Below are 57,671 nucleotides of genomic sequence, written 5' to 3'. Positions count from 1 at the left end.
CAACATCAACCTTCTCTACGATAGGTGAATGTAATGGCCATGTCTTTTCAACGCCAACACCGTTAGAAATCTTTCTTACAGTAAATGTAGCACGTACGCCTGTACCCTGCTTCTTTAATACTGTACCTTCAAATACCTGTGTTCTTTCACGGTTACCTTCTTTAATCTTAGCTGATACTCTTACTGTATCACCTACGTTAAACTGAGGTACTTCAGCTTTCATCTGAGCATCTTCGATGTTCTTAATAATATTATTCATGTGTGACCTCCTTAAATTTGGATGTTCTTAATACAATCTATGTAACAGAGGACCATCTCTTTTTCTCACAACCATAATAGTTTAGCATATCATTAAACAAAATGCAAGCATAGATTGAAATTAAATATTAAAAAATAACTTCAACCATGCCTGCATTTAATTAGAATTTAAACAAAAATAATTTTCAAAAAGTAAGTTATACAAATTTTTAATTACATTGGACCATTGCCATTATTTGTAGGACCATTGTAACCGCCATTCATCGGACCATTGTAACCGCCAAAACCGCCGCCATTCATATTCATGTCATAATCAGCAATCTTGTTAAGTGAATCCTGAGTGAGTATGTATACAACAATATACAAACCAAAAATAGCAAGAATGAGATATAATACATTGCTGTTGCTTGAAGGAATTCCTCTTGCATTCTTTGCATTATCAATTCTCTCACCCTGCTTGTAAGCCCAATAATATCCATAAATGTTACATGTTACAAGTGTAAGCAGAAATGCTACTCCGCCGCTTGCACCATTAATGTCACCTGAAACATTCTTAGTATCATCTGTCATAACGATGAACCAATAAATTCCATAGATACCACATGTGACAATTGTAAGAATTATGCTTACTGCAAGATTTCTTTTGTTAATAGGCATTCTAAAACCCTCCCTGTTTCCATATTTTTCAGACATTTTTCTCAAAATGTCTGACTTCTACTTTTATAGAATACATGGAAAAGAACCTTTTGTCAATCAAAATATAAAAAAAGTATAAATTTTTATAAATTTCATATATTTTTAATTCAAATCCATAAGTCCCGGAAGCATGTGAACTGTAACTGTTTTCTCTTCAAGATTGTGGTCAAGTATACACTGGTCTATCACCGGAATAAGTATTGTCTTACCATTATCAGCAGTAACTTCATATACATTATTTGCTCCCGTTTCAAGGACATCTGTAAGTTTGCCGATATGCTCTCCCTCATCAGTTATCACATCAAGCTCAATCAGATCACATATAAAGTATTCTCCCGGCTCACATTTAACAGCATTTTCCCTTGTGACACACAAATCTTTTTTTACATACTGCTCTATATCATTTATATTATCAAACTCTTTAAATTTGAGTATTACATACTGTTTAAAAAACTTCACTGAGGCAATTTCAACATTCACATTTTCACGTCTGCCACATATCACAGCTTTTTTCAATTTTTTAAAACGCATTGGATCATCTGTTGTAGGGAAAACTTTTACCTCTCCCCTGATGCCATGTGTTGAAGTAATAACGCCGACGCGTAATAAATCTTCCATAATTCTCCATTCCGGCTGATATTCCGTATTAACAGCGGCTTCAGCATCAATTTGATAATTTTATATAGCAAAAATGCCTTTGAAACTCATAAACAGATTATCTGTTTTTTAAGTTCAAAGACATCTCTATTAAATAAATAAGCTCAATTTAGTTATCGATTTCAACAACAACTTTTTTGTCAGTTTTTGTTGCCGCTGCCGAAACAACTGTTCTTATAGACTTGGCAATTCTTCCTGATTTGCCAATAACTTTCCCCATATCAGAAGAAGCTACTTTTAAATCAACAATTATGGCTTTGTCTTTCTCTGTCTCAGTTACAACAACTTCGTCCGGATTGTCAACTAGTGCCTTAGCAATAATTTCAACTAATTCTTTCATAGAAAAACACCTCCACTAGTCTTATTTTTCAATACCAGCCATCTTGAAAAGCTTACCAACAACCTCTGTAGGCTGAGCTCCGTTTGCTAACCACTTCTTAGCGGCTTCAGCATCAATGCTGAGCTTGCAAGGATCATAGTTAGGATCATAAGTACCGATCTGATCGATAAATCTACCGTTTCTTGGAGATCTTGAATCTGCAACGATAATTCTATAGAAAGGAGACTTCTTCTCACCTAATCTCTTTAATCTAATCTTAACTGCCATGTAACTTTCACCTCCTAATTTAATTTTTCGTGTCCTGTAAATAACACATATCTATATTGACTGTATAACAGTCATGTTAAAAAGGTAGTTTAAAACGTCCCTTCTTAGCACCTTTCATCATGCCCGGCATCTGCTTCATCATCTTTTTCATCTGGTCAAACTGTTTAACCAGTTTGTTGACTTCGCTTATATCAACACCGGCACCTCGGGCAATTCTATTCTTTCTTGAAGGATTAAGAATATCCGGATTGCTTCTTTCCTTTGCCGTCATAGAGTAAATAATCGACTCTGTACGTTTAAGATTAGCTTCCGCATCTTCCGTTGCTCCTGCATCAAGCCCTTTCATTTTACCGCCAAGTCCCATGCCAGGCAGCATATTTAATATGGAACCTATACCGCCCATATTACGAATCTGTCCCATATATTCAAGGAAATCATTGAAATCAAATTCAGCTTTCTTGAACTTCTGCTCCATTTCCTTAGCTTTGTCAGCATCAATCTGGGCTTCAGCCTTTTCAATAAGCGTAAGCACATCACCCATTCCAAGAATTCTTGATGCCATTCTGTCCGGGTAAAACTGTTCAAGATCTGAAAGTTTTTCACCCATACCAACATAAAGGATAGGCTTTCCTGTGACAGCCTTAATTGAAAGTGCTGCACCACCTCTGGTATCACCATCAAGCTTTGTGAGGATGACGCCATCAATTCCAACCTTTTCGTTGAATGAAGAAGCAACATTGACCGCATCCTGACCTGTCATTGAATCTACAACAAGTATTGTCTGGTCAACTTTAACTTCTTCTTTTATTTTTATAAGCTCAGCCATCATATCCTCATCTATATGAAGACGACCGGCTGTATCTAAAATAACAATATTAAAATTGTTATTCTTAGCATGTGAAACTGCCGCTTTGGCTATATCAACTGGATTGTTGCCTGTTCCCATTGAAAACACTTCAACGCCCTGCTTTTCTCCGTTGATTTTTAACTGTTCAACAGCAGCCGGTCTGTAAACATCGCAGGCTGCAAGAAGAGGCTTTTTCCCTTTTGCTTTAAACTTACCTGCAAGTTTGGCTGTCGTTGTTGTTTTACCTGCACCCTGAAGACCCGCCATCATTATGACAGTTATCTCATTACCCGGTTTCAACGCTATCTGTGTTGTCTCGGAACCCATGAGTGCAACCATTTCTTCATTAACAATCTTAATTACCATCTGTCCGGGTGTAAGACTCTGCATAACATCCTGACCTATGGCACGCTCTTCGACCGACTTGACAAACTGCTTTACAACTTTAAAGTTTACATCAGCTTCAAGCAAAGCCATCTTTACTTCTTTCAGAGCTGCTTTTACATCAGCTTCAGACAGACGGCCTTTACCGCGAAGATTTTTAAATATATTCTGAAGTTTATCTGATAAGCTGTCAAATGCCATAAATCCTCACTTCTGTCTGATTAAGACTTAAACGAATATCAAAAATTATCGAGTATATCTTTTGCGATAAGCTGTATACTCCTTATGTTATCAAGACTGCCATTATTACTTTTAATAAACTCATCTGATAACTGTTCAATCTCATGCACCTTTTCTTTTGTCTCTATAAACTTAGATACAAGATGCAGCTTTTCTTCATAACCATTCAGTGTATTATTAACACGCTTGATTAAATCATGAACTCCCTGCCTTGAGATACCATACTCATCAGCAACCTCGCTTAATGACAAATCATTAAAAACAATATCCTGATAAATTCCTCTCTGGTGTTCATTAAGAAGCTCACCATAAAAATCATATAAAAGCGTCTGTTCTACAAACTTTTCCATAGCAGCACCACTCTCATAAAATTTGAAACCTTGAGAATAATATCATAGCCAGGCATGCGTGTCAAGTATTTTTACTTGACAAAATCAAAAAAATTTACAGCATAAAATTTAAATATAATCTGAAATATATGGTATTTCATGCATTAAAACATTATCGAGTGTCTCAACAGCAGCCCTCGGTGCATCTATCCTTTCAAGTTTCCATAGCTGCATTGCGGATTTATATCCTATAAGAAGTGTTGTAAGCGATGCAATGTCAAGTTTTATATGATATTCTGCTTTCTGCTCGGTTATAAAGCATCTTCCTTTGCTAAACAATACATTAATACTCTTATTATTCCATGACAAAAAATCATCATGGATATCAAGTTCTATGCAAACATCTTTTTCCGACGGTTTACAGCTGTACTGGAGAAGAAACTTATCAATATCTATAATTCTTCCCATTATGTACGGACGTATTGATTCTTTAATATTACCATCAGCCATCTCAAAAGCAATCGGTTCATTATAATATGTATTGCCTTTTACTTCATTTATCATGGACTGATGTGCACGTATAAAACGCCAGAGACCATTCTGTGCTTCCCTGTTTAAGAAAATCATCTCTTTTATGTACATAACATTTTCTTTTATAAGATAAACCATATATCCCTGTGGCTTTTTATGACTATTATAATAAACAGCTACAACTGTATCATCCTCATCCCATCGCCAGTATTCTTCCCATGCAAGGCTGTTACGGTAAAGGCATCCGTGTGTTTTTGCCGCAAACTGCTGGTGAAGATTAATAAAATCCGTATTTTCCCATGTGACACGACGTACATATCCGGGAATATCATCAATCTTTGGTATCTGATTATTCTTTATTATATAAGAAATCTTATTAGAAATAATCTCCCATCCAAACTTACGATACAATGGTATAGAATAAGGATATAAAAGTGCCATTGACTGACCTCTTTTTCTCATATGGCTCAGGCTCTTGTGCATAAGCGTAGCCATAATACCCTGTCCTGAATACTCTGGATATGTACATACACTCGTTATAAAGCCGACATGATATAACTGATGATAAATATTCATATCAAGCGGATATACAGCAAATTGTGATATTAACGAATCATTATCAAAACACCCCACAACATCAGCTCTCTGCAAAACAGGAAACTTTGACTGCTTAATCTCGTCATTTTCCCAGCCAACTTCGGTAAGTTCCTGTTCTGTAACCTGAAATGCATATCTTAAAAGTGCATTATATGCATCTAAATCTTTTGTTGTAAGCGAACGTATTGTGTAATCTTTAAGATTATTTTTTAAATGTTTCATAAAATATGTATCATAACTCCTTATATTATTGATGAGTCTTTTTCTTTTTTGGAAAATCATTCTCATAATCAACACTCATCTGTGTCTGTTCATTCTTATCAAGCCCCTTAAATACCAGCTTTTTAATCCAGTGATACATAATGGCAAACATCGGAACTCCAAGAAGCATACCTGCAAATCCCCATATATCTCCAAACAGGAATATGGAAAAGAGCACCCATATACTTGAAATTCCTGTTGTATCACCTATAATCTTAGGACCTAAAATATTACCATCTATCTGCTGTAATATAAAGTCAAAAATCACAAAGAAAATGCACTGCATGGGATTAACCATAAGTATGAGAAGTGCTGATAAAAACAACCCGATATACCATCCAAAAAATGGTATTACATTAAAAATTCCAACTATTACAGCAACAAGTGTTTCACTCATCATGACTTTTCCCGGATTAATCCATCTGAAAATCATCATGCCGGCATAACAAATAAGCGAAACCACCACTGCATCAAGAATCTTTCCATTGATAAACCCGCCAAAAACGCGGTCACAATATCTTGCCTCTTCCATTACAGTGTCAGCCTTTTCTTTTTTTAATATACTATACACGATAAGTTCTGCCTGCCGTGCAAATTTCTTTCTTGAAAGCAGCAGATATACAGCAACTATAAAACCTATAAATATATTAAGAATCACGCCAAGCAGATTAATTACACCTGACGAAACCCCAGTTGCCACTTTCTCAACAGAATCAAGAAGTCCGTTTGAAAGCCAGTCCTCAAGCATCGTATATGCCTTATCAATCACCTGTTGCGAATATTGAAGCAATTGTTCATCAGAGCTAAGCGAATGATTAAGCCATCCTATAAGCTTATCTGCACTTGATGGCAGAATCTGAACAAGTCTTACAACACTGTCAATCAGCTGTGGAATAACAATCATAAGTATAAGATAAATTGCAATAACCGCAATAATTATTCCTGCAAATACACTTAATGTCCTCGATATTTTTTCCTTAGTCTGCTCATTCTTCATCTTTGAAAATAATTTATCAAACAAAACTTCAAGCTTATTACACAAAGGGCAGATTATATATGCCAATGCTGCACCAATTATAAATGGCATCATAGTTTTTACAATATGCCCGATAACACTCTTTATCGCATCTATCTTATATAAAACAAAAAACAGCATAATAGACAAAGCAAATGCAAGAAACAAGCTTCCGGCAAGATATAAATACTTTTTAAACGTATCTTTCATATTAAATAATCCCTCACATATTCTATAAATAGTCAATTCATCCCCTGCTATTTCTAAAACTATATTAATATTACAGCATAACATAGTATCACGCAATGGAATTTTCAAAAATTTTTTAAAAAATATCAGGCAATATTAATAATATGCATATTGACACACACACAATATAGTGTTATATTGACTTTGTTAAAATAATAACAATCTTTTTTGGCAGAAAATATTGGTTCTGCTGCAATTATAAGAAAAGGAATAATAACAAGGAGGATAAATCCTCTCCCCGCCATGAGGATATAGTGCATCAAAGATGCACATTAGGATTTTTGCTCCGCAAAAACAAGGAGGATTTTGTATGTCAGAAAAAATTATGTCGGGTACAGAAATTGTTGACACAGTAGACGCACTTGAAAAAAAAATTGATGAAGTGCGTAAAGCACAGCAGATTTTTTCAACTTACACACAGGAACAGGTTGATAAAATATTTACAGCGGCAGCTATCGCTGCAAATCAGGCCAGAATCCCACTTGCCAAAATGGCAGTTGAGGAAACAGGAATGGGAATTGTTGAGGACAAAGTAATCAAAAACCATTATGCTTCTGAGTATATTTACAATGCTTATCGTGACACAAAGACATGTGGCGTCATCGAAGAGGACTCAGCTTATGGAACAAAAAAGATTGCTGAACCAATTGGTGTTGTAGCCGCAGTAATTCCTACGACCAACCCTACTTCTACTGCTATTTTCAAGTCTTTAATATGTTTAAAGACAAGAAATGCAATAATAATAAGCCCTCATCCAAGAGCCAAAAAATCAACAATCGCAGCTGCAAAAGTTGTTCTTGATGCTGCAGTAAAGGCAGGTGCTCCAAAAGGCATTATAGGATGGATTGATATTCCGTCTCTCGAACTTACAGACACACTTATGAAAGAGGCTGATATAATTCTTGCAACAGGCGGTCCTGGAATGGTTAAAGCTGCATATTCATCAGGAAAACCTGCACTCGGTGTAGGTGCCGGCAACACTCCTGCAATTATTGATGAAACAGCTGATGTTGTTCTTGCAGTCAACTCAATCATCCACTCAAAAACATTTGACAACGGTATGATTTGTGCTTCTGAGCAGTCTGTTATTGTTGACAAAAAAGTTTACAAAGCCGTAAAAGATGAATTTATTGCAAGAGGCTGCCATTTTCTTACAAAGACCGAGCTTGACAAAGTCAGAAAAACTATCCTTATCAATGGCTCTCTCAACGCAAAGATTGTAGGTCAGAGTGCATATACCATTGCAAAACTCGCCGGAGTTGATGTATCACGTGAGACCAAAATTCTCATCGGAGAGGTTGCTTCTGTTGACTTATCTGAAGAATTTGCACACGAAAAGCTTTCACCTGTTCTTGCAATGTACAAATCAGACGATTTCAACGATGCAATAGATAAAGCTTCACATCTTATCGCAGACGGCGGATACGGACACACTTCTTCTATTTATATTAATTCAGAAACAGAAAAAGAAAAACTTGATATATTTGAAGAAACTATGAAAACATGCCGTATTCTTATCAACACCCCTTCTTCTCAGGGCGGCATCGGTGACTTATACAATTTCAAGCTGACACCTTCACTTACACTCGGCTGTGGCTCATGGGGCGGCAATTCAGTTTCCGAAAATGTCGGCGTCAAACACCTTCTTAATATTAAAACCGTTGCTGAAAGGAGAGAAAATATGTTGTGGTTCAGAGCACCTGAAAAAGTATATTTTAAAAAGGGCTGCCTTCCTGTTGCACTCAATGAATTAAAGACAGTTCTTGGCAAAAAGAAAGCATTCATAGTAACAGATCAGTTCCTCTACAAAAATGGCTACACAAAATGCATAACCGACAAACTTGATGAACTCGGTATTGTATACACAGTATTTTACGATGTTGCTCCTGACCCTACACTTGCATGTGCAAAAGAAGGTGCAAAAGCCATGAAGCTCTTTGAACCAGACTGCATAATCGCTGTAGGCGGCGGTTCAGCAATGGATGCCGGCAAGATAATGTGGGTTATGTATGAACATCCTGAAGTTGATTTCATGGATATGGCTATGCGTTTTATGGATATAAGAAAACGTATATACACATTTCCTAAAATGGGGGAAAAAGCTTACTTCATTGCCATTCCTACTTCATCAGGAACAGGTTCTGAAGTTACTCCTTTCGCTGTTATCACAGACGAAGAAAGCGGAATAAAATATCCTCTCGCTGATTATGAGCTTCTTCCAAAAATGGCAATTGTTGATGCTGATATGATGATGAACCAGCCAAAAGGTCTTACTTCTGCTTCCGGCATAGACGCACTCACTCATGCTCTCGAAGCATATGCATCTATTATGGCAACAGACTACACAGACGGTCTTGCTTTAAAAGCTATGAAAAATATATTTGAATATCTTCCTGCCGCATATGAAAATGGTCCGCACGACGCAAAAGCCCGTGAACAGATGGCTACAGCTTCAACCATGGCCGGAATGGCATTTGCAAATGCATTTCTTGGAGTATGCCACTCTATGGCTCACAAGCTCGGTGCATACCACCACCTTCCTCATGGTATTGCAAACGCACTCCTCATCACTGATGTAATGAGATTCAATGCTGCAGAAGTTCCTGCTAAAATGGGAACATTTTCACAGTATCAATATCCTCACTGCAAAGAACGTTATGTAGAATGTGCAGATTTTCTTCATATCAAAGGAAAAAATGATGCCGAAAAATTTGAAAATCTTATTGCAGCCATTGAAGAGTTGAAGGAAAAAGTCGGAATCAAAAAGACTATAAAAGATTATGGCGTTGATGAAAAAGAATTTTTACGCACTCTCGACGAAATGACAGAAATGGCATTTGATGACCAGTGTACAGGTGCAAACCCACGCTACCCTCTAATGAAAGAAATTAAGGCAATGTACCTCAAGGCATATTACGGAAAACCAGTCGAAATTGACGAATAAGAAAGGATGTGTTTATATGAAAAAATGCATTTCACAAAATAACTTAAAATCAGTTTATCTTGAAAATAATACCGCAATAAAAGTTTTTTCCAAAGATTATAACAAATCAGATGTTTTATATGAAGCATTAAATACTGCAAGAGTTGAAGATGCCGGAGTAAATATTCCAAAGCTTCTTTCTGTATCTGTAAACAATGGTCAATGGGAAATCACAAGTGAATATGCGGACGGCATAACTCTTACACAGCTTATAAAAGAGCATCCCGAAAAAACTGCTGATTATATCAAAAAAATGGTTGAATATCAGGTTGATTTTCAAAAGAAATCCAACCCGCTTCTCTTAAAGCTTAAAGATAAATTAATAAGACAGATTAATGGCATTGAAACTCTTGATAGTTCTGTAAAATACGAACTGCTCACAAGACTTAATACGATGCCAAAGCACACAAAATTGTGCCATGGTGATTTTTGTCCTGACAACATAATCGTAAATATTGATGATAATGCCGACATAACATCAATCACTGCTGTTGACTGGGTTCACGCAACGCAGGGCAATGCTAGTGCCGACATAGCCAACACTTATCTTCTGTTAAAGCTGCAATACTCTGACAGCAGCATCGATATCGCAGATATGTATATGACACAGTTCTGTGCTGCAACAGACACTAAAAAATCATATGTAACAGGCTGGCTTCCTATTGTTGCCGCCGCAAGAATGGCAAAAAATAAACCTGATGAAAAAGAACTTCTCGAACATTGGGTAAATGTGGTGGATTTCCAATAATACCGGCTATATTCACACCAAACTAATTAAATACAACAAGACATAAAAAGACGGCAGCTTTAACAACTAAACATCATTAAAGCTACCGTCTTTTAATTTTCATCAATAACAAGTGAAAAAATACTCTTTATATCTTCATCACTAATACCGTATCGTCTCGCCTTCTTTACAGCCATCTCAATATCAAGTTCAACTTCTTTTCTTTGCTCCTCTTCCTGTATTTCGGAATTGGACGCAGCAACATACGTTCCTTTACCGTGAACCGTCACAACAAAACCTTCGCTCTCAAGATAATCATAAGCTTTTTTAACTGTCAGTGCACTAATCTTTAATTCTTTTGAAAGAGAACGCACCGACGGAAGCATATCATTTTCTTCCAGTTTGCCAATACGTATAAGTGTTTTTATCTGGTCAACAATCTGTTCGTATATAGGAATCATCAATGTAGAATTTACTTTTATATTCATTTCATCACCTCGCAAACAGTATATAACAGCATATATCTGTATGTCAACTGTTATATTGCGTTGTGGCATTCCAAATTAAATACAAAGATGTATCTTATCAAAAAACAGGGTGGGACACACTGTTATACTATGTTCTGCCCTGTTATATATACTTTATTTTATTTATAGTTTATACCTGATTTACAGTTGAACTGCTGGCACTGTTTGAACGTCCGTTGCCCGAATTTCCGCCCGGCATTCCACCTTGCTGTTTTCCACCCTGCTGATTTCCACCTTGCTGGCCATCTCCAAAGCTTCCGTTTCCGTCAGGTGCACTGCCCCCAGGCTGTCCTCCATGCTGTCCGCCTCCGAAACCGCCATTCTGACCACCGCCGAAGCCTCCGCTGACTCCGTTTGTTGTAACATTGCTGTTCACCGTAATTGACTGTGTTGTGCTTCCCGCAGTTACCGTATATGTGCTTCCGTTCTTAATGTCTGATGAATATACAATCGCAGACGCATAATTCTTTGTTGGTGTATATGACATTATCACATTTCCTGATGAATCCATAAGTGAAAATTCCGAATTTGCACTTACAGTGCCTAATGTTGTAACAATACAGCAGCCGTTCTGTGCCGATGTCGGTGTTTCAAGCATTCCGCTTGAACCAAATGCCATAAGTACACCCCCATTAATTGTAAATGCACCGTCAAAATCGAGTGCTGTATCGCCATCGCTTGTAGGGCCAAGAACCGTTACATTGCCTCCGTTCATCACAATATTACCGTTTGAATCAAGACCGTCACCGCCTGCATTTACAAATATATTTCCGCCGTTGATTGTAAGTAAAACACTGCTGTCTGAAGATGATGCCTGACCGCCGCCAAAGCCTCCGTTCTGACCGCCGCCGAAGCCGCCCATTCCCATACCGGAAGATGACGAACCGTCAGCCGCATTAATACCGTCATCGCTTGCCACTATTGAAATATCACCGTCGTTTAAAGTAATCTGTACGCCTTCAAGACCTTCGCAACATTTCTTAATATCTATAGTGCCGCCGTCAACCTGAAGATTATCATCTGCATGAACACCGTCATCACCGCTGCTAATTGTAAGATTTCCACCCGAAATAAGAATATCTTCGTTGCAGTGAATACCGTCATTTGAAGCCGTTATATCAAATTCACCGCCTGTTATTACGATATTTCCTTTTGAAGTATCCGTATCATACGTTGACTTCATTCCGTCGCTTCCCGATTTAATTGTGAATTTACCGTCTTTAATTCCGAGAAAATCTTTTCCTATTATTCCATCCTCATTGCTTGTTATATTAAAGGTTCCAGATACAACTTTCAAATCGTCTGCGCTCTTAATACCATTTCTGTATCCAGCATTGACATTAAGAGTTCCGCTTCCGTTAAATACAAGGTCTGCTTTTGAATAAACTGCCGAAGAAAAATCTTCGTCATCCACAGACTGGCGTGTTTTATCTGTAATTGTATTAGTTGTGCCGTCAGCGAGAGTTACAAGAATCTTTTTTGCTTCCTCAACAACAACAGGTGCCGTACTTGAACTGCTTATTGAAGCACCGTTTAAAATCAATCTTACAGTTCCTTTCTCGCTGCAATTCACTTTTATGCTTCCGTCTGTTAATGTTCCGGAAATAATATAGCTTCCCGCAGATGTTATTGTAATATTTCCGTTTTCAACAGTAACACCGCTTCCTGAAACAGTTGCACCACTTCCTGAAAGATTTATCTTTGTACATTCTGATTCGTTATATGACGAATCTAAATCTTCGCTGTCAAATTCAAGCGACAATGCATTCTCACCGCTTTGTGAAAGATTCCCGGCAGAAACCGTAGATACATTTGATGATGAATCATCTGCTGCCTTCTGCCACGGCATCGCACAGCCTGTTATTGTAAATATTGCTATTATTCCCGCTGCCATTGCAGCCGTAAGTTTTTTGTAATTAATCATATACACTCCTCATTTCTGTCATTATTCTAAGTCTGACAAACTGACCACTCATCTGTTATTTGTTTTATGAGTGTATAATAATATACAGAAATGTATCAAATGTGTAAAAAGCGTGTTAAATTTGTGAACCGAATTTTTTTGTCCGCAAAATTTAACACGCTTTATATCGTAATTTTATCGCTTAATCACTTCGCCGTCGAATCAGATAAACCCTATATATAACTCACACATTCGATTCAACAGGAATAATTCTACCTGTTTTTGCAGTAACCCTGTGCGAAATAGATATTACCGTTCTGTCTTTACATACATTATTCAATGCATTAAGAACTGCTTTTTCTGTTTCTGTATCAAGATTTGCCGTTATCTCGTCAAGCAGGAGAAGCTGTGGTTTTGCCACTGCCGCACGGGCTATTGATAAAAGCTGCCACTGTCCCTGTGAAAACAAATCCGGCGTACATATTGTATCATAGCCTTTTTCGAGGCTTGTTATCGCATCATCAAGCCCTGTTGTAATACAGATATTTTTTACATCTTCATCGGAAATACTGTCATCAAAAAGTGTAATCTGCTCTTTTACAGTGCCTGCAACCATATGAAATGTCTGTTCAACATAGGCAAACAGCTTTCTTTTATCCTTATCAGTAATTGTGTCGGCATGTATTCCGTTAATCAGTACTTCTCCTGACTGCGGTTTGTAAAGTCCCAAAAGAAGCTTAAATATTGTACTCTTTCCTGCACCTGTACGTCCTGAAAGAGTTACCTGCTCTCCGTGCATAACACTGATATTTATGTTATTAAGGATTTTTCTGTCCTCATTATAGCCAAAGGTCACATTGCAAAGCTCCACAAAAGGCTTATTTCCACCGGCTTCATACCTTCCGCTTTGAACCTGTGGCTTACCTTCATCCTGCCACTGTGTATCCTGTTTTTCAATTTCCTGTATAACATCGTGTTTTTCAACCTCTTCAAGTGCCATGAATTCATTAATTCTGTGTATACCGGCTATCGCTGACTGTATTGTCTGAATCTCCATACCGAGACTTTCAACCGGTGAGAATATCTGGGAAATGTAATTCATAACTGCAACCGCAGTACCTGCTGACATTCCAAAAAATGTGAGAACTGCACTGTTACCAGATGACGAAAGCAACATTACAGCTGCAACAACAACAGCATTTAAAATAAGAATTACAGGCGAATATACTGCTTCATAAAAATTTGTCTTTTCCATCGCATGATAACTGTCATTTATATATTCGTCATACTGCTTTTCCATATACTTTTCTTTGCCAAAGCAATGAATTGTTCTTATATTTTTTAATGTCTGCGGAACATGTCCTGACGCACGGCTTACAGCACGTCTGTTCATAATCTGGGCCGCAAGCATATTTTTCTGCACATGTCTTGTAAAAATAAACAAAAACGGCAGCAGGATTATAAATACAAGCGTAAGTCCTTTATTTTTAAACCATATTACAACAAGAATACTTATAATTTTGCATGCATCGGCAAACATGCTTATAATTCCCGAAGTAAACAGATTTTCAATCATGTCAACATCGCCTATAAAACGTGATACAAGCGAACCCGGCTCCAATCCATTTAATTCGTCGGCGGTAAGAGATGTGAATTTTTCCATAAGACAGCTTCTCATAGCATGTGTTATTTTCTGTCCAAAAACCGTAAGAAGTCCCTCTCTTGCCGATTCAGTAAGCCCCGTTAAAAAAAGCATTGCAAAATATGCAATCACCATACCAAGTCCCGGCATCTGTCCAGCTGTAAACATATCAATGATTTTTCCGAGAATAAGCGGCGGAATAAGTGAAAATATGACCGCCAGACATACGGCTGCAACAATTCCAAATGACAAAAGTTTATATTTTAAAATAGTTTCTGTTATTATTTTCTTTACATATTTTGGTTTTTTTCCTGAATTTGCGGCTTTTACATTTTCATTATTTTTCACCAGTACCGCCTCCATTCTGTCCATTGTAAAGCAACGCATATTCACTGCACTTTTCAATAAGCTCATCATGGCTTCCGAGCTCTGTTTTTCCGTCATTAAGCCATATAACCTTATTCATTTGCGGAAAAAGATAGAGTCTGTGTGAAATTATCATAACAATACTGTCTGATACCATCTCACCAAGATTTTTAAATATCTGCTTCTCTGTATCCTTATCCAGTGCCGAAAATGGGTCATCAAGAATAATAACCGGCTTTTTATGGCAGATGGTTCTTGCAAGTGCAAGACGCTGTGCCTGACCACCCGAAAGACGCACCCCACTGCTTCCAATAAGCGTATCAACGCCATTTTCCATAAGTGCAACTTCCTTATCAAGGCACACCATTTTAAGGTAATAATTGACATCTCCGTCATCGCCCATAAGAATATTATTCCTGACCGTATCGTCAAAAAGTTCACAATCATGACCAAGATATGCAACTATTCCGTTTTTCGTACTGTCAACACCTTTCATCTCTTCCCCGGAAAACTTGATGCTTCCACGGTAAGGATACTCACCCAGAAATACTTTTCCAAGTGTTGACTTACCACAGGCAACGGGACCGGTTATACCAATAATTTCACCCGGTGCCGCCGTAAATGAGACTCCGTCAAATATTACTTTGCCGTCAGGATATGAAAATCCCATATTGCTGACTTCAAGTTCTCCTGCATAATATGTTTTTCTGTCACCATCGTCGTTTTTCATACGCATAAGCGGTTTGATACGTTTCCATGAAACCTGTGCTTTATGTACTGCATTAAAAAGTTTTGCTGCACTTGAAGACTTTACCGAAAGCTTTGTAAAGCACGATACAAATGTTGTAAATGTTGCTATGCTCCATGCACTCCAGCCTGTGCCGAGTACATTTCTGCCACCGAAATACAGTATAAATATTACACCCGCCATTGATATGACTCTGTACACAGATGTGAGCGACGTATTCCAAATATTAGCTTTTACTGCTGATTTTTCATAAGCTGTAAGACTTTCCTCATAAGCATCGCGTCTCTGCTGCTCTCGTCCAAACACCCTGTATGTTATGGCATTAGATGCAATATCAAGCGTCGCAGTGCTTAACGCTCCTGACTGCTCTTTATATTTTGCACCGGAAGTCTGGATTATGAACTTCATCTTTTCTGCCATAATATAAGAGACAGGCGGGAATATCATACACAATAGTGCTAGTTTCCAGTCATAAAACAAAAGCATACATGCATATGCCAAAAGAGCAACTCCTGTATCGAATATTTCAGTTGTGAACTTTCTCATACCCTCAACACAGTCATCAACATCAAGAATCGCTTTTGTGAGAATCGTACCTGCACTCTCCTCATGCAGCTGTGGTCTGCTCTTATGTACAAGGCTTACATATAATATCTCTTTCATTCTCTTATTTACATTATTTGCAAAACGCCTTACATAAAAACGCTTAATATATCTTGAAGACTGTACAGCCGCCGTTATCAGTATATAAAGCAGAACAAGTGTAAGCATATCGGCAAACTGCTTATTTCCGTTTAAAATGTCAATAAGACAACCCGTCATTTTACCTTCAAAAAGAGGTCCTGCCAAAAGTCCGATATTGTAAATCAGCCCAGAAACCGTAACAATAAGAAGAACCAGCCATTCTTTCTTAAAATATGACAATATCCTGTCTGATTTAAAATTCTTTTCCGACATCAAATCACCTTCCCATTTCTAGCAGCCTACTATAGACGGTATTGTATCTTTGCCATATACAATAGCGCAAAAGTAGTTGTATATACATCTGATTCAGATGATAGTACAACTACTTTTAAGTGTCAATTTTTCAACTCAAATTTTCAAAATCTCAGAACTCAAATTCTGTAATACTGCAATTGGCAACACCATAAGCGGCAAACTCATCATTAGTCATATCTTTAAAGTAAGAACAGACGATTCTTGCAATTCCGTTATGTGCAACAAGGATATATGTTTTGTCACTATCTGCCTTCAACTCATCAAGAAGATTGTATATTCTTTGTGCAAGCTGAAACATGGATTCACCGCTACCAAATCTTTGTACAAATCCTTTTTTGGCTTCATAAAACTCATGTGAATTACGTGGTGATGTTCCTTCCCATACACCGAAATTCTGCTCGATAAGACGCATCTCTTCTCTTGCCGGTATTCCCGTTATATCTGAAATATGCTTTGCCGTATCTGCAGCTCTTAAAAGTGGTGAATACAAAATCATATCAGCTTTAATTTTCCTTGCAACGAAACTTTCGCCTGTCATTACAGCCTGTTCATGTCCTCTCTGGGTAAGCGGTATATCGGTCTGCCCGCATATTTTATCTGCCACATTCCACTCACTCTCACCATGACGCACAAAATAAATCTTACTCATATTTATCTCCCAAATTAACATTTGTGATATTATTTTACATAAACCGGTACTATATATCAATAACATATTGTATAACTTATCAGAATTTTTTTGAAAATAATATATAATCTTTCTCTGTAAGTTTTGCTACATTAAAAAATATATCAACCGCCGATTTGTAATCAGCTACTTTCTGTGATTTTTTTATTACTTTTATTTCTTTTTTACAATCGTCAAATACATATGCCATATAACACCACATTTCCTTCATCCTGTGAATGGCATGCGTGTCACCCGGCATTATGTGCAATCTCGCATCAAACACAAGGTCATGCAGCTCTTTCATGCGTTTTTTATCGCTAATAAGGTCACGGCTGAAATCTTCAGGATTTTCAGAAACAATCACATCTATAAGACCGGGGTCCGCAATAAGACCTCTTCCGAGCATAAATGTATCTGTATGTGGAAATTTTTTCTTTATATCAAGGAAATTTTTTCTTGTAAATATATCTCCGTTAAAAACCACTTTACTTCTACTGTTTTTTACTGCATAATCATACGCTTCAAGATTAAGGTCATTTTTATAAAAATCTGTACGCAGTCTCGGATGCACTATAAGTTCCTCAAGCGGATATTTATTATAAATATCAATTATCTCCGGAAATGCTGTATCTGTCTCTACACCAACCCTCGTTTTTACTGAAACCTTGATATTTTCCCTTATAAAATCATCTTCAAACACTGCGTCAAGAAATTTATCAAGAAGCTTCGGCTCGTTTAACATTCCAGAACCTTTGTTTTTTGAAACAACTGTGCCTGAAGGACAGCCTGCATTTAAGTTTATCTCATTATAACCGTACTCATCATAAAGCATCCTGGCAGTCCAGATAAAATCTTTTGCATCATTTGTCATAACCTGAACAACTGTATTAATTCCATTATTATGCTCTCTGTCTATGTCACGTATTTCTCTTGCAAGAAATTTTTCGGACTTATTCGGCGAAATAAAAGGTGTGAAATATTTTGCAATTTTCCCTTTTCCAAATATTTTTTCATATGCATTTCTGAATGTAAAGTCCGTCAGACCTTCCATCGGTGCCATATAGATAGTATTTTTCATCTTCTTCTGTGTCTCCTGCGTCTTTTTCTTTGATTTCTCACCTGAATATATCTTACTATAAGAAGAATCATTACAACAGTCAGCAAAATAACAACAAGTACAGGTATAACATGGTTATCCTTCTTTTTAGTAACACCAAATGAATCATCTGACATGTTCATATCATTGTCAGGTGATGTAACTTCCTCGGAATCATCTTTATATTCTTTATATATTGTGTATTTGTCATTGTATGTATACCCACAGCCCTGACATGTATGTGTTGTAAAGCCAAAATCTGTGACAGTTGGTTCTGTTACTGTATCATTGTATACAGGATTATCACATTTTTCAGGAAGTAACGTAACAGAATAATCAAATGTTTCGTTGGCATCAAAATCATATTTAAATCCCGAATACGCATATGTCCAGTTCATAACTTCGCCCATATTTGCCTTACAATATGCTCGTCTGTCTGTATTATCCTCATAAAATGTAATCTGTCCGTAAACTTCATTGTTAAGGACTTCACCGGCATATGTAAGAGATAAATCATACGGATATACCATATACATTCCAACAAGCCCACCATCATGAACGTAACCATGGTCTGAATCATAACCGTCGATATTTATTTTACAATTTCTAATATTAAGGAAACCTGCCGCATATGCTCCACCCATAAACTGTTCGTCTTTTACCTGTTTATCCGTATCAATGCACACAAGTGTCACATCGGTTGAAACATTGTCAAGATTACCGCTTCCAAAACCTGCGATTCCGCCTGTTCCCCACATTTTTGCCGAATCTGTAAGACTTACATAAGAATCGCTTATGATACAATCTGATATATTGCTGTTATTACAAAGTCCTGCAATTGGAGCTGCAAAGCAATGATTATTTGTAGCAACTTCAATTCTTGCACCTTTGATATTAAGACCGCTCACATCAGCATTAGAAAGTATTCCAAACAATCCCGCACCATATGTATCATATTCTTTTCTGTTTCCGTCGTATGTTTTCATTGTGCGTCTGTTTGTTTTTGTCACAGAAAGGTTAAGTATTGTATAACCATTGCCGTCAAATTTTCCCGAAAAGTCCCACGGTGTCCAGTCTATGCCTGTCATGTCAATATCTGCCATAAGTCTGTAACTTCCAGTTTGATTTTCTGATGCTTTCACAAGCTCGGCCGCTGTATGGATTTCTGTAATATCTCCTGTATTTTCTGCTGTTTCTGCTTTAACAGATGTATCCGGCACTATCTGCACAATACACAAAATAACAAGAATCACAGCTGCAATATAATTCAAAAAATTAAAATTCTTATAATTATTTTTCATATAACTATTCTCCACATAAACATTTATAAATGTGATTATTACACCAAAAGACACATCACAACAATTTTATTATGTCATGATGTGTCTTTCTGCCGTATAAGATTTTTTATTACGGACTTTATGTATTATCTTAAATATTAACCTTAACTATACGTGGACGGAGTCCTGCTTCATCAAGTTTTTTAACAATTTCTTCCTTGTGTTCGTGACCAAATGCTTCTATTGTTATTCTAAGTTCAACAGTTGCCTTTCTGTTAATGCTTACAAACTGGTTGTGCTCAAGTTTGATTACATTTCCGCTTGCCTCCGCGATAATTGAAGCGACACGTACAAGTTCACCCGGCTTATCAGGAAGAAGAACAGATACAGTGAAGATTCTGCTTCTCTGGACAAGACCCTGCTGTACTACGGATGACATTGTGATAACATCCATATTGCCGCCTGAAAGAATAGATACAATCTTCTTATCCTTTACATTCATCTGCTTTAATGCCGCTACTGTAAGAAGACCTGAATTTTCTACTATCATCTTGTGATTTTCTACCATATCAAGAAAAGCAACGATTAAATCTTCATCCGGAACAGTAATTATGCTGTCAAGATTCTTCTGAAGGTATGGGAAAAGCTTGCTTCCCGGTGTCTTTACGGCAGTACCGTCAGCGATTGTATTTACTGTAGGAAGTGTAATAACTTTACCTTCTTTTAATGATTCCTGAAGACAGTTGGCTCCCGCAGGCTCTACACCGATTACCTTGATATTCGGATTAAGAAGCTTTGCAAGTGTTGAAACACCTGTTGCAAGTCCGCCGCCACCGATTGGAACAAGAATATAATCAACTGTAGGAAGCTCTTTTATAATCTCCATTGCGATTGAACCCTGACCTGTCGCAACATCTAAGTCATCAAAAGGATGAACAAATGTAAGCCCCTGCTCTTTTGCAAGTTTCATTGCATATTCACATGCTTCATCATATACATTTCCGTATAAAACAACCTTTGCACCATAACCTTTAGTACGATTTACTTTGATAAGAGGAGTTGTTGTAGGCATTACTACTGTTGCAGGAACACCATACTTTGATGCTGCATATGCAACACCCTGTGCATGATTACCGGCAGAAGCTGTAATAAGTCCTTTTTTTCTTGCGTCTTCTGACATTGTGCTGATTTTGTAATATGCACCTCTTACTTTATATGCACCTGTATACTGCATGTTTTCCGGCTTTAAATATACCTTATTTCCTGACTGGTTGCTGAAATATTCGCTGTATACAAGATTTGTTGCAAGTGTGACCTCTTTAACTTTTTCAGCGGCTTCTTCAAATTTTTTAAGTGATAATTCTTCCATGGTTTCTCCTTTTAAGCTTTACTGCTCATCATTATTTTCTTTTACATCAAAAAGTGCATTTACAAACACATCTGAATCAAATTTCTGTAAGTCCTCAACCTGCTCTCCAACACCGATATATTTGACAGGTATTCCCATCTCTGCCTGAATTGCTACAGCGATACCGCCCTTTGCAGTACCATCCATCTTAGTGAGGATTATACCGGTAATATTAGTTACTTCGCTAAATTCCTTTAACTGTGAAAGTGCATTCTGACCTGTAGTTGCATCAAGCACGATAAGATTTTCACGGTACGCTTCCGGATATGAACGCTCAATAACCCTGTCAATCTTTTTAAGCTCTTCCATAAGGTTTTTCTTATTGTGAAGTCTTCCTGCCGTATCGCATAACAATACATCTGCATTACGGGCTTTTGCAGCAGCTACGGCATCAAAAATCACGGCAGCCGGATCTGAACCTTCACTCTGTGCTATTATATCAGTTCCTGTTCGTTTTGACCACTCCGTAAGCTGTTCAATTGCAGCAGCCCTGAATGTATCTGCGGCAGCCATAATAACTTTTTTATTCTGTGCCTTTAACAGACCGGCAAGTTTGCCTACAGAAGTAGTTTTTCCGACACCATTTACGCCAATAAGCATTACTATAGACTGCTTATTTTCAAAATCATAGGCATTTTCGCCAAGATTCATCTTTTCTTTGATTGTTTCAATGAGAAGATGCTTACATTCCTCAGGCTGTTTTATTTTATTTTCTTTAACTTTTTCCTTTAAATCTTCGATAATCTCTTCTGTTGCACGAACGCCGATATCACCCATTATAAGTGTCTCTTCAAGTTCGTCATAAAAATCATCATCAATCTTTGAAAATCCCGAAAACACCGAATCAATACCTGAGACAATATTGTTTCTTGTCTTTGTTAATCCTTCTTTTAATTTACTGAATAATCCCATACTACTCCTTTTTATTATCTTTGTCCAAATCATTTGCAATTAAATCTACTGATACAAGTGTAGATACACCCTTTTCCTGCATCGTTATACCATAAAGCCTGTCCGCTGCCGACATTGTACCACGTCTGTGTGTAATTACAATAAACTGCGTATGCTTTGTAAGCTTATGAAGATAATTAGCAAATCTTCCTACATTTGAATCATCAAGTGCGGCTTCAATCTCATCAAGAAGGCAGAATGGCGACGGTTTAAGATTCTGAATTGCAAATAAAAGTGCTATAGCCGTGAGTGCTTTTTCTCCACCTGAAAGCTGCATCATATTCTGCAGTTTCTTTCCGGGCGGCTGTGAAATAATAACAATTCCTGCTTCAAGAATATCATCACCTTCAACAAGTTCAATCGTTCCACGTCCGCCTCCGAAAAGTTCTTTAAATACTTTATCGAATTCTTTTTTAATTTCCTCAAACTTCTGTGCGAACTGGACACGCATGCCATTGTCAAGCTCTTCAATCACCTGTGTAAGCGAACTTTCCGCTTCAATGAGGTCATCATGCTGGCCCTTTAAGAAAATATACCGCTCATTTACTTCTTTGTATTCCTCAATCGCATTAACATTTACATCACCCAGATTTTTAATGGCAGTTTTAAGAGAATGTATTTCTTTCTTTAATGATGAAAGATTGTCAAATTCAGGATTTTTAAGTTCCAATGCATAACTATAAGTAAGCTCGTACTCACTCCACATATAATCTGTAATTGAATCACTGCTCTCCTCAAGTTTTTCTTTACCAGAATTAAGACGGTAAACTTCCTTGTCAAGATCAGTTATATGTTCGTTAAGCTTTTCACGTTTTTCAAAGAACACTTTATGGCTTGAATTCATTGCGTCACGCTGTGTTTTAAGCTTGGTAATTTCAAGACTGCATTCTGAAATCTTTTTTGCTGCATTTTTAATTAAAATATTAACATCTTCTATCTCTGCCTGCTTTGACTTGACATCTCCAGCTGTAAGTTCCTGTTTCTGCTTTATTTCTTCTTTTTCCTGATTAAGACGGCTTATTTCACTCTCAAGACGTGACTTATTTTCATCTATAAAGCTTTCTTTTTGCAAAAGCGAAGAATATTCTATCTTAACATGCTCTGAATCAGTAAGATGTTTTGCCTCTTCCTGTTTTTTGCTCTCCAGAAGTGATGTAAGCTCATCAATCTCTTTCTGTGAACTTTCTGTAGAACTGTTTAAGTTCTCAAGATTACCACTCACAAGACTTTGCTGCTGTAATACAGATTCTATCTCTTTTCCTATCTCAGCAACCTGAATCTGCGAATCTTTGTATGAATCAATAATCTCTGATTTCTTTGAAAGTGCCTGTTTTAGATTTAACTGGACTGTATTTTTATTAAGCTGTGCTTCTCGCATCTGCTTATTAAGCACATCAAGTTCTTCTCTTATTGATGCAACAAGCTTTCTTAACTCAGCTATCTCATTTTTTGTATCATTAAACTGCTTATTGACATTTGTAGTATTAACTTTTAACTCTTCAATCTCACGGCGTCGTCCGAGAAGATTTCCCGCATTCTTAAATGCACCACCAGTCATTGAACCACCCGGATTTAACTGTTCGCCTTCAAGCGTAACGATTCTTAAAGAATGTTTATATTTTCTTGCAATAGCAAGTGCATTATCAATATTATCAACAACAAGAATTCTTCCAAGAAGGTACTTTGCCAGATTTTCATACTCAAACGAAATTCTTACAAGGCTGCTCGCAACACCTATAACACCTTTTTCATTCATGCACGGCTCTTTTTCTATTGTATTTCTTCCCGATATCGACGATAAAGGAAGAAATGTTGCCCGTCCAAATTTATTTTCTTTAAGATATGCAATAAGGTTTTTTGCTGTATTTTCATTATCAGTTACAATATTCTGGATTGTTCCGCCAAGAGCCGTCTCAATCGCAGTCTCATATTTCTTTTCGACTTTGATTATATCCGCAATAACACCGATTATTCCCTCATTTTCAGATTTCAGTTCCATAATCTTTCTTATGCTGTTACCGTAACCGTCGTATTTTTCTGTGATTGCGATTAACGACTCAAGTCTTGATTTTTCACGGTGATACTGCTGTGAAAGTTTGTCTGCCGCACTGTTTAAATCAGCGATTTTCTGCTTGTTATCAGCAACAGCAGCATTTTTATGTTCTATTGATAATGTATATTCAGCAATAGTATTTTCTGTTTCTTTAAGCTTATTCTCCAAAGAAGAAATCACTGAATCCTGTGCATTTTCCTGACTTTTGCCCTGGATTATCCTGCTGCTTAACTCTGCTTTTTTAATATTAAGCTGTTCGAGCATTGTCTTGAAACGCTGGTTATCGGCATTTATATTAGATTTTTCATTTAAAATATCATAGATTTTATTCTGGTTTGCATCAATCTTAGATGAAATATCTTCTATCTGTGCAGTTATTTCTTCATGCTTTCTGTCATTTTCAGCCTGTTTTTCTTCAAACTCAGCCAAACTGTCTTTCAAAGCATCTTTCTGATTTATTACATCTTCAAGCGACTTGTTTTTTTGCTCTATATCTTTGTCTATATCAGCAATTCGCTCTGAAAAATGTCTGTTTCCGGCTTCAATCGTTTTTATCTGTTCAGCAAATACATTTATCTGACCTTCCAGACGCTGTTTTTCAACTTCTGTATCTGAAAGTTCTGTATTTACTGATTCTATCCTGCCATTAACTTCTGAAAGCTTTGATTCAATTGAATCATATTCTGCTCTTGTGCTCTCATACTCAGCATTTGCCTGCAAAAGTTCATTTTCAGCAATACTTATCTTTTCATTGACCGCTGTCAAATCTTCGCGGATTTTATCGCTTTCCAGAAGAAATGCATTTACATCTCTTGTCTTTAAATCTTCTTTTAACCTGAGGTATTCCCTCGCTTTTTCTGACTGCTTCTCTAATGGACCTACCTGCTTTTCAAGTTCTGACAAAATGTCGTTCACACGGACAAGATTATCCCGTTCGTGTTCGAGTTTTTTTATCGCTGCAGCTTTTCTTCTCTTAAACTTTACAATTCCTGCAGCCTCATCAAAGAGTTCTCTTCTCTCCTCAGGCTTACCACTTAATATTTTATCAATCTGACCCTGACCGATAATAGAATATCCTTCTTTACCGATACCTGTATCATAGAAAAGCTCTGTAATATCTTTCAGACGGCACGCATGTCCGTTCATCTGGTATTCGCTCTCACCAGAACGGAATACTTTACGTGTAACTGTTACTTCATCATAATCGACAGCAAGTGCATGATCTGAATTATCTAGTGTTATTGAAACATAAGCATATCCTACAGGCTTTCTCGCTTCTGTTCCGGCAAATATGACATCTTCCATCTTTGCACCTCGAAGCTGCTTCGCACTCTGTTCACCGAGAACCCATCTTACAGCATCAGCAACATTACTCTTTCCTGAACCATTCGGTCCAACAATGCCTGTAATACCATTGTGGAAGTCAAAAACTATTTTGTTGGCAAATGACTTAAAGCCCTGGACTTCTATACTTTTTAAATACATCTATCTTTTTCCCTTCGGGTTAATATCAACACCCTGCTCTTTAAGCAGAATAAGTGCATTATATGCCGCTTTCTGCTGTGCGGCCTTTTTTGTGTGTCCCTCTGCTTTTACATTAAATAAATCTCCTGCACTTGCACACACTTCAAATATTTTATCGTGTTCAGGTCCTTTTTCGCCTATCATTTCATACTTTACTTCAATTCCGTTAGCCTGAACTACCTCCTGTAAGATAGTTTTGCTATCATAAAAGAGTTTTTTATTATCAAGATCATTTAATATGAACTTCGTGATAAATTCTTTTGCACTAGCAAAACCACCGTCAAGATAAATCGCACCAATTACAGCCTCACATGCATCTGAAACTATTGAATCACGCTTGCGTCCTCCGGTAAGTTCCTCACCTTTTCCAAGCATTATAAACTCATCTAATCCGAATGCCCTCGCACAGAGTGCAAGTGTAGGCTCACATACTATACTTGCTCTGAGTCTTGTCATAGAGCCTTCATTCATCTCGGAATGGTTTTTATATATGTAATCGCTTGAGGTAAGCTCAAGAACCGCATCTCCAAGAAATTCAAGTCTCTCGTTATCGTTTACTTTTCTCATCTTGACTTCATTAGCAAATGAACTGTGTGTAAGTGCTGTTTTCAAATACTTTTCATCATTAAAATGATAACCAATTCTGTTCTGGAATTCTTTTAAATCAGAGTTGTTTTTCACATTAATCTCCATTCTGCCTTTGTGGCTAAAAAAATCGGGCTGTCATATAAGACAGCCCGTTCACATTATTTAACTGCTGACTTAATCTCGTTTACTGCATCTGCAACAGTAACAATCTTCTCTGTTGCTTCATCAGGAATCTTAATGTCAAACTCATCTTCAATTCCCATTACTATCTGCAATACATCAAGTGAATCTGCATTAAGGTCATCAACAAATGCTGACTCCATTGTAATCTTCTCAGGTTCGATGTTTAATACATCTGCAATAATTTTCTGAATCTTCTCAAATTCCATGATAAACCTCCTATATTACTCTTCAACATTAAGTGAAGCTGTAATCTTTTCATTAATTTTTTGTTTCTTAAATTTAACACACTGTATAAGTGCATTGCCAATCTCTTTTGATGTGGCATTGCCATGAACCTTAACCACAAGGCCGTTAAGACCTATCAGTGGTGCTCCGCCGTACTCTGTCGCATCAAGAGTCTTTAACTCCTCTTTAAGCGATTTCTTTATTAAAAGTGCACCTATCTTAGTCTTAAAGCTTGACATCATTGCACCTTTAATCTTCTTTATCAGTGTAGAAGCTGTTCCCTCGTAAAGCTTTAATATTACATTTCCAACAAATGCATCACATACAATAACATCTGCATCTCCCTTAGGAATATTTCTTGCTTCTATACTTCCTATAAAATTAATATCTTTACATTCCTTTAATAAAGGATAGGTTTCCTTTACAAGTGCATTGCCCTTTTCTTCTTCAAGACCGATATTTACAATAGCAACTCTCGGATTCTTTATTCCCAGGATGTTCTCCATATAAATAGAACCCATCTTAGCCCACTGAACAAGGAAGCTAGGTCTTGCGTCGACATTACCGCCACTGTCAACAAGAAGTGACACTCCTGTTGCTGTAGGAATAAGCGGTGCCATCGGAGGACGTTCAACGCCCTTGATTCTGCCTACAATTGTCTGACCACCTACAAGTATTGCACCAGAACTTCCTGCTGAGACAAATGCATCTGCCTTTCCTTCTTTTACAAGATACATTGCTTTTACAAGTGAAGATTCTTTCTTGCGTCTTACAGCCATAACAGGCGGTTCACCTGTCTCTATGACATCAGCCGCATCAACAACTTCAATCAGTTCTTTGCTATAATCATATTTATCCAGTTCTGCCTGTATTGCTGCTTCTTTACCGACAAGAACCACGTGAATATCATTCTCTTTTTTAGTTGCTTCAACTGCACCCTTTACGACTTCACCGGGTGCATTATCTCCACCCATCGCATCAAGTGCTACTCTGCATATATCTGACATTATTTATCTCCATTCTTAAAATATAAAAATATCAATCGTCTTTTAATATACTATAAATTTGTTTTAAAATCAAGCTGACGCACTTGCACATATGTAATATATTTTACAATATATCTTGATATAACAAATCAAATATTTTATTGTTTTCTTCATTAACTACCTCAATTTTATCAATATCCGTTTCCGGATTCATATCTAATATTTTTACGACATTCGAATTTATTTTCATCAATGTCTCATAGCCAGGCTCTCTATATGGCAGCTGTTTTATATAATTAGCCGAATTATTAGCTGTGGGATTAATAATATGAAGCAGTTTATTGATTACATTAGAATTCATCAACGCCAGCATATAATAAATTTTATCTTTTTCCTTTGGAAATATACCGACAATTGATTGGTCAAACACTCTGTTTCTCATCAAAGTTGCTTTTATCTGTTTAGACTTGACCATTGGAATTGCTATGCCTGTTTTAAAATAAAACTTTGAATTTTGAAATCTTGCCTTTTTATCTTTTATATAAAAATCGACAGTCTCTTTATCCCAGCGTACATACCATTCATCTTCTTTCCTGATATATCTTGTATCGGAAGACCCCTTAACATATGCCACATATCCTTCTGCCACATTTTTTATTCCTTTTAAATCATAGCAATCATATATTTTATCACAGTCAACCATTCTGTAATTTTGGGCACCTTTAATTTCTTTACTTTTGGCACATATAAACTCTTTATTATTTCCCGAATAAAAACCTGTCACAACATCGGCAACATCTCCGATTCTGACTTTTGAATCATTTATAATCGCGATTTTGGAATTATCCGTTATAATAAACTTATAATTTTCATTTTTTAATATATCACTCTGTTTATAACAAAAACACTGCAAATTTTCACTGTTTTCATCAATCCTACCCAACTCACGCACAGTCTTAAATCCCGTAAAAATCTTTACATCATTATCTTTTACACTCTCACAATCGTCTTTTTCAAGAGTAATAATAGATAAATTGGAATATCCAAAATTCACTCCCGGAAAAAAATTTGAAGGAAATATAAGAATTTCTTCTATTTTAGTCGATTTAAGCAAAAACTCCCTGAGACTCTTGTGCATATTCAAAAAAAGAAATGTATCAGGTATTATAAAAGACAATTTTCCTCCCTTTTTAAGTAAAGAAATACATCTGTACAAAAACAGTGTATATGTCTCTTTTACATACTGACCCTTATATTTTTTTTTCAAAATTTTACGTTTATCATAATCCTGCCATGCTCCATACGGAGGATTTCCTATTATTTTATCATAATAGCCACCATTATCCGATATATAATCAAGTTCTTTATCTTCCAACGTATCGGTAATTTTAAGCCACAACTGCCTGTCAGCATACATATCAAGCTGTCTGTCCAACAATGTATCTGTAAGCCTTACTTTTACATTCGGCATATCCGAATATTTCTTTTTTAAAATATTTACAGCTTTCTCATTAATATCAAGAGCATCAATCTGAATATTCTTCTGTTGATTTATTATACCATCAATAAAAATCCCCTCACCAGCCGAAGGTTCAAGTATAATATCATTATCTTTAATATTTAATTTTGAAATCATATATGATGTAATTTCATCTGATTCCGTATAATATGAACAATATAAGTCTTTCATATATAACCTTTCTTTAGCGTCATCTACCATTTAAGATACTCTATAAGTCCGTTCTCTTTTAAATAATCCCTGAAATTATTACTTATATCATTTTCCCAATCAATATTATCATCAATCCATTTTTTTATATCAAACCCTGTAAAATACTCTATCTTTTTATAGCATTCATCCGAACAATAACACTCCCAGAACGGTGATTGTTTTAATGTCTGTAGATAATGATTGTTTTTCTTTTCTTCCTGTCTCACAAAAAGAACTGCCCTCTGTCTGTCATTTATATTTTTATAAAAACTGCCGACCAGTAATATCCTGTTTACATTTCCTTTTTCATTTGAGCCAAATCCACTTTTAAAATCACAATTATAATCCTGTCCATTCTGCCTGAAATGCAAATCAAGTTCAAGCTTTATATTTCCGCTATCAAGCATTCTCCATGGTATTGAATAATAATATTTTAATATTCTTTTCTGCGTTTCATCTATTGCAAGCGAATCTATGTACTCAAATGACTTATTTTCAAAATTTTCCTGCACTTTTTTATACTTTGGTGCTGCGATTATTTCCAATTCTTTTAACGGATAATAAAACGGTATTTTACAAAACACTTCCCATAATTCCCCTATACGTCGTGTGAATGACATATATTCATAATTCCATAACTTATGTCTTGCTTCCAGCATAACAACATATGATGCATATGTAATCAAAAGTATTTGATTCAATAACACTGAATTATCCTGTTCACTGCAATCCAGATATTTCCCAGTTTCCTCTTTAATTAGCAATTCGCAATATTTTTTTATTTCTTTATTAAGAATCTTTGTCTGCTTCTTTTTATCACCATTTTTTAATTTGTTCAAAGCAATAAAATCAGCCTGTTTTCTGAAATTTTCAATCAATTCCTTTTTTATCATAAAACACCTTCCGTTTCTGTCACACCTTTATAATTTGTTTGCATATTTTCTTTTATATAATCCATAATCATTTCAATGAAAATAGTATATCACTTTTTATATATATAAGCAATATTTTTTTAAATAAAAGTATATCATAAACAGACACATCTTCCTGCCTTTTATAACAAAAAAACCGGGTCATATCCATACAGACACAACCCGGCATTTATAAACGTAAGAAAAAAATTAATCAACAGTGATAATTTCTTTCTTGTTGTATGATCCACAAGACTTGCAAACTCTGTGAGGCATCATTAAAGCACCACACTTGCTGCACTTTACAAGATTAGGAGCACTCATTTTCCAGTTAGCTCTTCTCTTATCTCTTCTAGCCTTTGAAGATTTATTCTTAGGACAAATTGACATAGGTTACACCTCCTTAAAATTGTTTAAAATATCTTTGAAAACAGACATTCTGGGATCCAGGGATTCCTTTTCACAATCACATTCAGTGACATTCAAATCTGTTCCGCAAACAGGACATAATCCCTTGCAGTCATCTTTACATAAGACTTTCCCTGGCATGGATAACAATAATTCGCCGAAAACAAGTCTGTCAACGTCGAGGCTGTATCCATCAATATAGTCTTTTTCTTCTGGCTCTTCATCCTCAGATGCATTCTCTTCCATCTCAACAGTATCATCAATATCAAAACTGACGCTTGTCAATACAGGTTTAAGGCATCTGTCGCAGGGAATATTCATATCAACCGAACCACTGCAGATAATATGAAGCTTGGACTTGCCGACCTTCACAATCTTTAATTCAAACGGCTCTTTACTTACAATCTCATAACTGTTCAAACCGTCATCGAACTTGTCCATATCAAGACAAGCACTGACTGTAAGTTCATCCTCTGTACCGGATAGAAGCTTTCTTAAATCAATTAGCATAATTGTCTCCAATTCACACTATATACGGTGCGTAAAAGTCAAAGCATAACGCAATTACGTTTACCACACTTTGTCTATTATACGCACCGCTACAATATTTGTCAACAAAATATTTAATTTATTAAACAAAATTTATAAAAAATTTGTCAGACAAAATTATTTAACTAATGCTAATGTCTCTCTTGCAATAGCAAGTTCCTCATTAGTAGGAATTACACAAAGTTTAACCTTTGAATCAGCTGTTGAAATAATGCCTTCAACGCCACAAGCCTTCTCAGAAGCGGCTTCATCAAGCTTAACTCCGAGGAATCCAAGATACTTGCAAACCATTGGTCTTAACCATGCTGCGTTCTCACCTACACCTGCTGTAAATGTGATTGCATCTACACCATTCATTGCTGCTGTGTAAGAACCGATGTACTTAGCAACTCTGTAAGCATATGCCTCAAGTGTAACCTTAGCAATCTCATTTCCTTCGTTAGCTGCAGCATTAAGGTCTCTGAAGTCAGATGAAATACCGCCTGACATGCCAAGAACACCAGACTTTTTATTAAGAATATTAAGCATCTCGCTTACAGTTAAATTCTCATGGTTGCAAAGATATTCAATAATTGCAGGGTCAAGATCACCTGAACGTGTACCCATGATAAGTCCTTCAAGCGGAGTAAGACCCATAGATGTATCTACACACTTGCCGCCGATTGATGCTGAAATTGAAGCACCGTTACCGAGGTGGCAAACAATAACTTTTGCTGTCTCTGGATTAAGATTAGCAAACTTGATAGTTTCTTTAGATACAAAGCTGTGGCTTGTTCCGTGGAAACCATATCTTCTTACGCCATATTTCTCATAATATTCACGAGGAATAGCATAAAGATATGCTTTTGGCTCCATTGTTCCACCGAATGCTGTATCCCATACAGCCACATTTGGCTTACCTGGCATAGCAGCCTCAACAGCCTCAATACCAATTAAGTTAGCCGGATTGTGAAGAGGTCCCAAATCGAAACACTCTCTTACAACTTTCTTAACATCTTCTGTAACGATACATGACTCGATATATTTCTCGCCTGCATGAAGAACTCTGTGACCTACAGCAGCGATTTCGTCTGTTGACTTAATAACGCCATGTTCTGCATCCATAAGAGCGTCAAGTACAAGTTTTACAGCAATGTTGTGATCCTTCATAGGTGTCTCAACAACATATTTGTCTTTGCCTGTTGGCTTATGTGTAAGAATAGAACCTTCAATACCGATTCTTTCTACAAGACCTTTTGCAATTACGCTCTCATCATCCATGTTAATCAACTGGTATTTAAGTGATGAGCTTCCACAGTTTAATACTAAAATGTTCATATTTAAAAAATTCTCCTTAAATAATACTTTTACTAATTGCTTTTTAAATAATGTCTTTGTAAATTACTTTGACATCTGAGCCTGTACTGCTGTTAAAGCTACTGTACCAACGATATCATCAGCGAAACATCCTCTTGAAAGGTCATTAACAGGCATTGAAAGACCCTGAAGAACAGGACCATAAGCCTCAGCCTTTGCAAGTCTCTGAACAAGCTTGTATCCAATATTTCCTGCTTCAAGTGAAGGGAATACTAATGTATTAGCTTTGCCGGCAACTGGTGAACCTGGAGCCTTTAATGCAGCTACTTCTGGAACTAATGCAGCATCTAACTGAAGTTCTCCGTCAACAGCGAGTTCTGGATATTTCTCTTTAGCAATCTTTGTAGCCTCTGAAACAAGATCTACTCTCTCATGCTTTGCACTGCCATATGATGAGAATGAAAGCATAGCAACCTTAGCAGGCTTTCCAACAAACATCTCGAATGACTGAGCTGATAAAGCTGCAATCTCAGCAAGATGTTCTGAATCAGGGTCAATATTAACAGCACAGTCTGCAAATACGAAAAGACCATTCTCACCAAGTTCACAATCAGGAACTTCCATAAGGAAGAAGCCTGATGTGCTGCTTACGCCCGGCTTACATTTAAGAAGCTGTAAAGCTGGTCTGATTGTGTTACCTGTTGAATGGCATGCACCAGAAACAGCACCATCAGCATCACCGCACTTGCACATAAGACATGCATAGTACATGTAATCCTTCTCCATCATCTCTTTAGCCTGCTCAGGTGTAACACCCTTCTTAGCTCTTAATTCTACAAACTTATCAATATACTTCTGCTTGTTAGGGTCGTTAAAAGGATCAACAACTGTTGCACCTGAAATATCATAACCCTTGCCGTTCTCAGCGATTTCTTCAGGTGTACCGATAATAATAAGATTAGCGATACCTTCCTTTAAAATCTTCTCAGCAGCCTCATATGTTCTCTTATCCATAGATTCTGGCAATACAATAGTCTTCTTGTCTGCCTTAGCTTTTTCTTTAATTGTGTCAATAAATGCCATGATTACTGACTCCTCCTTGTATTATGTAAATATCAATAAGTATCACTTACAATACTTTTTCTAAATTATATACCAAATTTTTGGCAAGTACAAGTTATTATATTGTTTTATTTGCCGCACAAAGTTAAGTATGTTAAAATATTTATATATAAAACACTTTATTGTGCGTAAAACGGAGTTAAAAATGCAGAATATAAAAGCAGCCGGTCTTGTAACCGAATATAACCCATTCCATAATGGGCACTTATATCACCTTCAAAAATCGCTCGAAATTACAAATGCAGATATTGCAATCGCTGTTATGAGCGGTAATTTTGTGCAGCGTGGAATTCCTGCCATAACTGACAAATACAAACGATGCCGTGCTGCCGTTGATTCCGGCGTAAATCTTGTAGTTGAACTGCCTTTATTTTATGCTGTTTCAAGTGCGGAAATTTTCGCAGCAGGTGCCGTAGCGACACTTAACGCATTAAATGCATCTTTCATTTCTTTCGGATGTGAAAATGCTGATATCCAAATGCTGAAAAAAATAGCAATAACACTTGTCAACGAGCCCGATGAATACAAAAAGCATCTAAAAAAAGCCCTCACATGCGGAGATTCATTTCCAACTGCCAGAGCTAAAGCGTTATCAGAATTTTTTAAATCAGATGATATAAGCAGATTAATTTCATCACCAAATAATATTTTAGCAATCGAATATATAAAAGAAATAATAAAATCAGAAAGTGCTGTCACTCCTGTCGCACTCACAAGAAAAATAAGCGGTTACCACGACAACGAAATTCATGAAAATATAGCCAGTGCATCTGCAATAAGAAAAATTTTGCATGACAGCGGCATACACAAAAACAATGACAGCCGCTGCAAAAATATAAAAGAGCTTCAAAATGTCATGCCCGAAGCGATGTACAATATATTAGCATCCGAAAGCCAGAACAATGCACTTATATATGCTGATGATTTTTCTTCTATGCTGAATTACAAAATTTCAAACATTTTTTATATTGCCAAATATAATAAAAATGCATGCATTGAAACATTATGTGCATACCATGACATTAATAAAGACCTTGCATGCCGTATATATTCATCATTTACAGGCTGCGACTCATTTAATGGATTTATTGAAAAAATAAAAACACGCGGCTTTACTTATTCGAGGCTGAGCCGGTGCCTTATGCATATTATTCTTGATATAAAAAAAGAAAATATATCGCAATATGAGTCTCTTCCATATATAAGAATTCTTGGTTTTGACAAAAAAGGCCGTGAATATCTAAGTCAAATCAAAAAGACATGTCCTGTTCCGATAATCACAAAAGCTGCCGATTACAAAAATCTTTTAACCGACGACATTCATGCCGCATCTTTATACAACCAGATTGTATACACAAAATCCGGCACAATAAATAAAGACGAATTCAGACAGCCTTTATATATAAAATAACAAGGAGTTCATAGCATAAACTCCTTGTTATATATTAATCCGTTATATATATTAATCCGCTATATATTTCAGCATCCCACTATATGCCGTTTCAAGTTTTTCAAGATTCCACCTTGCGTTTGCCGGGCTTGTTGACGGCAGTTTCACAGCTTTAATTCCAACCGTTTCAAAGACATATTTTTCATACAGGTCATATGCCTTATTTCCGTTCGCAAATATTGCCCGTATGTCTGATTTGTTTAATATTTTTGTAAAATCATTAACTGTAACATTTTTTATGCTGCTGTCGTCAGAACCTTTTATTGTACAGCTCTTTATTACATCCCAGATTCCTATATGATGCGATAATAAAAATTCTTTCTTTTCCTGTATTGAAACAGGCAGCTGCGAATCTGTAATTCCAGAAAGCACCCGCCAAAAACGGTTTTGCGGGTGCCCATAATAAAATCCATATTCTCTTGATTTAACAGACGGAAATGTACCAAGAATCAATATTCTTGTATTTTTATCATATACCGGTTCAAATGTGTGATTTATATTAACATACTCTTCCATTTTAATTAATTCTTAAAACTGTGGATTGGTGCAGGAATTCTTCCTTTTCTGTTTACAAATGCAGAACAGTCAAACTGGTTGACCGGCATAATAGGTGCATATCCGAGAAGTCCGCCGAATTCTACAGTCTCTCCGACACCCTTTCCGACAACAGGAATAACTCTTACAGCTGTTGTCTTCTGGTTTACCATACCGATTGCAGCTTCATCCGCAATAATTCCTGAAATTGTCTCAGCCTTTGTATCTCCCGGAATTGCAATCATATCAAGTCCTACAGAACATACGCAAGTCATGGCTTCAAGCTTTTCAATGCACAATGCTCCCGCATTAACAGCATTAATCATACCCTGGTCTTCACTTACAGGAATAAATGCACCACTTAATCCGCCAACATAAGAAGAAGCCATTACACCACCCTTTTTAACCTGGTCATTTAAAAGTGCAAGTGCTGCTGTTGTTCCCGGTGCTCCTGCGTGCTCAAGTCCGATTTCTTCAAGAATATCAGCAACGCTGTCACCGATAGCCGGTGTAGGAGCAAGTGATAAATCTATGATACCAAATGGTATTCCGAGTCTCTTTGATGCTTCCTGTGCAACGAGCTGTCCAACTCTTGTAATCTTGAAAGCTGTCTTTTTAATAGTCTCGCATAATACCTCAAAACTTTCACCGCGTACACTTTCAAGTGCATATTTAACAACGCCAGGACCGCTTACACCGACATTGATAATCGCATCATCTTCTGAAACGCCGTGAAATGCTCCCGCCATAAAAGGATTATCATCAGGTGCATTACATAAAACAACAAGCTTTGCACATCCAAGCGAATCTGCATCCTTTGTCTTTTCTGCTGTCTCTTTTACTATCTGTCCCATAAGACGCACTGCATCCATGTTAATACCAGTCTTTGTTGAACCGACATTAACAGAACTGCATATAAGCTCTGTTGAAGCCATAGCCTCAGGTATTGAACGGATAAGAAGTTCATCACTTCTTGTCATCCCTTTAGATACGATTGCAGAGTATCCACCAATAAAGTTTACTCCGACTTCATGTGCTGCCTTATCAAGAGTCTTTGCAATAGTAACATAATCCTGTGGTGTCTTACATGCTGCAGCACCTACAAGTGAAATTGGTGTAATTGATATTCTCTTATTTACAATAGGAACACCAAATTCTTTTGCAATGCTCTCTCCTGTAGAAACAAGGTCTTTCGCAAGAGTTGTAATTTTTTTGTAAATCTTTTCGTTTACTTCGTCAAGATTTTCACTTGCACAGTCAAGAAGATTAATACCCATTGTAATAGTTCTTACATCAAGATTCTCTTTCTCCACCATCTTATTAGTTTCAGTTACTTCAAATATGTTAATCATTGACTTCTCCTTCTTCTGACGATTATATACGATGCATCATATCAAAAATTTCTTCACGCTGACATTTAATTGCAACCCCGATTTCATCACCAAGATTATCAAGATCAGAAATGACATCATCATATGGTTTTGCCGGCTGTGACATATCAACAATCATCATCATGTTAAAATAACCAGAAACTATTGTCTGCGATATATCAAGAATATTAATTCTGTTATCTGCAAGATATGAACATACCTTTGCTATAATACCCACTGTATCCTTTCCAACCACTGTAATCACACATTTTTTCATTGTTTTTTCCTCCATATTTTCCTTTTGTTTTAGATTTCGACTATCTTTGACGGTATATCGCGGTTAGCAACAGTAATGTCAAAATCATCAGCCCTGTACTCGCTGTCACTCATATCTATTTCAAGACGGACAGTCTCATATGCTAGTTTATCATAATTATTCTCTTTACTCAAATGCCCGAGAAAAATATTTTTAACATCATTCTCCAGAAGGCTGTCTATAAGATGCCCCGATGTCTCATTTGAAAGGTGTCCTTTATTACTAAGAATCCTTTGCTTAAGATAATATGGATAGCTTCCAACCTGCAAAAGATTCACATCATGATTTGCTTCTATAAGCATTGCCTGTGAGCCTTTTATATTATCCACTATGTAATCATCATAAAATCCAAGGTCAGTCGCAATTCCAATCTTTTTTTCTTTGCACTTTACAGTATATGCAACCGGTTCATTGGCATCGTGTGACACCTTGAAAGGATGAATCTGCAAATCATTAACGAAAACATCCGCATCGGCATTTATCTCATTAAAAAGAGACTCGTCCATCTCTCCAAGTGATGAACATTCTTTAATTCCACGAATAGTGCCTTTGGTCGAATATATCGGAATTGAGTCTTTCCTTGATATAACACCTAGTCCTTTTATATGGTCAATATGCTCATGTGTCACAAACACAGCCGAAATATCTTTCATTGAAAGTCCGGCAAGTGCAAGTCCATCTGCAATTTTTTTGCGGCTTATTCCTGAATCAATAAGAATATGTGTATTTCCCGAGCCTACATATATGCAATTTCCACTGCTTCCGCTCGCAATCGTCATCAGCCGCATTTTCAGCCCTCCCAGTATAAGTCAATCAAATCACCATCTTTTAATGGTGCAAGATAATCTGCTTTTTGTCCGTTAAGTTTTAAAACAACATCAGAGCCCTGCGGCTTGCTGAGGTCAAAATCATAAAAATCAAATATGTCAACGAGCACATACTTTTTCTTTCCGGAAAGCTTAACCGGCTGATGATTTATAAGAACAAATATATCTTTTACAACATCATCACTCTGCTTAACTTCTTCCTGCACTGTATTTCCTTCAGTATTGGCTCCTGCTTTGGCTGCTTTATCCTCATGAGACTTTGCATATTCTGTATGCTCTGTATTTTCTGCATATTCAGCATTTTCTTGTATATCTTCAGCTTCTGAATAAGTTTCATCATCAAAACCTGATGATACTGTATAATCAGAAAGCCCATGTGTCTTTACAGAGAAGTTTTCATATACTTTTGTATCATTTTGTGCCGGCTCATTATTTACATAAATATTAAGGTTTGACATATCCATATCAAGAAAAGTAAACAACTGCTCAACCGTGTAAAAATCAGCCATGGAAATATTATCGCCATTATTTATCTCATAAAACTCTGATTTCAACTCTCCATTTACATATGCAAATCTTGGACAGTTTACTTTTTTATCATCTACTATAAATGAAACAGTCGCCTTGAATTCATCAAGCTGGCCGATTGTTGTTGACGCTTTCGCACCTGCTGTTGATTCTTTAACTTCTATAATATCATTCTGCTCAATCTTTGTATTGAGATTGGCATTTTTCCCATTAATCATAATAACAGCACCATCGCCCGCCTCGCCACGTATAAGGCGTGTCTTTCCGTTTACAGTAAACTCAAGCTGTCCGCCTCTCTGTGGGAATAGTTTTTCATTAGGAAAACCTACCTGCATAACAGCATCAACAACTGTAAGTCTGTTATTATCATACATTTTTATTCTCTCACCATTGACAGTAACAAACATAAAACTGTTTTTCTGTGTGTAATAATTCGTACATATTCCGATTGGTGTTACATATAATGAATCTTTTTTAAATCCGTCAATATCAAACGAAATTGAACCGAGCACTTCTTCTCCACGCACAGCTACTCTCTCTGCCATAATGCCTAGATGTTCAGCTACCTTTTGTGTATAGCTTGCCATCTTTCCGCCACCGCCAACAACAAATACCGCATTTACAGGTCTGTTCCCGTTAAGCTCTATTATCTTTTGGGCTGCAGCATCAGCCATTTTATCTATAACAGATTCCGAATCTTTAAGTATCTGCTCTGCCGGAATTTTCTGTGTAAGTCCCATTATATCCTTGAACTCAACAATCCCTTCTTTTTTATCACTTGCTTCAACTTTAATCTGCTCAGCAGTATTAAAATCAACAAGATAAGTCTTTGCAATAACTTCTGTTATTTCATCACCGGCAAGTGGAATCATTCCATATGCTATAATGCTTCCATCTTTTGTGAGACATATATCCGATGTCCCCGCACCGACATCTATAAGTCCGATATTAAGAAGCCTGTACTGTTCCGGAATAGCAACATTCATAGCCGCAATAGGCTCGAGTGTAAGGCTTGCCACATGAAGTCCTGCATATTCAACTGCCTGATAAAGTCCGTCAACGACTTCTTCAGGAAGAAATGTTGCAATAAGTTCAACTCCGATTTTTTCTGCTTTATGTCCCTCAAGGTTACTTATATCAAAACTGTTAAGTTTGTAGTTAACGGGTGTATTTCCAACACAGTAATAATGTATATCCGTACTGTTTTCATTAACCTGTGCATGTGCCTTTTCAACCGCAAGAAGATTAAGTGAATAAATATGTTCCTGCGTTACCCTCGTCTCATTTTCAAACGCATACTCTGCCGATGCATTTACTGTTTTTAATACACGTCCGGCTGCTGCAATACAAACATCTGTAAGAGCAAATCCGATCTGTCTTTCGAGACTGTTCTTTACCCGTCGTATTGTATCACCGACTTTATATATATCATGAATCTGTCCATCAAGCATTGCTCTTGTTGCATGCTTTTCTTCAGCCATTGCCACAACATGAAAAACCTGATGTGAAAGGTATCCAACAACTCCGACAATACTTCGTGTTCCTATATCCAGTCCAAAAACCAGATCATCTTTTATGGCCTTTAAATCTGTCATATCAATCAGCCCTTTCCTAAAATTAGTAAAAATATATCACATCTGCAATAATTTAACAAGCTGTGCATACGTATCATTGATGTTACCACTGTTATCGACCACTATATCACAGCCATTCTTAAACTCTTCCTCACCAAGCTGGCTTTTTATGATTCCGTCAATCTTTTCATCAGAATAACCACGGCTTTCTTTCAATCTTTCTCTTCTTGAATCTTCATCAGCATATATATACCATGTCTCATCGCAGAAAACATTGTAATGGTCATCAAGAAGAAGTGCCGCTTCAACAAATATATAGTCATATTTATTATCTATTTTTGCCTGTGTTATCATTGACACTATCTCTTTTTTTACAACCGGATGAATTATACTATTTAAAACGATCCTCTTGTTCGGGTTAGAAAATATAACTGATGCAAGCTTCGGTCTGTCTATTTCACCAGTTGTCTCATCTATAATTTCGTCTCCAAAAAAAGCAATTGTTTCATCATATCCTTTTTTGCCTTTTTTCATCAGGTCTTTTGCAACATCATCCGCCATGATAATAAATGCATTAAAATTTTCTTTTATAAGATTAAGCACTGTACTTTTACCACAGCCAACGCCCCCGGTTATTCCTATCACTTTCATAACTCTCTACCATTCTTTCAACATTATAAAACATATACTTTTACTGAAAATTATGTGCTTAATGTGCTTCAAGCCAGTTATTTCCCTGTTTCATATCAATTTCAAGAGGAACAGACAGCTTAACTGCATTTTTCATTCCGTCCTCAATTATCTTCTTTACATCTTCTATTTCATCAGGATAAGTCTCAACAAGAAGTTCATCATGAATCTGCAATAGAAGCTTTGACTTGTATCCGCCTTTTTTCAACGCATCATATACTCTTATCATTGCAAGTTTGATTATATCTGCCGCCGTTCCCTGAATCGGTGCATTCATTGCAACTCTTTCACCAAATGAACGCTGCATAAAATTGCTTGATTTTAATTCCGGAATAGGACGTCTTCTGTTAAACATTGTAAGTGAATATCCTGTTTTTTTCGCATCTTCAACCATCGAATCAATATATCCTTTTATTTTAGGATATGTTTTAAAATACTGCTCAATATAATCAGATGCTTCTTTTCTTGAAATACTAAGATCCTGGCTTAATCCAAATGAACTGATACCATAAATAATGCCAAAATTTACTGCTTTAGCATTTCTTCGCTGCAAATCAGTAACTTCATCAAACGGAACACCAAATACCTGTGAAGCTGTTATCCTGTGAATATCTTCAGCCATATTATATGCCTCAATAAGCTTCTCATCTTTTGACATATGTGCCATAATTCTTAGTTCAATCTGTGAATAATCGGCATCCAGAAAAACACATCCTTCTTTTGGTATAAATACTTTTCTAATCTGTCGTCCAAGTTCCATTCTTATCGGTATATTCTGCAAATTAGGCTCTGTACTGCTTATTCTTCCGGTCGCAGTTATTGTCTGATTGAATTTGCCATGAATTCTTCCGTCTTCGCTTATATATGCTGCAAGACCGTCTGCATAAGTAGATTTTAACTTTGCAAGCTGTCTGTACTCAAGAATTTTTTTAACAAACGGATACTCAGGAGCAAGCTTGTCAAGCACATCGGCAGCAGTTGAATATCCGCTCTTTGTTTTCTTTTTGTACGGCATGTTCATCTTTTCAAACAAAATAATGCCAAGCTGTTTTGGTGAATTTATATTGAACTCTTCACCGGCCTCATCGTATATTTCTTTTTCAAGTACCTGTATACGGTTGCCCAGAACTTCACCATAAGATTTCAGCCCCTCTTTATCAACGCGTACGCCCTCTTTCTGCATATCGTAAAGCACAAACACAAGTGGCATTTCTATATTAGCAAAAAGCTCTGTCATATTTTCATTTTCAAGTTCTTTTAATATCAAATCAGCACTAAAAAGACTCACATAAGCTGATTCACATGCATATTCTGCAAGTTCGTCCAGCTTTGTCATAAGCATTTCCTGCACTCCTGCTTTTCCAAACAGCTCCGATTTTGAAGGAAATGTTATATTAAGATACTGTAAAGCAATCTGCTCCGGCTCATAATTTTCATCATTAGGTTTTAAAAGATATGAAGCTATGCTTACATCAACAAAAGCTTCCTGCGAAATCCTAAGATTTCCATCTTTTTCAAACGCCCACAGAATTTCCTTTAAATCAAATACACGTATCTGCCTTTTTTTATTTGTATCAGACAGTACACCTAATTTTTGTACGGCATCTTTTAAATATTCATCTGTTATAAATCCCTGTTTTATTATAAAATATGTCTCTTTTTCCGAAAGGCAGATTCCAAGACCATATATGCATTTTTCTTCATGAATAATTGACAATCCAAGATTTCCGCCATTATTTATAACTTCACAAGCTTTTTTTATAATATTTTCAGAATCGCCCAATTCCTGTATTACAACAATATCTTTCAGAACGTCAGCCTTTGGAGCTGCTGTCATATCTTTATCAAATCTTTTGAGCATTGTTTTAAAATTATATTTTTTAAACAATTCATATGAGGCCGGATTATAGAAATCTCCTATTTCAGCATTTTCTATATTATAATCCAGCGGAACATTTATATTAATTTCCGCAAGGAATCTACTCATTTTGACCTGTTCGGCATTTTCTGTAATTGACTTTTGTGCCTTTGGCGGCTTTAATTCATCAAGATGTGCCAGAACATTATCAACGGAGTGATACTTCTGTATAATCGCAGATGCCGTCTTTGGTCCGACTCCCGGTGCTCCCGGAATATTATCAGAAGTATCACCCATAAGTGCTTTCATATCAATAAATTCAAGCGGTGTAACACCATAAAGTGCCACAACATCCTCAGGATAATAATTTTCTACTTCTGTGACACCTTTTTTTGTCTTAGGTATACGAATCTGTATTTTTTCTTCTGCAAGCTGCAGTAAATCCCTGTCACCTGAAATAACAGACACATCAATTCCAGCCGCCGCACTCCTTTTTGCAATAGTTCCAATAATATCATCAGCTTCATATCCGGCTTTTTCTATAACTGTAATATTCATCGTGCGGAGAAGTTCTTTGATAAGCGGTACCTGCTGTTTCAATTCAGGTGCCATAGGCTTTCTTGTTCCCTTATACGCCTCATATGCTTTATGTCTGAATGTCGGCTCGCTCAAATCAAAAGCAACAGTTATATAATCCGGCTTTTCTTCATCTATAAATTTAAACATAATATTAAGGAAACCATACATCGCATTAGTATGAATCCCCTCTGAATTAGTCAAATCAGGTATTCCAAAAAACGCCCTGTTTAAAATACTATGTCCATCAATCAAAATTAACTTTTTACTCATCATGTCTCCTTACAAATATATTATTACAGCTATTATCAGCACTGTCATTATCATACACGCATTTACAAACAACAGACACATATGCAGAAGATGATTGAATTTTTTAACTTCCGCAATCTTATTCTCACTGTCTTTTAATTTTTCTTCCACAAGACCGCTGAAATCATAATCATGAAGATATTTTTTATACTTTTCGCTAAGTTCTTTGGTCGCAGCCTCATTAAGTCCATATTCAACTATATAATAAATTTCAAATTCTTCCCGGCAGTCCTGGCATTGTTCCAGATGTTTAACAAACATTTCTTCTGCTTTGAGTGTCAGCTCGCCTTTTGAAAAAGGCACAATCATTTTCTGAATCTTCTTACAATCAATCATAGCCGGTCTCCAATCCTCAATGGTCTGCAATAATAATAGTATATCATTATTAATCAAAAAAATAAACCTGTCAGAGAAATTCCCTGACAGGTTTATACAATGCGGATGGCGGGACTTGAACCCGCACGATGTTGCCACCGGCAGATTTTGAGTCTGCTGCGTCTGCCATTCCGCCACATCCGCAAGACTTTAATAGTCTAACATATTGTTGCAGCAAAAGCAAGTATTTTTTTATAATTCTCTGTATAATTCTTCATACTTACGTGCCGAATTATTCCATGAAAAATCTGCCTTCATTCCACGGTCGACAATTTTATTCCATTCACGTTTATGATTATAATATACACTCTTGGCATAATTAATAATGCCAAGCATCTCATGTGCATTATAATTAGCAAATGAAAATCCTGTTCCTGTACTCTCATATTCATTATATGGCTCAACTGTATCTTTAAGACCGCCTGTTTCTCTTACAATAGGAACAGTTCCATAACGAAGGCTCATAAGCTGGCTGAGTCCGCAAGGTTCAAAAAGTGATGGCATAAGAAAAGCATCGCAGGCAGCATATACTTTGTGAGACATATCTTCTGAATAATATATATTAGCAGAAACTCTGTCATTATATTTCCATTCATAATGTCTGAACATATTTTCATATTTTTCATCACCTGTGCCAAGTACAACAAGCTGTACATCCTCCGCACAAATCTGATCCATGACATATGCCACAAGGTCAAATCCTTTCTGGTCTGTAAGTCTTGATACAATACCAATCATGAATTTACCTTTATCCTCTGTAAGTCCAAGTTCTTTCTGAAGTGCAACCTTGTTCTTCCATTTCTCCTTACGGAATGTAACCTGATTATAATTAGCCACAAGACTCTTATCTGTCTCAGGATTGTATACATCATAATCGATACCATTTACAATACCCGAAAGGCAATTAGCACGTGCATTCATAAGTCCATCAAGATGCTCTCCATAAAAAGGAGTCTTTATCTCTTCCGCATATGTGGCACTTACAGTTGTAACTCTGTCAGCATATACAATTCCGCCCTTTAAATAATTGGCATCATTATACGCTTCAAGCTTATCAGGTGTAAAATAACTATCCGGAAGTCCTGTAATGTCTTTAACTTTTTTAATGTCCCATATTCCCTGAAACTTGAGATTATGTATTGTTATAATTGACTTAATTCCCTGATAAAATTCTCCCTGTGAAAATCTCTCTTTGAGATATACAGGAATAAGTCCTGTCTGCCAGTCATGGCAATGAATAATATCCGGCTTAAATCCGAGAACCGGAATAGCTGAAAGAGCTGCTTTACTGAAAAATGCAAACTTTTCTATATCTTCATGAATCCAGCTGTATGGTTTAGGTCCTGAAAAATAGAACTCATTGTCAATAAAATAAAATGTAATTCCATTATATTGAAGTTCAAATACGCCAACATACTGTGAACGCCATGCCAGATCAATATAAAAATGTGTCTTATAAACCATATCTTTGCGGTATTCCCATGGTATACATGTATACTTTGGAATCATGACACGAACATCGAATTCATCCTTGTTAAAATACTTTGGAAGTGAACCAACAACATCTGCAAGTCCGCCTGTCTTTATAAATGGCACTGCCTCAGATGCAATAAACAAAACATTTTTCATTACGCCCTCCTTCTGCATGAAAACATGCAATTACCAATAACGTCTTACGTCAGTAATACTCATAATATTAACAGATGCAATTTTTACAACTTCACCCGGATAAGGAGCATGAATAATCTGTCCACCACCAATATATAATGCAACATGTCCTGGATAACATATAATATCACCCGGCTGTGCACTTGCAAGTGGAACTGATTCACCACCATATGCCTGTGCAGATGATGATCTTGACAAAGATACACCATACTGTCTGTAAAGATATGACGTAAATCCTGAACAGTCAAAACCTGAAGGACTTGAACCGCCTGACACATATGGAACTCCAAGAAGTGAATATGCAAGCGAAACAACATTAGATGCAAGTGCTGAATCATTATTAGCAGTTGTTGGTGCTGTTACATTTGAACTTGCCGTTGTAGCAGCCTGTGCAGCCTTCGCAGCAACTGCCGCAGCTGCTCTTTGCTGTGCATCTTTAAGTTTTGATGACAAATCTGCATCTTTTGAATTCAAATCATCAAGAGTTGTATACAAAAGAGCCTGCTTTGATGTAAGTTCTGATGCCATATTTTCAAGTGACTTTTTATCATTCTCAAGACTTACCATAAGATTCGAAATACTCTTTGCAGTATTAGACATCTCATCAAGCTTGCTTCTGTCATAATCATATACCTGCTGTACATATTCAGCCTTATTAAGCACTTCGCTCATGTTCTTTGACGAAAGAAATACTTCTGAAAGACTTGTTGACTGGTCTTCATACATGTATTTGATTCTCAATTTCATATCATCCTGCTGTGAGTTAAACTTCTGCTGTGCAGATGCAAGATCTTTGTTAGCCTGCTCTATCTCATCATTCTTCTGAGCCATTGATAATTCAAGCTCGTCCATCTGAGTGAGAAGAAATGCGAGTTCATCCTCTACATTCTGCTTTTCCTGTGCAAGACTGTTCTGCTGGTTCTTAATATCAGTAACTTCATCCGCAAGAACTGTCATTCCCATGATTGATGTAATTAAAACTGTCGCTGTAAGCGATCTTATTATTCTTTTACGCATTAACACAAACCTCTATAACTTATAATAATATTTTTTATCCATATAAGATTATTATAATATATTTGTGCTTTATACGCAACATTTTTATGTCGAATATGATACCCACGTACTATTTAATGTTATACTCAAGCCTGATTTTATCTGCAATAAGAGCAATAAATTCCGAATTTGTAGGCTTGCCTTTTCTATTGCTTATTGTATATCCGAACAAATCATTAAGTGTTTCTGTATTCCCCCTGTTCCATGCAACCTCTATTGCATGACGGATTGCTCTTTCAACACGGCTCGATGTTGTCTGATACATCTTTGCTATAGTCGGATATAATATTTTTGTGATACTGTTAATTACATCACGGTCTTTTACCGAAAGCATTATTGAATCACGAAGATACTGATACCCTTTTATATGTGCAGGAATCCCTATATCATGAATCATGCCTGTTATATCAGCTTCAAGATTTCTTTCATTAACAGCCATATTATCAGCCGTACATATATTTTTGTCTGTCGCAGCCGAATTTTTCTTTTTCACTTCATTTTTTACATATCTTATTTTGCTTAAAAGTGCATCATTGCTGAATGGTTTCATAAAGTAATATACCGCTCCCATATTGAAAGCATCTTCCGTAACACTTTCTTTTCCAACTGCACTTATTATGATAAATGCCGGTTCTTTCTTTATCTCTTTATCCTGCTGGACTTTCTGCATAACAGCAAGCCCATCTCCGTTAGGCATAATAATATCAAGCAGAACAACATCAGGCTCTTTGCTCTTTATAATATCATATGTGTCTTTACCGTTAGTTGCAGTACCAACAAGGTTCATGTCGCTCTCACCATTAATAACCTGACCTAATGCACGCAGCATATTTTCATTATCATCTGCAATTGCTATTTTTAAACATCCCATTTTTCTGCCCTCCGCTCAAAAAATTTTATATCGAATTTTATTATATTTTCTGACGGAGAAATAATCAATATATATTTATCGCACCATTCGACATGATTCGACATAATCATTCCGTCCAATCAGTCCGGCAGCATATTCTCAATAAATATACCATATCCGCATGATGGGTCATCAATAAAAACATGCGTCACAGCACCAACTATCTTATCATCCTGAATTATAGGACATCCACTCATTCCCTGAACAACGCCATTAGTTTTGTCTATGAGTTCATCTGATACAACTTTTAAAGTAATATTCTTATCCGAACTATATGACAAGCCGGTTATTTTTATCTCATAATCTTTAAAACCACCATCCGCATACATCCTGATATATGCTTTTCCTTTATGGACTTCCTGACTAAAACCGACTTTCACGGGAGTTATTCCATACTCATTTACCATATCCTTAGTCATACTCCCAAACACTCCGCACACAGAATTCTTTTCAATATTGCCAATCCTGTTAACCCCTTTATAATCAATTGTTCCGATAAATTCTCCCGGCGTTCCTTTTTGTCCTTTTACAATTGAAACTATTCTGGTATTATACAGGCTTCCCGAATTAATGCTTAATGTCTGTTGCGACTGATTGGCACTGATTCCATGTCCAAGTGCCGCAAAATTATTATCAGAATCAATATAAGTAAGCGTACCTATCCCCTGTGCGTCATCCTTAACCCATATTCCGACCTTATAATCCCCCTCATCAGTACGTACCGGTGTCACGGATATATCAAAAATACCACTGTCTCTTTTGACTGTAAGTACAACGGGCTCCTCCTTTTTAGTCTGGATATATTTATTAAGCTCATATTTATAATTAATATAACTTCCATCAACTGCTGTTATATAATCTCCCGCCTGAACTGCCTCCATACCCGGACAGACCATATTACCTGTGCTGTCTTTGAACTCACCTGTTCCTGCAACATAGATTCCCTCTGTTTTCAGGTATAGCCCAACCTGAAATCCACCCGGATACAGATACTTTTCATCTACTACACATACATTGACAGACGGAAGCGGTATAATGCCGAATAATTTGAGTGCAAGCTCATAATCGCCTGTTGTGTCAGCCTTTACAGTAAACGGCTTTGACAGATCTGCACTCGTATCCACCCCCGCATCTGCAGTTGCAACAACAGGAACATTCAAATCAATTGTTGTATCCTGATTGCATACAACATATATCTGCTGCGGTATATCACTGCACACATTGTAAACATATATACATCCGCCTGCAAATATTGCAATACCGGCTATTATTCCTGCAAGCACAGACAGAATTGTTTTTGCATGTATTTTCTTTTTTAAACTGCACATACCTTTCATAAAATTCCTCCTGTACAAACCTGCACAAAACACTTATAATACAGGAATTCTCCTGCACAAAATGTCCTTCGCACTTTAAACAAATTAGGATTTATAAAAATAGTATCTGCATTTCAATTAATAATAAATCAGGTTATTACTGTCAAATAAGCAGCATAATCCTGCCATAAATGTCTATTTTTTCAAAAATGCCTTTGCCATATTTTTCATTTCGGCCGCATTATTTCTTACAGCATCCGTTATTGCACTTCCACCAAGCAGTCTTGCAAGTTCATCAATGCTATTCTCATCTGAAAGCTGGCGTATATCTGTTGTTGTAACATCACCGGATGCCGTCTTTTCTATAACAAAATGCGTATCAGCCATAGATGCAATCTGAGGAAGATGTGTTATGCATATTATCTGGTGTCCACAAGACAGCTGTTTTAACTTTTCACCGACAAGCTGGGCTGTACGTCCGCTTATTCCAGCATCTATCTCATCAAATATAAGCGTCTGCGTATCATCTTTTCCTGCCATAACAGTCTTTATCGCAAGCATTATTCTTGACAGTTCACCGCCCGAAGCAACTTTTGAAAGCGGTTTTAATGGCTCACCGACATTTGTTGATATCATAAACTTAACAGAGTCGCCTCCATTAGAATTAAAATGACCTGTCTGTTCAAATTCAGCATTAAATTCATGATTAAGAAAATTAAGCTCAGATAACCCTTCACTTACTTTTTTGCAAAAGCCAGATGCTGCTTTCTTTCTTGCAGCTGTAAGTTCATCCGCAAGCTTTTGTAACTCTTCTTCCTTTTCATGAACAGTCTCTTTCAGCTGGGCAAGTGATGCATCATAATGATACAGTGCATCAAGTTTCTCCTGCCTTTTATCGGCATATTCAAGAATATCATCTATAGTCCTTCCATACTTGAGCTTAAAAGAATTAATCATATCAAGTCTTTCTTCAACTTCTTTATATTCTTCCTCATCATAAGAAGAATCATTAACATAATCAGAAATCTGTCTGCATACATCCGAAATCATATCTTCAGCACAAGAACACGAATCCGCAACTGATTTAAGTGACTCATCAAATGATGATGCCTCAATAACCGATTTGACAGCTATCCCCATCATATCCATGACATTATCAGAACCTTCTGACAGAAGCTGCACTGCTGTTGATAAATCAGATATAATTCTTTGTGAATTAGACATCTTTCTGAATCTGCTTTCAAGTTCTTCATCCTCTCCACGTTTCAGGTCTGCTGACGCAATCTCATGCAGTTCAAATTCAATAAATGAAATCTCACGCTGTCTGCTTTCCTCATCTGTATCCATCTGCTCAAGCTGTGATAAAGCTTCCCTGTACTGTTTATATACTACATCATATCTTTTCCTGACATCTGAAACTGTGCTGCCGCCATACAAATCAATCATATCAAGATGGCTGCTTTCTTTTAACAGAAGCTGACTGTCATGCTGACCATGAATATCTATAAGAAGTGATGCTATACTTTTTACCTGTGATACGGTACAGATCATTCCATTAACCTTAATCTGCGAGCGTCCGGGCATAATCTTTCTTGATATAATAACATCCCCATCCTGTGCATCTTCAATATCCATATCTTTAAGTGCAGCTATTTTTTTCTTATCATCAATATGAAAAGCAAGTTCCGTAAGGGCATACTCTGCCCCCTTTCTTATAATGTCAGCTGTAACTTTGCCGCCAAGTGCAATATTAACAGAGCCAAGTATAATAGACTTGCCCGCACCTGTCTCACCTGTCATTATATTAAGTCCGTCAAAAAAATTAATATCTGCCTCTTCAATAAGTGCCAGATTCTTTACATGTAGATTAGTCAGCATATAATCACTCCCGTTCTTTAAAACATCTGTTCGATATATCCATTATATACTTTAATCATTATTAATTCAATATATTTTTTAATTTTTCCATAAGTTTTTTTGTATCCTCAACAGAACGTACAGCACACATTATCGTATCATCGCCTGCAATTGTGCCAACAATCTCCTGATAATCAATCGCATCAAGTGCCGCACACACAGCCATCGCCATCCCCGGAACTGTCTTTATGACAAGAATATTCTGTGCCATATCCATATCAGAAAAACCGTCACGAAGGACACGTATATACTTATCATTCATATTATTATTGTCATTTTTAAACACAACATACTTTTTGTGTCCGTTCACAACCATTTTTGTGAGATTAAGCATTTTTATATCTCTTGAAACTGTTGCCTGCGTTACATTAAAGCCTGCATCAATAAGGGCTGCCGCAAGTTCTTCCTGTGTCTCTATGTCATTTTTATTTATAATTTCAAGAATTTTTCTATGTCTTTCAGATTTCACAATACCCTCCTTTTGCGGCTCACATAAGCTTTTCGCGAATACGCTGCAAAAAACTGTCTTTATTCGTTTTTATAAATGAAGAAACTTTATCTGATTTTGTTATCACAATTTTATCATCTGTAATAACATTATAAAACTTTTCACCATCATATGTTGCTATTCTTTCTTCAAGCACCCGCTTGTTATCACTCATAACTATTGTAATAGTATCTTTTGCACCAAATACAATACTTCTTTTATTAAGCGTATGAGGACATATAGGTGTCAGCATCATAAGTTCCGCATTCGGCTGTATAATCGGTCCACCGGCTGAAAGGCTGTACGCTGTCGAGCCTGTAGCTGTCGAAACAATCACACCATCAGCAGAATATGAACTTAAATACTGGTCATTAACATAAATATCAAAATCTATAACACGAAGATTTCCGCATCTGTTGATAACAATATCATTAAGTGCTGTATTTTCATATATCTGCTGCCCTTTACGGAAAATCCTGCCATTAAGCATCATTCGTCTGTCTATCTCATAATTTCCGGCAAGTATGTCATCAATTGCACTGCCAAATGATGTCATATCGGCATCTGTAAGGAAACCCAGCGTTCCAATATTTACGCCAAAAAGAGGTATATTAAGCTCATTTAAATCTCTCGCTGCCTGAAGAAGCGTCCCGTCGCCTCCAAGAACAATAGCACATTCTGTATCTTCAGGTACAATTGATTTGTCAGTATAATTATAATCATCTGACTGCTGGATTTTGTCAGAACTGTAATATTCACATTCTCCCCCTGCATTTATAATATAATCACAGATTTTTTTTGCACAAACCTGTTCAGGGTCCTTGTTTTTGTTTGAAATAACATAGAATTTTCTCATGGTAGTTGCCAACTCCTGTTTATTTGTCAAGTGCAGCATGTGCCTCTTCTACAACTGTGGATGCATCAACAGGAACTTCTTCATATGTTCCCTCTGCATGATTTTGAAGATGTAAAAGATATTCAATGTTTCCCTCCGGTCCTTTTACCGGTGAAAATGTAAGATTTTTAATTTCAAATCCAATTGAAACAGCAAAATCAATAACCATATTTATAACCTCAAGATGTACAGCCGGGTCACGGACAACGCCATGTTTGCCCACTTTTTCCCTGCCGGCTTCAAATTGTGGTTTTATAAGACATACAATCTGTCCGTCTTTGGCAAGAAGTGCCTTTACGGGACCAAGAACCTTTATAAGCGAAATAAATGAAACATCAATGCTTGAGAACTGGATTTTGTCCGCAATATCTTCCGGTGTTACATATCGTATATTTGTCTTTTCCATGCAGACAACACGCTCATCATTACGGAGTTTCCATGCAAGCTGTCCATGTCCCACATCTACAGCATAAACCTTAACTGCACCGTTCTGGAGCATGCAGTCCGTAAAACCGCCTGTTGACGAACCTACATCCATGCATACTTTACCTTCAAGCGTAACGTCAAAATTCTCCATAGCCTTCTCTAATTTGAGTCCGCCACGGCTTACATATTTAAGTGTATTGCCTCTTACTTCTATCTGTGCCTCTTCAGGAAATGTAGAACCAGCCTTATCTTCTTTCTGTCCGTCTACATATACGCAGCCTGACATAATAACTGCTTTTGCTTTTTCCCTTGAAACAGCCAGTCCTCTGTTCACAAGAAGAACATCCAATCTTTCTTTTGCCATATCTTTTTCCTCTATATATTTGTATAAAATGATAACACTCTGTCTGCCACACCTGCTGCGTCAATTCCTTCTTCTTTTTTGAGAATTGATACATTGCCATGTTCAACATAATCATCAGGAAGTGCAATATTAAGCACTTTCACATCAAGCTGTGAATCATCTGCATATTGACAGACTGTATCTCCAAATCCGCCAAGTCCTACATTTTCCTCCATTGTAACTATCAGTTTGTGGTCAAATGACAATTTATGAATCATGCCGGCATCAATCGGCTTAATAAAACGTTCATTAACAACTGTGACATCTAATCCTTTTTCTTTAAGAATCTTTCTTACTTCACATGCCGTCTCAACCATTGAGCCAACCGCAACAAGTGCTATTTCACTGCCTTTATGAATCATCTCTGCTTTTCCGTAGACAACGGGCATTGTTTCAAAATCTTCAAAAGCATCCGTTACTTCTCCTCTTGGATATCTTATTGCAAAAGGACCATTGTAATCCTGCAGTCCGAAACGAAGTCCAAGCTTTAACTCTTCCCCATCTTTTGGTGCAAAAATTGTCATGTTAGGAATACAATTTAAAAATGATAAATCAAATATTCCCTGATGTGTCTCACCGTCGCTTCCGACAAGTCCGGCCCTGTCAATCGCAAATACAACATGAAGCTGCTGTATACACACATCATGCAGTATCTGGTCAAATGCACGTTGCAAAAATGACGAATATACTGCAAAGACAGGTTTCAATCCGCCTGCCGCAAGTCCAGCACTAAATGTGACAGCATGCTCCTCCGCAATCCCGACATCATAAAATCTTTCAGGAAACCATCTTGCAAACTTTGCAAGTCCTGTTCCGTCTGGCATCGCAGCTGTTATAGCAGCAATCTTATCATCATTTTTTGCAAGCTCACATATCTCATCGGAAAATACATCCGAATATGTCGGTTTGTCCGATTTTTTGAGCAGTTCACCCGTCTTTATATCAAATGGTGCAATTCCATGGAATTTACTTGGATTTCTCTCTGCCGGCCTGTACCCGTGCCCTTTCTGTGTTACAACATGGACAAGGACAGGTTTGTCAATTCTTTTCGCTATTCTGAAGATTTTTATAAGCTTATCAATATCATGTCCATTTACAGGACCAAGATAAGAAATCCCCATGCTTTCAAACATCTGTCCCGGAAAAATTATCTGTTTCAGATTACTCTTTTTCTTTTTAATTGATTCAACAAGCTTGTCTCCGTTAGGCAGCTTATAGAGTGTATTGGCAACACTGTCCTTCAGGTCATAATACGAATCTGAGGAACGTATGTTACTTAACATCTCAGAAACACCACCGACATTTTTCGAGATAGACATTGTATTATCATTCAGAACAATAATAAAGCTGCCCTTTACACGCGATGCATTGTTTAACGCCTCGTATGCCATACCGCCTGTGAGTGCACCGTCTCCTATGACAGAAATAACATCATAATGTTGTTTTCTTACATCTCTTGCACAGGCATATCCGAGTCCTGCCGAAATAGATGTCGAGCTGTGTCCTGTATCAAACGCATCATAATCACTCTCATTCCTCTTAGGAAAGCCACTCATTCCCCCAAACTTGCGAAGCCCTCCAAAAAGGTCTTTTCTACCTGTAAGAATCTTATGTGTGTAAGACTGATGTCCTACATCCCATATAAGCTTATCCTGTGGCAGATTAAATACAATATGCAAAGCCATTGTAAGTTCAACCACCCCTAAGTTAGATGCCAGATGTCCGCCTGTTTTGCTTATATTTTCAATAAGAAACTGCCTTATCTCGTATGCTAACTGATTATATTCAATTGGATCAAGTTTTTTAATATCATTAGGTTTATTGATTTTTTCAAGAATCATAATTATTTTTCCCTGCTAATCAGTTTATTTATAAGTTCAATTAAAAATTCATTATCTCCAATACTCTTCACGATGCTCTCAGCTTTTTCCGACATATTTTCTACATCAGCAGCGGCTTTTTCCATTCCATAAAGCGTTACATATGTTGTCTTATTATTCTTTTCATCACTGAATACCGGCTTCCCAAGAACTTCCTGTGTACTTGTGACATCGAGGATATCGTCCTTAATCTGGAACGCCACACCAACAAGATTTCCTGCCTTTTCAAGCTGGCTGACACACTCCTTACCGGCTCCTGCAAGTATTGCACCTGCCATAAATGCCGCTTCAATAAGTGCACCTGTTTTAAGATTAAATATAAATTCCATCTCTTCTTCATTTACAGGCTTGTCTGTAAGCAGCACATCAAGCGACTGTCCACCGACCATTCCAAAAATACCGGCTTTCCTCGCTATAACCGCTGCCGCACCGGCACAGTTTTTCATATTTTCCGGTGAAGCTGCACAAACTGCCGATGTCATCACCTCATAAGCATAATTAAGAAGTGCATCACCTGCAAGAATTCCAAAATCTTCACCAAATACCTTATGAGTTGTAAGCCTTCCACGTCTGTAATCATCATTATCCATAGCAGGAAGATCATCATGAACAAGTGAATATGTATGTATATATTCAAGTGCAGCCATAAACGGCTTTACAATTTCTTCATCTTTTCCGCCACAAAGCCTGTATGTCTCAAGCATTATCATCGGGCGTATTCTTTTGCCGCCCGCCTCAACGCTGTAACATGCGGCATCTATAATCTTTTTATATAATTCGTTATCAGATTCCGGCAGAAATTCCTTAATCACAGAATTAATATATAATAAACGGTTATCTAACTCATCTTTAAACATCATCTGTTTCCTCACTTCCGTTAAGAACAACAAGCTGTTTTTCAACCTTGTCCAACATATTATTGCAGTTATTTACAAGCTGGACGCCTTCTTTATAAAGCTTAAACGCTTCATTCATGGAAAGGCTTCCGTCTTCTAACTGTGACACAATTTTATCAAGTTTTTCAAATGATTCCTCAATTGTCGCTGATTTTGCCATTATTTACCTCCAGCACCTGTGCATCAACATTTCCATCTTTAAAATATATTTTTACTTTGTCGCCGGCATCAATATTTTTCACTGAATTAACAGGTTTTCCCTGTATACTTTCAACATAAGAATATCCCTGGCTTAGTTTTTCAAGCGGTGACAGACCATGAAGCTTTGAAGCATATATTTCAAGCTGGTGCTTTCTTGACAATAATATATTATTCATTGCATTTTCCATACGCTGTCCTGTCTGGATAAGCTGATGCCTTCTGCTGTCAAGAATTGTCATCGGGCTTAAATGTTCAAGTTTCAGTTTTTTATTTTCAAGCTGTGACCTGTACATGTATAACTTTCGTTCCATCAACTGGTTTAACAGTTCCATATATCCTTCAATCCGTGACTGTGTAACAGATATATCAGATACTGCAAGTTCTGCTGCCGCTGACGGCGTTGGTGCACGCAAATCAGCAACAAAATCAGTTATCGTAAAATCAGTCTCATGTCCAACCGCAGATATGACCGGCGTATTGGAATTAAAGACTGCTTCAATTACAGGTTCTTCATTAAAAGCCCACAAATCTTCTATAGAACCACCGCCACGACCGACAATAATAACATCAAAATTCATCGCATCAAGTGTGCGTATGCCTTGTGCTATGCTTTGTGCAGCATTCTTTCCCTGTACGAGAGCCGGATAAAGCGTGAGCGAAACGTAGGGATTTCTTCTGTGTGCAATATTTAAAATATCATGTATGGCAGCACCTGTCGAAGCAGTGACAATACCTATCCTTGAAGCATATTGCGGAATCGGACGCTTGTACTCATTTGAGAAATATCCCATTTCTTCATAATACGACTTCAGCTCTTCAAATTTTTTATATAAATCTCCTATGCCGTCAGCTGTAATATTATTTACATAAATCTGATATTTTCCATCACGCTCATAAACATCGATTCTTCCGCTGACAACAACTTTCATGCCGTTTTCAAGCCTGAAAGACAGATTTTTGGCCTGTCCTGCAAACATTACCGCCGCAAGTGTCCCGCTCTCATCTTTCAAAGTAAAATATATATGTCCGGAAGTGTGATACTTACAATTTGACACTTCTCCCCTGACATCAACCCTGCTAAGGACAAAATCCTGACGGAACATATTTTTTATATAAGAATTCATCTGTGCAACCGTATATACGCCCGCCATTACATTATTCTCCCCAATATGCTAATCAGTCTGCCAGCTGTGCAAGCACACCATTGATAAATGAAGGTGCATTGTCAGCACCGTATTTCTTTGCAAGTTCAACAGCTTCGTTAATTGCTACATTAGTAGGAATATCTTCGTCAAACTTAATTTCATATACGGCAAGACGCATAATTGTAAGCTCTGATTTGCCAAGACGGCTTGTTGGCCAGCTCTTTGATACTGAGTTAATCATCTCATCAATCTCAGGTATCTTATCTACAATATTAAGCACTTTACCTGTAATCTCATTCACTTCTTTTTCAGTAACCTTAGGAACTTCTTCAAGATAATAATTAATCTGCTGTGCCATCTCTTGTGTGTCATAAAATTCTGCACGAAAAAGTATCTTAAAAATATGTTCCCTCATAACTGATCTTGTCATAAAATTTTCTCCATTTCCTGTTTGTATAATTTTAAAGCCAGACCGCTTATATTATAAATACGGTCTGGCGTTTAATGAGCCTGCCTGAATTATTCAGACAACTT

Annotated in this window: 53 protein-coding genes and 1 tRNA gene (2 of these 54 cut by a window edge); 3 read left to right on the top strand and 51 right to left on the bottom strand. The window is 36.9% G+C overall.

The window, feature by feature from the left end:
• The 9 genes from rplS to H8S01_RS08375 all read right to left on the bottom strand — a co-directional run.
• Positions 1 to 259, bottom strand: partial view of a 50S ribosomal protein L19 gene (gene rplS, locus H8S01_RS08415; RefSeq protein WP_021866746.1) — the 5' portion only. Its footprint begins 89 nt before the window's first position; 259 of the gene's 348 nt are visible here — the first part of the coding sequence; its start codon is at positions 257 to 259; its stop codon lies beyond the left edge, outside the window.
• 212 nt (positions 260 to 471) lie between these two features.
• Positions 472 to 915: a DUF4234 domain-containing protein gene (locus H8S01_RS08410; protein WP_186836896.1), complete on the bottom strand. Its 444-nt coding sequence runs from the start codon at positions 913 to 915 to the stop codon at positions 472 to 474.
• Between the two features lie 141 nt (positions 916 to 1,056).
• Complete coding sequence (gene rimM, locus H8S01_RS08405; RefSeq protein WP_186836895.1) at positions 1,057 to 1,572, bottom strand: ribosome maturation factor RimM; 516 nt, start codon at positions 1,570 to 1,572, stop codon at positions 1,057 to 1,059.
• Between the two features lie 148 nt (positions 1,573 to 1,720).
• Positions 1,721 to 1,951 (bottom strand): KH domain-containing protein, encoded by a 231-nt coding sequence (locus H8S01_RS08400; protein ID WP_021866749.1) that lies wholly within the window; start codon positions 1,949 to 1,951, stop codon positions 1,721 to 1,723.
• Positions 1,952 to 1,972: 21 nt separating this feature from the next.
• Positions 1,973 to 2,218 (bottom strand): 30S ribosomal protein S16, encoded by a 246-nt coding sequence (gene rpsP / locus H8S01_RS08395; protein ID WP_021866750.1) that lies wholly within the window; start codon positions 2,216 to 2,218, stop codon positions 1,973 to 1,975.
• 76 nt (positions 2,219 to 2,294) lie between these two features.
• On the bottom strand, positions 2,295 to 3,650 hold the full coding sequence (gene ffh / locus H8S01_RS08390; RefSeq protein ID WP_186836894.1) for a signal recognition particle protein: 1,356 nt from the start codon (positions 3,648 to 3,650) through the stop codon (positions 2,295 to 2,297).
• Between the two features lie 38 nt (positions 3,651 to 3,688).
• Positions 3,689 to 4,039, bottom strand: coding sequence for a YlxM family DNA-binding protein (ylxM, locus tag H8S01_RS08385; protein ID WP_186836893.1), 351 nt, complete (start codon positions 4,037 to 4,039; stop codon positions 3,689 to 3,691).
• Between the two features lie 108 nt (positions 4,040 to 4,147).
• On the bottom strand, positions 4,148 to 5,368 hold the full coding sequence (locus H8S01_RS08380) for a GNAT family N-acetyltransferase (RefSeq protein ID WP_186836892.1): 1,221 nt from the start codon (positions 5,366 to 5,368) through the stop codon (positions 4,148 to 4,150).
• A gap of 25 nt (positions 5,369 to 5,393) precedes the next feature.
• On the bottom strand, positions 5,394 to 6,632 hold the full coding sequence (locus H8S01_RS08375; RefSeq protein ID WP_186836891.1) for an AI-2E family transporter: 1,239 nt from the start codon (positions 6,630 to 6,632) through the stop codon (positions 5,394 to 5,396).
• A 349-nt stretch (positions 6,633 to 6,981) separates the two neighbouring features.
• On the opposite strand from H8S01_RS08375, the gene adhE reads away from it, so the two are divergent.
• Together adhE and H8S01_RS08365 are read left to right on the top strand one after the other, a co-directional pair.
• The gene (gene adhE / locus H8S01_RS08370) at positions 6,982 to 9,615 is read left to right on the top strand and encodes a bifunctional acetaldehyde-CoA/alcohol dehydrogenase (RefSeq protein WP_186836890.1); all 2,634 of its coding nucleotides are present in this window, start codon (positions 6,982 to 6,984) and stop codon (positions 9,613 to 9,615) included.
• A gap of 16 nt (positions 9,616 to 9,631) precedes the next feature.
• On the top strand, positions 9,632 to 10,402 hold the full coding sequence (locus tag H8S01_RS08365) for a phosphotransferase (protein WP_186836889.1): 771 nt from the start codon (positions 9,632 to 9,634) through the stop codon (positions 10,400 to 10,402).
• Positions 10,403 to 10,494: 92 nt separating this feature from the next.
• On the opposite strand, the gene H8S01_RS08360 is transcribed toward H8S01_RS08365, so the two are convergent.
• From H8S01_RS08360 to pta, 19 genes are all read right to left on the bottom strand, one after another.
• Positions 10,495 to 10,869, bottom strand: coding sequence for a GntR family transcriptional regulator (locus tag H8S01_RS08360; RefSeq protein ID WP_021866757.1), 375 nt, complete (start codon positions 10,867 to 10,869; stop codon positions 10,495 to 10,497).
• 169 nt (positions 10,870 to 11,038) lie between these two features.
• Positions 11,039 to 12,832, bottom strand: a complete 1,794-nt coding sequence (locus tag H8S01_RS08355) for a carbohydrate-binding domain-containing protein (RefSeq protein WP_186836888.1) — start codon at positions 12,830 to 12,832, stop codon at positions 11,039 to 11,041.
• Between the two features lie 223 nt (positions 12,833 to 13,055).
• Positions 13,056 to 14,801, bottom strand: a complete 1,746-nt coding sequence (locus H8S01_RS08350) for an ABC transporter ATP-binding protein (protein WP_330605547.1) — start codon at positions 14,799 to 14,801, stop codon at positions 13,056 to 13,058.
• Positions 14,791 to 16,524, bottom strand: a complete 1,734-nt coding sequence (locus H8S01_RS08345; protein WP_186836887.1) for an ABC transporter ATP-binding protein — start codon at positions 16,522 to 16,524, stop codon at positions 14,791 to 14,793. Before H8S01_RS08345 ends, H8S01_RS08350 begins: the two co-directional genes overlap by 11 nt.
• 151 nt (positions 16,525 to 16,675) lie before the next feature.
• A complete protein-coding gene (locus H8S01_RS08340; RefSeq protein WP_186836886.1) occupies positions 16,676 to 17,215 on the bottom strand; it encodes a histidine phosphatase family protein in 540 nt (179 codons plus the stop codon).
• Between the two features lie 79 nt (positions 17,216 to 17,294).
• Positions 17,295 to 18,314 (bottom strand): tRNA dihydrouridine synthase, encoded by a 1,020-nt coding sequence (locus tag H8S01_RS08335; protein WP_186836885.1) that lies wholly within the window; start codon positions 18,312 to 18,314, stop codon positions 17,295 to 17,297.
• Positions 18,311 to 19,633 (bottom strand): hypothetical protein, encoded by a 1,323-nt coding sequence (locus tag H8S01_RS08330; RefSeq protein WP_021866763.1) that lies wholly within the window; start codon positions 19,631 to 19,633, stop codon positions 18,311 to 18,313. The genes H8S01_RS08335 and H8S01_RS08330 overlap by 4 nt, the downstream gene beginning before the upstream one ends.
• Positions 19,634 to 19,763: 130 nt before the next feature.
• Complete coding sequence (gene ilvA, locus H8S01_RS08325; RefSeq protein WP_021866764.1) at positions 19,764 to 20,981, bottom strand: threonine ammonia-lyase; 1,218 nt, start codon at positions 20,979 to 20,981, stop codon at positions 19,764 to 19,766.
• 18 nt (positions 20,982 to 20,999) lie between these two features.
• The gene (ftsY, locus tag H8S01_RS08320; RefSeq protein ID WP_186836884.1) at positions 21,000 to 21,932 is read right to left on the bottom strand and encodes a signal recognition particle-docking protein FtsY; all 933 of its coding nucleotides are present in this window, start codon (positions 21,930 to 21,932) and stop codon (positions 21,000 to 21,002) included.
• A gap of 1 nt (position 21,933) precedes the next feature.
• Positions 21,934 to 25,509: a chromosome segregation protein SMC gene (smc, locus tag H8S01_RS08315; protein WP_186836883.1), complete on the bottom strand. Its 3,576-nt coding sequence runs from the start codon at positions 25,507 to 25,509 to the stop codon at positions 21,934 to 21,936.
• Positions 25,510 to 26,229, bottom strand: a complete 720-nt coding sequence (gene rnc, locus H8S01_RS08310) for a ribonuclease III (RefSeq protein WP_021866767.1) — start codon at positions 26,227 to 26,229, stop codon at positions 25,510 to 25,512. It abuts the gene before it with no gap.
• Between the two features lie 65 nt (positions 26,230 to 26,294).
• Positions 26,295 to 26,525, bottom strand: a complete 231-nt coding sequence (acpP, locus tag H8S01_RS08305) for an acyl carrier protein (protein ID WP_021866768.1) — start codon at positions 26,523 to 26,525, stop codon at positions 26,295 to 26,297.
• A 15-nt stretch (positions 26,526 to 26,540) separates the two neighbouring features.
• On the bottom strand, positions 26,541 to 27,551 hold the full coding sequence (gene plsX, locus H8S01_RS08300; protein WP_021866769.1) for a phosphate acyltransferase PlsX: 1,011 nt from the start codon (positions 27,549 to 27,551) through the stop codon (positions 26,541 to 26,543).
• Positions 27,552 to 27,654: 103 nt separating this feature from the next.
• Complete coding sequence (locus tag H8S01_RS08295) at positions 27,655 to 29,220, bottom strand: Eco57I restriction-modification methylase domain-containing protein (protein WP_186836881.1); 1,566 nt, start codon at positions 29,218 to 29,220, stop codon at positions 27,655 to 27,657.
• 23 nt (positions 29,221 to 29,243) lie between these two features.
• Positions 29,244 to 30,134: a hypothetical protein gene (locus H8S01_RS08290; RefSeq protein WP_186836880.1), complete on the bottom strand. Its 891-nt coding sequence runs from the start codon at positions 30,132 to 30,134 to the stop codon at positions 29,244 to 29,246.
• A 228-nt stretch (positions 30,135 to 30,362) separates the two neighbouring features.
• Positions 30,363 to 30,542, bottom strand: coding sequence for a 50S ribosomal protein L32 (gene rpmF / locus H8S01_RS08285; protein WP_021866770.1), 180 nt, complete (start codon positions 30,540 to 30,542; stop codon positions 30,363 to 30,365).
• A gap of 3 nt (positions 30,543 to 30,545) precedes the next feature.
• On the bottom strand, positions 30,546 to 31,070 hold the full coding sequence (locus tag H8S01_RS08280; protein WP_186836879.1) for a YceD family protein: 525 nt from the start codon (positions 31,068 to 31,070) through the stop codon (positions 30,546 to 30,548).
• Positions 31,071 to 31,226: 156 nt separating this feature from the next.
• Positions 31,227 to 32,426 (bottom strand): acetate kinase, encoded by a 1,200-nt coding sequence (locus H8S01_RS08275; protein WP_021866772.1) that lies wholly within the window; start codon positions 32,424 to 32,426, stop codon positions 31,227 to 31,229.
• Positions 32,427 to 32,489: 63 nt separating this feature from the next.
• Complete coding sequence (gene pta, locus H8S01_RS08270) at positions 32,490 to 33,488, bottom strand: phosphate acetyltransferase (RefSeq protein ID WP_021866773.1); 999 nt, start codon at positions 33,486 to 33,488, stop codon at positions 32,490 to 32,492.
• A gap of 184 nt (positions 33,489 to 33,672) precedes the next feature.
• On the opposite strand from pta, the gene H8S01_RS08265 reads away from it, so the two are divergent.
• Entirely contained in the window at positions 33,673 to 34,938 is a 1,266-nt protein-coding gene (locus tag H8S01_RS08265; RefSeq protein ID WP_186836878.1) for a nucleotidyltransferase, read from the top strand.
• 51 nt (positions 34,939 to 34,989) lie between these two features.
• On the opposite strand, the gene H8S01_RS08260 is transcribed toward H8S01_RS08265, so the two are convergent.
• From H8S01_RS08260 to H8S01_RS08150, 23 genes are all read right to left on the bottom strand, one after another.
• Positions 34,990 to 35,493, bottom strand: a complete 504-nt coding sequence (locus H8S01_RS08260; protein ID WP_186836877.1) for a DNA-deoxyinosine glycosylase — start codon at positions 35,491 to 35,493, stop codon at positions 34,990 to 34,992.
• Between the two features lie 5 nt (positions 35,494 to 35,498).
• On the bottom strand, positions 35,499 to 36,863 hold the full coding sequence (locus tag H8S01_RS08255) for a PFL family protein (protein WP_186836876.1): 1,365 nt from the start codon (positions 36,861 to 36,863) through the stop codon (positions 35,499 to 35,501).
• A 22-nt stretch (positions 36,864 to 36,885) separates the two neighbouring features.
• A complete protein-coding gene (locus H8S01_RS08250; RefSeq protein ID WP_021866777.1) occupies positions 36,886 to 37,158 on the bottom strand; it encodes an ACT domain-containing protein in 273 nt (90 codons plus the stop codon).
• Positions 37,159 to 37,187: 29 nt separating this feature from the next.
• Positions 37,188 to 37,985: an MBL fold metallo-hydrolase gene (locus H8S01_RS08245; RefSeq protein ID WP_021866778.1), complete on the bottom strand. Its 798-nt coding sequence runs from the start codon at positions 37,983 to 37,985 to the stop codon at positions 37,188 to 37,190.
• Positions 37,986 to 37,987: 2 nt separating this feature from the next.
• Positions 37,988 to 40,147 carry a cell division FtsA domain-containing protein gene (locus tag H8S01_RS08240; protein WP_186836875.1) on the bottom strand — a complete coding sequence of 720 codons (2,160 nt, stop codon included), beginning with the start codon at positions 40,145 to 40,147 and terminating at the stop codon, positions 37,988 to 37,990.
• 36 nt (positions 40,148 to 40,183) lie between these two features.
• Positions 40,184 to 40,777 (bottom strand): dephospho-CoA kinase, encoded by a 594-nt coding sequence (coaE, locus tag H8S01_RS08235; RefSeq protein WP_186836874.1) that lies wholly within the window; start codon positions 40,775 to 40,777, stop codon positions 40,184 to 40,186.
• A gap of 58 nt (positions 40,778 to 40,835) precedes the next feature.
• Entirely contained in the window at positions 40,836 to 43,523 is a 2,688-nt protein-coding gene (gene polA, locus H8S01_RS08230; protein ID WP_186836873.1) for a DNA polymerase I, read from the bottom strand.
• A gap of 9 nt (positions 43,524 to 43,532) precedes the next feature.
• Complete coding sequence (locus tag H8S01_RS08225) at positions 43,533 to 43,898, bottom strand: zf-HC2 domain-containing protein (RefSeq protein ID WP_021866782.1); 366 nt, start codon at positions 43,896 to 43,898, stop codon at positions 43,533 to 43,535.
• A gap of 100 nt (positions 43,899 to 43,998) precedes the next feature.
• Positions 43,999 to 44,081, bottom strand: a tRNA-Leu gene (locus H8S01_RS08220).
• Positions 44,082 to 44,129: 48 nt separating this feature from the next.
• A complete protein-coding gene (gene glgA, locus H8S01_RS08215; RefSeq protein ID WP_021866783.1) occupies positions 44,130 to 45,566 on the bottom strand; it encodes a glycogen synthase GlgA in 1,437 nt (478 codons plus the stop codon).
• A 30-nt stretch (positions 45,567 to 45,596) separates the two neighbouring features.
• Positions 45,597 to 46,622 (bottom strand): NlpC/P60 family protein, encoded by a 1,026-nt coding sequence (locus tag H8S01_RS08210; protein ID WP_186836872.1) that lies wholly within the window; start codon positions 46,620 to 46,622, stop codon positions 45,597 to 45,599.
• A 109-nt stretch (positions 46,623 to 46,731) separates the two neighbouring features.
• Positions 46,732 to 47,532: a sporulation transcription factor Spo0A gene (spo0A, locus tag H8S01_RS08205; RefSeq protein WP_186836871.1), complete on the bottom strand. Its 801-nt coding sequence runs from the start codon at positions 47,530 to 47,532 to the stop codon at positions 46,732 to 46,734.
• Positions 47,533 to 47,651: 119 nt separating this feature from the next.
• Positions 47,652 to 48,908 carry a SpoIVB peptidase gene (gene spoIVB, locus H8S01_RS08200; RefSeq protein ID WP_021866786.1) on the bottom strand — a complete coding sequence of 419 codons (1,257 nt, stop codon included), beginning with the start codon at positions 48,906 to 48,908 and terminating at the stop codon, positions 47,652 to 47,654.
• A 174-nt stretch (positions 48,909 to 49,082) separates the two neighbouring features.
• Entirely contained in the window at positions 49,083 to 50,765 is a 1,683-nt protein-coding gene (gene recN, locus H8S01_RS08195; protein WP_186836870.1) for a DNA repair protein RecN, read from the bottom strand.
• Between the two features lie 61 nt (positions 50,766 to 50,826).
• Positions 50,827 to 51,273 (bottom strand): arginine repressor, encoded by a 447-nt coding sequence (gene argR / locus H8S01_RS08190; RefSeq protein WP_021866788.1) that lies wholly within the window; start codon positions 51,271 to 51,273, stop codon positions 50,827 to 50,829.
• Between the two features lie 19 nt (positions 51,274 to 51,292).
• A complete protein-coding gene (locus tag H8S01_RS08185; RefSeq protein WP_243204297.1) occupies positions 51,293 to 52,177 on the bottom strand; it encodes an NAD(+)/NADH kinase in 885 nt (294 codons plus the stop codon).
• Entirely contained in the window at positions 52,167 to 52,976 is an 810-nt protein-coding gene (locus H8S01_RS08180; RefSeq protein WP_186836869.1) for a TlyA family RNA methyltransferase, read from the bottom strand. Before H8S01_RS08180 ends, H8S01_RS08185 begins: the two co-directional genes overlap by 11 nt.
• Before the next feature lie 11 nt (positions 52,977 to 52,987).
• Entirely contained in the window at positions 52,988 to 54,856 is a 1,869-nt protein-coding gene (gene dxs / locus H8S01_RS08175; protein WP_186836868.1) for a 1-deoxy-D-xylulose-5-phosphate synthase, read from the bottom strand.
• A 2-nt stretch (positions 54,857 to 54,858) separates the two neighbouring features.
• Positions 54,859 to 55,755, bottom strand: coding sequence for a polyprenyl synthetase family protein (locus tag H8S01_RS08170; protein WP_186836867.1), 897 nt, complete (start codon positions 55,753 to 55,755; stop codon positions 54,859 to 54,861).
• Entirely contained in the window at positions 55,745 to 55,951 is a 207-nt protein-coding gene (xseB, locus tag H8S01_RS08165; protein ID WP_021866793.1) for an exodeoxyribonuclease VII small subunit, read from the bottom strand. The genes H8S01_RS08170 and xseB overlap by 11 nt, the downstream gene beginning before the upstream one ends.
• Positions 55,929 to 57,143, bottom strand: coding sequence for an exodeoxyribonuclease VII large subunit (gene xseA / locus H8S01_RS08160; protein WP_186836866.1), 1,215 nt, complete (start codon positions 57,141 to 57,143; stop codon positions 55,929 to 55,931). The genes xseB and xseA overlap by 23 nt, the downstream gene beginning before the upstream one ends.
• Positions 57,144 to 57,168: 25 nt before the next feature.
• Positions 57,169 to 57,567: a transcription antitermination factor NusB gene (nusB, locus tag H8S01_RS08155; RefSeq protein ID WP_021866795.1), complete on the bottom strand. Its 399-nt coding sequence runs from the start codon at positions 57,565 to 57,567 to the stop codon at positions 57,169 to 57,171.
• 102 nt (positions 57,568 to 57,669) lie between these two features.
• Positions 57,670 to 57,671 carry a 2-nt sliver of an Asp23/Gls24 family envelope stress response protein gene (locus tag H8S01_RS08150; RefSeq protein WP_021866796.1) on the bottom strand. It continues 388 nt past the right edge of the window, so a 2-nt sliver of its 390-nt coding sequence is all that appears in the window; its start codon lies off the right edge, out of view; the stop codon is cut by the window's right edge — 2 of its three bases fall inside, at positions 57,670 to 57,671.

Source organism: Lachnospira hominis (ex Liu et al. 2021) (assembly GCF_014287955.1).
Taxonomy (GTDB): domain Bacteria; phylum Bacillota; class Clostridia; order Lachnospirales; family Lachnospiraceae; genus Lachnospira; species Lachnospira hominis.
Note: the sequence above shows the minus strand (reverse complement) of the source record. Positions and strands in the feature narration are given on the sequence as shown.

What these genes read in the sequence shown, in the direction of transcription:
- H8S01_RS08410 (WP_186836896.1), bottom strand. Translation starts at nt 915, where the DNA reads ATGCCTATTAACAAAAGAAATCTTGCAGTAAGCATAATTCTTACAATT.
- rimM (WP_186836895.1), bottom strand. Translation starts at nt 1,572, where the DNA reads ATGGAAGATTTATTACGCGTCGGCGTTATTACTTCAACACATGGCATC.
- H8S01_RS08400 (WP_021866749.1), bottom strand. Translation starts at nt 1,951, where the DNA reads ATGAAAGAATTAGTTGAAATTATTGCTAAGGCACTAGTTGACAATCCG.
- rpsP (WP_021866750.1), bottom strand. Translation starts at nt 2,218, where the DNA reads ATGGCAGTTAAGATTAGATTAAAGAGATTAGGTGAGAAGAAGTCTCCT.
- ffh (WP_186836894.1), bottom strand. Translation starts at nt 3,650, where the DNA reads ATGGCATTTGACAGCTTATCAGATAAACTTCAGAATATATTTAAAAAT.
- ylxM (WP_186836893.1), bottom strand. Translation starts at nt 4,039, where the DNA reads ATGGAAAAGTTTGTAGAACAGACGCTTTTATATGATTTTTATGGTGAG.
- H8S01_RS08380 (WP_186836892.1), bottom strand. Translation starts at nt 5,368, where the DNA reads ATGAAACATTTAAAAAATAATCTTAAAGATTACACAATACGTTCGCTT.
- H8S01_RS08375 (WP_186836891.1), bottom strand. Translation starts at nt 6,632, where the DNA reads ATGAAAGATACGTTTAAAAAGTATTTATATCTTGCCGGAAGCTTGTTT.
- adhE (WP_186836890.1), top strand. Translation starts at nt 6,982, where the DNA reads ATGTCAGAAAAAATTATGTCGGGTACAGAAATTGTTGACACAGTAGAC.
- H8S01_RS08365 (WP_186836889.1), top strand. Translation starts at nt 9,632, where the DNA reads ATGAAAAAATGCATTTCACAAAATAACTTAAAATCAGTTTATCTTGAA.
- H8S01_RS08360 (WP_021866757.1), bottom strand. Translation starts at nt 10,869, where the DNA reads ATGAATATAAAAGTAAATTCTACATTGATGATTCCTATATACGAACAG.
- H8S01_RS08355 (WP_186836888.1), bottom strand. Translation starts at nt 12,832, where the DNA reads ATGATTAATTACAAAAAACTTACGGCTGCAATGGCAGCGGGAATAATA.
- H8S01_RS08345 (WP_186836887.1), bottom strand. Translation starts at nt 16,524, where the DNA reads ATGTCGGAAAAGAATTTTAAATCAGACAGGATATTGTCATATTTTAAG.
- H8S01_RS08340 (WP_186836886.1), bottom strand. Translation starts at nt 17,215, where the DNA reads ATGAGTAAGATTTATTTTGTGCGTCATGGTGAGAGTGAGTGGAATGTG.
- H8S01_RS08335 (WP_186836885.1), bottom strand. Translation starts at nt 18,314, where the DNA reads ATGAAAAATACTATCTATATGGCACCGATGGAAGGTCTGACGGACTTT.
- H8S01_RS08330 (WP_021866763.1), bottom strand. Translation starts at nt 19,633, where the DNA reads ATGAAAAATAATTATAAGAATTTTAATTTTTTGAATTATATTGCAGCT.
- ilvA (WP_021866764.1), bottom strand. Translation starts at nt 20,981, where the DNA reads ATGGAAGAATTATCACTTAAAAAATTTGAAGAAGCCGCTGAAAAAGTT.
- ftsY (WP_186836884.1), bottom strand. Translation starts at nt 21,932, where the DNA reads ATGGGATTATTCAGTAAATTAAAAGAAGGATTAACAAAGACAAGAAAC.
- smc (WP_186836883.1), bottom strand. Translation starts at nt 25,509, where the DNA reads ATGTATTTAAAAAGTATAGAAGTCCAGGGCTTTAAGTCATTTGCCAAC.
- acpP (WP_021866768.1), bottom strand. Translation starts at nt 26,525, where the DNA reads ATGGAATTTGAGAAGATTCAGAAAATTATTGCAGATGTATTAAACATC.
- plsX (WP_021866769.1), bottom strand. Translation starts at nt 27,551, where the DNA reads ATGTCAGATATATGCAGAGTAGCACTTGATGCGATGGGTGGAGATAAT.
- H8S01_RS08295 (WP_186836881.1), bottom strand. Translation starts at nt 29,220, where the DNA reads ATGAAAGACTTATATTGTTCATATTATACGGAATCAGATGAAATTACA.
- H8S01_RS08290 (WP_186836880.1), bottom strand. Translation starts at nt 30,134, where the DNA reads ATGATAAAAAAGGAATTGATTGAAAATTTCAGAAAACAGGCTGATTTT.
- rpmF (WP_021866770.1), bottom strand. Translation starts at nt 30,542, where the DNA reads ATGTCAATTTGTCCTAAGAATAAATCTTCAAAGGCTAGAAGAGATAAG.
- H8S01_RS08280 (WP_186836879.1), bottom strand. Translation starts at nt 31,070, where the DNA reads ATGCTAATTGATTTAAGAAAGCTTCTATCCGGTACAGAGGATGAACTT.
- H8S01_RS08275 (WP_021866772.1), bottom strand. Translation starts at nt 32,426, where the DNA reads ATGAACATTTTAGTATTAAACTGTGGAAGCTCATCACTTAAATACCAG.
- pta (WP_021866773.1), bottom strand. Translation starts at nt 33,488, where the DNA reads ATGGCATTTATTGACACAATTAAAGAAAAAGCTAAGGCAGACAAGAAG.
- H8S01_RS08265 (WP_186836878.1), top strand. Translation starts at nt 33,673, where the DNA reads ATGCAGAATATAAAAGCAGCCGGTCTTGTAACCGAATATAACCCATTC.
- H8S01_RS08260 (WP_186836877.1), bottom strand. Translation starts at nt 35,493, where the DNA reads ATGGAAGAGTATGTTAATATAAATCACACATTTGAACCGGTATATGAT.
- H8S01_RS08255 (WP_186836876.1), bottom strand. Translation starts at nt 36,863, where the DNA reads ATGATTAACATATTTGAAGTAACTGAAACTAATAAGATGGTGGAGAAA.
- H8S01_RS08250 (WP_021866777.1), bottom strand. Translation starts at nt 37,158, where the DNA reads ATGAAAAAATGTGTGATTACAGTGGTTGGAAAGGATACAGTGGGTATT.
- H8S01_RS08245 (WP_021866778.1), bottom strand. Translation starts at nt 37,985, where the DNA reads ATGCGGCTGATGACGATTGCGAGCGGAAGCAGTGGAAATTGCATATAT.
- H8S01_RS08240 (WP_186836875.1), bottom strand. Translation starts at nt 40,147, where the DNA reads ATGACAGATTTAAAGGCCATAAAAGATGATCTGGTTTTTGGACTGGAT.
- coaE (WP_186836874.1), bottom strand. Translation starts at nt 40,777, where the DNA reads ATGAAAGTGATAGGAATAACCGGGGGCGTTGGCTGTGGTAAAAGTACA.
- polA (WP_186836873.1), bottom strand. Translation starts at nt 43,523, where the DNA reads ATGAGTAAAAAGTTAATTTTGATTGATGGACATAGTATTTTAAACAGG.
- H8S01_RS08225 (WP_021866782.1), bottom strand. Translation starts at nt 43,898, where the DNA reads ATGATTGATTGTAAGAAGATTCAGAAAATGATTGTGCCTTTTTCAAAA.
- glgA (WP_021866783.1), bottom strand. Translation starts at nt 45,566, where the DNA reads ATGAAAAATGTTTTGTTTATTGCATCTGAGGCAGTGCCATTTATAAAG.
- H8S01_RS08210 (WP_186836872.1), bottom strand. Translation starts at nt 46,622, where the DNA reads ATGCGTAAAAGAATAATAAGATCGCTTACAGCGACAGTTTTAATTACA.
- spo0A (WP_186836871.1), bottom strand. Translation starts at nt 47,532, where the DNA reads ATGGGATGTTTAAAAATAGCAATTGCAGATGATAATGAAAATATGCTG.
- spoIVB (WP_021866786.1), bottom strand. Translation starts at nt 48,908, where the DNA reads ATGAAAGGTATGTGCAGTTTAAAAAAGAAAATACATGCAAAAACAATT.
- recN (WP_186836870.1), bottom strand. Translation starts at nt 50,765, where the DNA reads ATGCTGACTAATCTACATGTAAAGAATCTGGCACTTATTGAAGAGGCA.
- H8S01_RS08180 (WP_186836869.1), bottom strand. Translation starts at nt 52,976, where the DNA reads ATGGCAAAAGAAAGATTGGATGTTCTTCTTGTGAACAGAGGACTGGCT.
- dxs (WP_186836868.1), bottom strand. Translation starts at nt 54,856, where the DNA reads ATGATTCTTGAAAAAATCAATAAACCTAATGATATTAAAAAACTTGAT.
- H8S01_RS08170 (WP_186836867.1), bottom strand. Translation starts at nt 55,755, where the DNA reads ATGATGTTTAAAGATGAGTTAGATAACCGTTTATTATATATTAATTCT.
- xseB (WP_021866793.1), bottom strand. Translation starts at nt 55,951, where the DNA reads ATGGCAAAATCAGCGACAATTGAGGAATCATTTGAAAAACTTGATAAA.
- xseA (WP_186836866.1), bottom strand. Translation starts at nt 57,143, where the DNA reads ATGGCGGGCGTATATACGGTTGCACAGATGAATTCTTATATAAAAAAT.
- nusB (WP_021866795.1), bottom strand. Translation starts at nt 57,567, where the DNA reads ATGACAAGATCAGTTATGAGGGAACATATTTTTAAGATACTTTTTCGT.